Genomic DNA, 57671 nt, shown 5'->3' with positions numbered 1-57671 from the left:
GTAATAGCCATGCATCAGGCGGGCTTTGACATGGCAGTGGCTTCCCTGGGAACAGCTTTTACCATGGGACAGGCCATGATCCTAAAGAGATACACCGACACCGTAGTCCTCTCCTATGACAGTGACGAGGCCGGAACCAAGGCGGCCATGAGAGGCATCGGAATCCTTAAGGAAGTCGGACTTAAGGGCAAGGTCTTAGATTTAAGGCCTTACAAGGATCCTGACGAGTTCATCAAGAACCTGGGCAAGGACGAATTCGAACAAAGAGTTAAGAACGCAGAGAATCCGTTTTTCTTTGAGGCAAGAGTGGAGGAGTCAAGGCATGATATGTCTGACCCGGTATCCAAGACCGAGTTCCATAGAAAGCTTGCAGCTATGCTCTGCGAATTTGAGGAGGCTGTTGAGAGAGAGAATTACATCGAGGCGACAGCAGCCAGATATAACATAGCAGTGGATGACCTTCGAAAGCTTGTAAGCGCCACTGCAGCCAAGGGAGTGCCCGTGCGGACTGACAATACTCCGAAGTCCGGGACAGCAGTCAAGAAGACTCCCGAGGACAGCGCAAGGAAGAATCAAAGACTCCTTCTTACCTGGCTGACAGATGAGCCGGGGATTCTTCCCAAGGTAACCAAATGGGTAACGCCTGAGGATTTCTCAGATGATCTATACAGAAGCGTTGCAGAAGAGCTTTTTGCCGGAATGCAGAGTGGAAACTTCTCACCGGCAGCAGTCATTGACAGGTTTGGCGATGAAGAGGAACATCGGCAGGTGGCCGAAATGTTCAACACCAATCTTGTGGATATCGAGACACCTGATCAAAGGCGCAAGGCTTTTCATGACATTATCTACGCCGTCAAGCAGGCGGGATATGAGAGGCAAAAAAAGATGCTTAAGCCCGATGATCCGCAGTACCTTATGAAGACCATCCAGGGCAAGAAAGATCTGGAGAAGCTGGCTCATGCCGACATTTCTCCGGATGACTGAAATGAAAAAATCTATCTAAAAGAAAAGGAAGAATAAAATGGCAACTAAGAAAGAGACAACAAAGGAAACAGAGAAGAAGACTAAGGCAGCAGCAAAGAGCACCAAGGCAGCTGCCAAGGAAGCTCCTGCTAAGAAGGAAACAGCCAAGAAAGAGACTGCTAAAAAGGAAAAGGCTGTCAAGGAAGAAAAGGCCGTTAAGGAAGCTCCCGCTAAGAAGGAGAAAGCAGCCAAGGAAGCTAAGGAAGCTCCTGCCAAGAAGGAAACAGCCAAGAAGACTTCCAAGAAGGCAGCAGCTGAAGAGGGCGTTAAGGAGACCAAGAAGAGTAAGGCAGCTAAGGCTGCTGAGCCTGAAGTTAATGCTGCGGCTGATGGTGAACTTGACGATGCAACCAAGGAGCTCTTTTCCCAGAAGATAAAAGAGATCCTTGCTCTTGCCAAGAAGAAGAAAAATGTCCTTGAGTATGCAGAGATCAGCGATTTCTTCGCAGACATGGGACTTAACGAGGAGCAGCTCGATAACGTTCTTGAGGTTCTTGAGAACTCAGGAATCGACGTTCTTCGTGTTTCCGATGATGTAGATGATCTTCCCGATGATGATGACATGATCATCTCAGAGGAGGACGAGGTTGATATGGAGAATATCGACCTGTCAGTTCCTGATGGAATCAGCATCGAGGATCCTGTAAGAATGTACCTTAAGGAAATCGGTAAGGTTCCGCTTCTTACAGCTGAGCAGGAGATCGATCTTGCCAAGGCCATGGAAGCAGGTCTTGACGCAGAGAAGACTCTTGCAGAGGATGAGGGCAAGAACAAGCTCTCCGATGCCAAGAAGAAAGAGCTTAACCAGATCATATATGAGGGAAATGAGGCTAAGAAGCGCCTTGCAGAAGCTAACCTCCGTCTCGTTGTAAGTATTGCCAAGAGATATGTCGGAAGAGGAATGCTCTTCCTTGACCTTATTCAGGAAGGTAACCTTGGTCTTATCAAGGCTGTTGAGAAGTTCGATTTCAGAAAGGGATTCAAGTTCTCAACATATGCTACATGGTGGATCAGACAGGCCATCACAAGAGCTATCGCCGATCAGGCCAGAACTATCCGTATCCCTGTACACATGGTTGAGACCATCAACAAGCTCATCCGTGTAAGCAGACAGCTCCTTCAGGAACTTGGCCGTGAGCCACTTCCCGAGGAAGTTGCAAAGGAGATGAACCTCCCTGTAGAGCGTGTTCGTGAGATCCTTAAGATCTCTCAGGAGCCTGTATCCTTAGAGACACCTATCGGTGAAGAGGAAGATTCACATCTTGGTGATTTCATTCAGGACGACAACGTTCCTGTACCTGCTGATGCAGCAGCATTCACACTCCTTAAGGAGCAGCTGGTTGAGGTTCTTGATACTCTTACAGAGCGTGAGCAGAAGGTACTTAGGCTCAGATTCGGTCTTGATGACGGAAGAGCAAGAACTCTTGAGGAAGTAGGAAAAGAGTTCAACGTAACCCGTGAGCGTATCCGTCAGATCGAGGCTAAGGCTCTCCGTAAGCTCCGTCACCCAAGCAGAAGCCGCAAGCTCAAGGATTATCTTGACTGATATGAATGAAAAAAAATCACTCGATGATGTAGCTGTGAAAATGTCCCTTCGCCTTCGGACAGTAGCTGATATGCTAAGGGGCGATGGCGCCCATAAGTGCACTGCCGATGTGGGATGTGACCACGGCTACGTATCTATCTATCTTGTTCAAAATAAGATTTCAGAATCTGCCATAGCAATGGACGTCCGCAAGGGCCCCCTTGCCATGGCAGAGAGTAATATACGAGAATATTCCCTGGAAAAAGATATACAGACAAGGCTTTCAGATGGCCTTACAGAGCTTCATGAAGACGAAGCAGACTCTCTCGTGATCGCAGGCATGGGCGGAAAACTCATGATCAGCATCCTTGAGAAAAAGGACCTAGTGGGACTTGGAATTAAGACTGCTGTTCTTCAGCCTCAGTCAGATATCTGCCTCTTTAGAGAGTACCTGAGGGACAAGGGCTTTGCCATAATCGACGAGCGCATCATTCTCGACGAAGGCAAATACTACTTTCCCATAAAAGTGAGCCCCGGGGACGGAGTCAGTGGCTCATTTTCTGAACTTGAGAAAGCGATAGCTCTTTTCACCGGAATATGTGATCCCGACATGGCGCTTAAGGCCTGCAATCTCTATGGTGAGCACAATATTCTAAGGAGAGATCCGCTACTAAAAGACTTCCTTCTCCATGGCAGAGAAGTAGATGAGTCCATTCTTAAGGGACTTGATGAAAGGGAACATTCAAAGAGATATCTCGATGTAAAAAACAGCCTGGATATAATAAGTGCTGTTCTTGCGCTTTTTGATTAAGACCAAAAGTGAGGTGAGCATATGCCTGTAATTACTGTTAACGGAATTCAAAAAGAATACGACAAGGGAACAACATTTGAAGAAATAGCCAAGGATTTTCAGAAGGATTATGAGCATAGGATTGCCTGTGTCATTTTTAACGGCAAGATTCGCGAGCTGATGAAAACACTTAAAAAGGACGGCAACCTGACTTTTGTCACATTTGCTGATACCATCGGCTTTAAGACCATGAGAAGGACTGCCGTTATGATGCTCCTTAAGGCCATAAATGATGTGGCCGGCACCAAGAAGAAATCGCCCACCAAGGTGGAGTTTGCTCTGGGTAACGGGATCTACTGCACTCTGAGAGGCATTCCGGTTACAGATGAATTTGTAAAAAAAGTATCGGACAGAATGAAGGAACTGGCTGCCGATGCAATGCCTGTCGTCAAGAAGGTTTATCCGCTGGATGAGGCGATAGAGCTGTTCACCAAGCAGGGGATGGATGATAAGGTGTCTCTTCTTAAATACAGAAGAAGCTCTGAGATCAACGTCTACAGACTCGGTGATTTCTATGATTATTACTACGGTTATATGCTGCCGAACACTTCTTATATTGAGTTATTCCAGCTTGATAAGTATCATGACGGAATGATGCTTACTCTTCCCACCAAGGGAGCACCTGAGAAACTCGTGGTTTCTGAACCCAGGGAGAAGCTGTTTAACACCATGTCGCTCTCAACCGACTGGGGAGCAATGATGGGAATCGAGAACGTAGGTGACCTTAACAACATGATCTGCGAGGGCAGGATAAATGAGATGATCCTGGTAAACGAAGCTCTTCAGGAGAGCAGGATCGCAGACATTGCAAGAAAGATATTCCAGAGAGTTGACGTCAAGTTCGTAATGATAGCAGGACCGAGTTCTTCAGGTAAGACCAGCTTTGCCAACAGGCTATCTATTCAGCTTCGTACCTACGGACTTACTCCTCACCCGATAAGTCTTGATAATTACTTTGTAAACAGAGATGACACTCCTCTTAACGAGGATGGAAGCTACAACTTTGAGTGTCTCGAAGCTCTTGATGTTGAGAGATTTAATCAGGACATGACAAGACTTTTAAAGGGCGAGAGAGTCGAGATGCCCGAGTTTAATTTCGTTACAGGAAAGCGTGAGATGAATGGCGATTTCCTCCAGCTTGGCAAGAACGATGTCCTTGTAATCGAGGGAATCCACGGACTTAATGAGAAGATGAGTTATGCACTTCCGGCAGAGTCCAAGTTCAAGATCTACATCAGCGCGCTTACAACTCTTAACATTGACAATCACAACCGAATTGCAACAACCGACGGCAGACTTCTTCGAAGGATGGTCAGGGATGCAAGGACCCGTGGCGCATCTGCCAAGAAGACCATCAGCATGTGGGCTTCGGTAAGAGCCGGTGAGGAAGCCAACATCTTCCCGTTCCAGGAAGAGGCCGATGAGATGTTCAATTCAGCTCAGATCTACGAGCTTGCTATCATCAAGCAGTACGCAGAGCCGCTACTTTTCAACATAGGCAAGGACGAGCCTGAGTACTACGAAGCCAAGAGGCTTCTTAAGTTCCTCGACTACTTCGTAAGCGTAGACAGTTCATTCCTGCCGAAGAATTCTATTTGCAGAGAATTCGTGGGCGGAAGCTGCTTCAAGGTATGATTTTTGGGTGAGTCAGTGGGGACGTTTCAGTTTGACTCATTTTGCAAGACAAAATGAGTCAAACTGAAACGTCCCCACTGACTCACCCTTTACTTTACACAAGAATAAAAACGTTTTAAAAAAATCACACTTAAATAAAAAAAGTGTGATTTTTTATTGCCCTTTTCCTCTCTATAATCAAAAACATCATAAATCTAATTTCACTATTGGGAGGAAAGAATATGAAATTTAGAAAGATAATGGCAACTTTGCTTGCAGGTGTTATGACGCTTTCACTTGCAGCATGCGGACAGTCAGCTACAGGAACAGAGTCAGCTTCTACAGATTCTGCAACTTCAGAGGAAGCTCCTGCAGCAGAGGCAGCTGAGAACACAAACACAGAGACAGCCGGAACAGACGGCGAGAAACTCGTTATCTGGACACTGGCAAAAGACCTTCAGACCTTCGCTGAGAAGTATGTAGAAGATCACAACGTACAGATCGAAACAGTAGTTATCGAGCCTGCTGACTATGTAACAAAGGTTCAGACAGCTCTTAACGGCGGACAGACAACACCTGATATTATCGTAGGTGAGCCTCAGATGCTTGAGGATTTCTATGATGCAGGATACTTCGAGGATCTTAATCAGGCTCCTTACAACGCCCAGGACTACAAGGGACAGATTGTTGATTACGTTTGGGAAGTTGGTCAGGATGCTGATGGTATCCAGAGAGCAATCTCTTACCAGATCACTCCTGCAGGTATGTACTACAGAAGAGATATTGCTAAGGAAGTATTTGGAACAGATGATCCAGATGAAATCGGCAAGCTCTTCAAAGATTATCCTACAATCCTTGACACAGCAGAGACACTTAAGGCTGCCGGATACCGTATCTTTGCATCAGATGCTGAGATTGGTTACTTCTCAGGAGATTCAGCTTGGGTAGTAGATGGAACACTTAACGTAGATCAGGCTAGACTTGACTACATGGATCTTGTAACAGATCTTTACCAGAATGACCTTACAGCTTATGCAAACCAGTGGTCAACACCTTGGTACCAGGCTATGGCTGGTGAGGTTCCGATCCTTACAGCAGCAGTTCAGAGCTATGCTGATGATTCAATCAACGTATGGGATGCAGAGGGATTTGCTGAGGCTACCAAGGATCTTGATAAGACTCAGGTATTCTCATTTGGTCTTCCCAGCTGGGGCGTTCTCACACTTAGAGATAACGTAGGCGAGACATCTGGAAACTGGGGCGTTTGCTCAGGTCCTTCATACGGATTCGGTGGCGGTACATTCATCGGTATCTCAGCTATGTCAGAGCACAAGGATCTTGCATGGGATTTCCTTAAGTGGGTAACACTTGATGAGAACACAGCTGAGTGGTGGATTGAGAAGTCAGAAGGTGACACAGTTTCACTTGTATCTGTTCTTGAGAAGCACAAAGACGATGCTAACGAAGTTTACGGCGGTGAGCACCTCTACTCATTCTGGCAGGAGCAGGCAGCAGGTATCGACTACTCAAAGGTTACACGTTTCGACAAGATCATTAACGATGCTTGGGGCGCAGCTTGCACAGCAGTTAAGACAGGCGAAATGGATAAGGAAGCAGCTATCAATGAGTTCTATGATGTAGTTGAGTCAACATATCCTGAAATTACAGTAAACAGATAATAAAAGAGATAACTTGTTATGAAGAATCGAGCTTCAATGAAGAAAAAGAATAGGGAAAACGCTGCATATCTGTTTGTGCTGCCATTTGTAATAGTATTTCTGATATTCAGTGTTTATCCCGTTTTCAGGACATTGTACCTGAGCTTTACAGAATACAAGGGATATGGCGAGCCTGTTTTTAACGGGCTTGCCAATTACACCAGAGTACTTAAGGATAAGTTCTTCTGGAGATCCCTTAGAAACACTGTGAAGATGTGGTCACTCAACATCGTCCTTCAGCTTGGCATGGCGTTCCTTTTGACTATCATATTCAGTGATATCAAGTACAAGCTTCGTGGCCTTGCAATATTCAGGGCAGTGTATTATTTGCCAAACCTTATCGCTGCAACATCTGTAGCCTTCCTGTTCAAGACACTTCTTGACTGGAAGTACGGAACCTTTAACCAGATCCTTCTGGCTACAGGTATCGTGGATCAGCAGATTAACTGGCTGGGCCAGAGGTCAACAGCCTGGGCAGTTATTGGTGTGATACAGGCATGGATGTGGTTTGGAAATTCCTTCATCATTCTGATGGCGGGAGTACAGGGCATACCAAGCGATTACTTTGAAGCCGCTGCAATTGACGGAGCGGGAAGATGGAAAGTATTTGGAAGCATAACACTTCCACTACTAAGACCAATCCTTCTCTATGTTGCAGTAACATCACTTATCGGTGGTCTTCAGCTCTTTGACCTTCCATTCCTGATGAATGGAGCGGGAGGACCTTCAACAGCAGGAGAGCCCGGTGGAACACTGCAGACAGTAGTTATGTATCTGTACAAATTCGGTTTTGAAACCCATCAGGTAGGCTTTGCTTCGGCAATAGCATACACATTGTTCTTTATCATTTTATTTGTATCAATCATGGAATTTAAATTCATCGGCGGAAAGGAGGATTAAAGCATGGCAACCAGAATAAAAAGAGCAATTCTTTATATAGCGCTCATAATACTTGGTCTGATGTGCCTTCTTCCCTTTTGGCTGATGATGGTAAATTCAACAAGGTCAGGCGTTGAAATAACGCATTCCTTTTCATTTCTGCCGGGACACAGTCTAAAAGACAACTGGAAAGTTCTCTTTGACTATGTGAATCTCTTTTTGGGACTCTTTAATAGTTTCAAGGTTGCTGTTCCGGCAACTCTCCTAACAGCCTACTTCTCAGCTATCACAGCTTTTGGTATGGCTATGTACAACTGGAAAGGAAACAACGTTCTTTTTAGAGTTATAGTAGTATTTATGATGATCCCGGCACAGCTTTCTCTGATTGGTTTTTATAACCTCTGCCAGAAGCTGCACCTGATCGATTCATACATTCCGCTTATTATTCCGGCCATAGCATCACCTGGAATTGTATTCTTCCTGAGGCAGTACACAAAGGCTACGCTTTCAAAATCACTTATGGAAGCAGCCAGGATCGATGGAGCAAGTGAGATCCATATCTTCCACAGGATAGTACTTCCCATCATGGCACCGGGTATAGCGACAATGTCAATCGGAACATTTATAGGTAACTGGAATTCCTATCTGGTACCCTTGATCCTCCTTAACACACCAAAGAAAATGACCCTCCCGGTTATGATTTCTACACTTAATGCAGCAACAGATCTGCAAAAGAATCAGGGTGCTATTTACTTAGGAGTTGCAATTTCAGTTGTACCTATAATCATTGCTTTCTGCTTCTTCTCGAAATACATCATAAGCAGTATTTCCGCAGGAAGCGTAAAAGAATAATTTTTACCCCCAGACTGACGCATTGTTTTAATGCGTCAGTCTTTATCATGGGGTATAATATGGACTATGAAACTAACGAAACTTTTGAAAACAAACCTAATATCTGTGCTTCTTGTAAGCCTTGTACTTGGCGGATGTGGAGAGGTTCATCAGGGAAACGGTGAAACTCTAAAACCGGCAGATACTTCTGATGCCGTAACCACTGATAAAGACCTGGTGACCTTTGACTGGTACATCAACTACTCCTGGTTTAACACCAAGTGGGGACAGAATGCTGTATCCAAGGCTATTACAGAGAAGACAGGGGTAAATATAAATTTCATCACTCCCCAGGGAAACGAGGAAGAGAAGCTTAACGCGCTCATAGCATCCGGATCTCTTCCTGACCTTATAACCCTTGGATGGTGGGAGCCACAGGTCAATGAGATCATCCAAAAGGACATGGTCTATGCCCTCAACGAACTGGCAGATAAGTATGATCCTTATTTTTGGACAGTGACCGATGATCAGGCTGTGAGCTGGTATACCCAGGATGATGGAAATATCTATGGTTATCCATGTTCATCAGTAACTCCGGATGATGTCATAAACACCGATAACAACATCGGTTCCAATCAGACATTCCTTGTTAGAAAAGACATTTATGAAGCAATCGGCTCTCCCAACATGACTACCATTGAGGGCTTTGAAAATGCAGTAAAAAAGGCTGCAAAGGAATTTCCGACTATCGATGGCAAGCCTCTTATCCCTATCGGTGCGCATTACTTTGACGATATAGGAAATGTGTCTTTTGACCAGTATTTGCAGAACTTTTTGGCTGTTCCCTATGAGAAGGACGGCAAGCTTTATGACAGGGATACTGATCCGGAGTATCTAGAATGGCTTAAGATGTTCAACCGCCTTTCAAGAGAAGGGTATCTCTCCACAGACGTATTCATAGATCAGAGAACTCAGATGGAGGAGAAGATTGCCCAGGGTAGGTATTTCTGCATGCTGTATCAGTACACAGATATGTCAGCCCAGCAGAAGACTCTTTATTCAAAAGACCCTGACAGCATTTATATAGCAGTTGACGGACCCAAGAATGAAAACGGGGATGAGCACGTTCTTCCGACTAACACAGTTAACGGCTGGACCATAACCATGGTGTCCAAAAACTGTCAGAATCCGGACAGAGCCATTGAGTTTATTGATTACCTTATATCCGAGGAAGGTCAGAAGATGGTATATCTCGGAATTGAGGGTGTGACCTACGATGTTATTGATGGGAAAGAAGTGGTAAGGCCTGATGTGCTGGAACTCTTAAACACAGACAGGGCAGCATATGACGAACTATACGGCGCAGATGATGCCTACTGGATGTTCCAGGACAACGTAATGCAGCAGAAGTGGCGCCAGAAGAATGAAGGCCCGACAGCTCAGCTGGAGGAGTGGACTTACAAATACTCTGCGTATACAGGACAGTATGATGTGAGCTTTCCGGCCGGAAGTGATGAAGAATATACGGAAGAAGCTATAGACAGGTTATGGGGCAGCACGTTAAAAGAGCTGCTTCTTGCCGAAAGTGACGATGAATTTGACACCGCTTTGGCGAAGTTTAAGCTAAAGAGAGATGCCCTGGGCTACAGGGAACTTATGGAGAAAAAGTACAGGTATGTCATTGAAGCCAAAGAAAAGCTGGGGCTTTATTAACAGCCAAAAACTGAATATAAGACTTACCGGAATTGTGCTTTTGTTTGTTATCATTCCGGTAGCTATCCTGGGTGGAATTGTCTTTTACAATATGGAGCAGTCTACCATCAGGGAGAACGTGAGCTTTACTCAGGCTACCATGGAGAGAAGGCGTGACAGTATCACCAACAACGTTGATTCCATCAACATGTCCACGCAGTTCTTCTTATCCAATGAGAAACTCAATTCTGTTCTCATTGATGCCAGGGTTGGCAACAAGCACAGCACCAAAGAGTGGCTTGATATCTACAAGAGCGATGTTGCTGCTCTTGAGAGACTTATAAACACAAACCCGGTGCTTGGCGGCGTCAGATACTATGCTGTCACAGACAATGTGCAGGAAATGATGCCTGTCCTTTATAATCACGACAGGCTCTTAAGGCAAGAATGGGCAGTTATGGCAGAGAGCGGTGGATGGATATTTAATTACACCGACAAGCTCTTTGACAACTCGGACACAACACCGATGCTGGCGCTGATAACTCCTGTTGTGAACAGACAGTACGGAAACATTGGAACCATTGAAGCCAACATGGCCATGAAGACTATGTTTCCATCCATGTACGAGAATGTGCCGGGTGAGACCAGCTGTTTTGTGACAGACACAGAGAATATCATATTCGGAAGTAATGAAGATACCTCGGTCACACCGATAGCTACGGCTATTTCACAGCAGATGAGAGATATTGTTCAGGAAGGTGAAACGCCCGGTATAACAACTTTTTATGACAAAGAGAAAAAGAGTGTTATCTCCGGAATGTACATCTCGGAACTTGGCGGAACGCTGGTGTCGGTAAATGACATTTCAGAGAGCCTCTCACAAGTATATCAGCTCAGGAACAATTACATCATCGGAATGATCCTGATCCTTCTCATGATGGCCTTTATCATTAACATTCTGGTCAATCATGTACTGAAGAAGTTCTACGAAGTCCTCTCCACCATCAGGGCAGTCAGAGGCGGAAACCTTGACATCAGAACTCCTGAGGACGGACGAAACGATGAAATGGGAGAGCTTGCGCACCAGGTTAACCGAATGCTGGACAACATCCAGTCTCTTATGAATGAGAACATTCAGAGAGAGGTTTTGGTAAAAGACTCACAGCTCCGTGCGCTGCAGAACCAGATCAATGCACACTTTATATACAACGTTCTTGAGTCAATCAAGATGATGGCTGAGATGCAGGAAGAGTACGATATTTCAGATGCCATCACAAGCCTAGGTAAGCTCCTTCGCTACAGCATGAGATGGACTTCCAAGACGGTCCTTGTATCAGAGGAACTGGAGTATATCAAGGATTACATGGCCCTCATCAACCTCAGATTTGACTATGAGATTTACCTTTCTCTCAACGTACCCGAGGAGGTAATGAAGCAGAGCATTCCTAAGATGAGTCTGCAGCCGATAATTGAAAACGCCATCATTCACGGTGTTGAAGAACTGGCCGATGACACTACAATTTATGTTAAGGGAATTCCTGAGGGTGAGAGCTGCACCATAGAGATCACCGACAATGGCAGAGGCATGAATGACGAGGAACTTGAGATCCTTAGGAAAAAGATATCCGGCGAGATTGAGACCAAAGGCGGATCCAGCAACGGCATCGGTCTTAAGAATGTTCAGGACAGGATCCACATGGAGTTCGGCGAGCAGTACGGAATAGAAGTGGCAGCCATGGAGGGATGCTACACCAAGGTGTGCGTGCGCATACCTATGAAAAGAGTAAGTATATCAAAAGATTAAAGGAGCCTTTTTATGCGCAAGGTTTTGGTAGTAGAAGATGAAAAACTCATAAGGCAGGGAATCGCCACCATGATAAAGAGGTGCGGAGTTCCGGTGGAGGAAGTCATAGAGTGTGCCAACGGACTTCAGGCTCTTGAAGTTCTTAAAGAGCAGACCATTGACGTTATGTTCACCGATATCAGAATGCCCAAGATGAACGGCATCGAGCTGGTCAAGGCCATGAATGAGTTTGGCAATCCGCCTTTGTCCGTGGCTGTAAGCGGATATGATGATTTCACCTACGCTGTTGAGATGATGAGACAGGGCGTTCGTGAATACATCTTAAAACCTGTGGAGAGAGACAAGCTAAAGGCTATCATGGAAAAGCTCGACGAAGAGATAAGTCAGAAGCTCGAGGATGAAAAAAAAACTGAGCACGCTGGAAGACAGCTGATAAAGTATCTTCTTATGGATGATGATGCTTCGGAGAACGAGCTTGAGCTTATCAGCAAGAACATAAGGGACACGGCAGGCAATACTTTTTACTGCATGATCGCAGCAGGGTCAGATACTCTTATGCCTTATCTTGACGATCAGAGCGCCATATCAGGGCCCGATGGAATGGACATTTTTATTCTGGGAAAAGAGAAGGTGGAGGAACTTAAGTCTATAGAAGGAACAAGCTCTTTTGCCGGATTAAGCGATGTGTGCTCGGATTCAAAAGAGCTAAAGAGAGCCTATAAAGAGGCCCTTTTACGCAGGGAAAATGCATTTTGCAGGAAGGTAGCGCTCTTTAGCGAAGACAGAAACGCCAGTGTGGCGCAGTCTCTTTTAGAGAGCGGAAAAAAGCTGTGCGAAAAAGAGGCGGTCGCAGCAAGGGTCCAGCTGATTGGAACCAGCAGAAGTGACGATCTTGAAAAAGAGTGGAACGCTTTCTTTACATCAGTTCAGAGAGGCCAGATAATTCCTGAAGATTTCAGGTCTGCCATGGATGAGTTTGCAGCTGAATATCTTAAGGTATATCAGAAGGAAGTTGACTCCGAGCTGCTTATGCCGTTTTCATTTCTGACCATTGAGGACTACAGACAGTGCTTTATGGACTTTGCTAGAAGGGCATCAGCAGAGCACCAGCAGCCTGATGGCGCAGATCAGACAAGGCTTAAGATTCAGGAAGCAATAAATTATATCAAGGAAAATTATAAGACCGACATCAACATGGCAGTGGTATCCAATGAAGTATCAATGAACTATTCGCTGTTCTCGTCGGCATTTAAGAATTATACCGGAACCAATTTCGTGGGATTTGTAAGAGATCTGAGGATCGGCGAAGCGAAAAAGCTCCTTGCCACAACGCCTCTTAAGGTGAACGAAATATCCGCAAGAGTCGGGTATGATAATGAGAAACATTTCATGAAGAGCTTTAAGGCTATAGTCGGCGTATCGCCCAGTGAATACAGAAAAAACATGGGTGCTGACAGCTGATGCTGCAGTCGTAAAATAGTATAAAAAATCTATAAAATTATAACACCTCTCTAAAAAATGAGACCTTAAACGTTATCGGGGATTGTGCGAAAATGGTGATAACATTTGGGGACATTCTATAGGGAGGTGTTTTAATGAAGAAAAAATTGTCGTCCACGATGAAGCGGAAGCATAAGACAAGGATGGCCATGGCATTGGCATTTGCACTCACTTTGTCACTTTCGTCACCTGCGCTGACAGGTGTGCAGGCCTATGCAGCACAGGCACCGGTCAATGCAGAATTGACTACACCCTTCGGCCTGGTGCCTGATTACAATGCAGAGCAGGGCATAGGGCTCGTATGGGGAGCTGCCGGATACGAACTGTATACTGTGACAATCTCATGCGAAGCAAATGGCTATGAAGAGGTATATGCTGATCAGACCTTAGGATATCACTGGTATCCTGACAGCTATGCTGCAGGGGAATATCTCATTGAGATCCAGGGACAGAAAGGCGATGAGCTGTCAAATGCATGCACAGCTACAGTAACTGTTGCAGGTGATGCTGCTTCAAGCGGATCCGGACAGGAAGAGCCCGTAGAGGGTGGAAATACCGGAGAGAGCGGAACCGGCGAAGAAGAGCAGGTTCAGAAGCTTAATGTTCTTGAAAAGGGAAAATGGGATTTCTGGACAGGAGAAGGCGGAGCGGGAAATCTTACCGATAAGGGTAATGGCGATGCTGACGTAAGAATTGATGCAACAGGATCGCAGAACTTCGCTGTTCAGTACACACATGCGCTGAATCTCGTAGAGGGTGAGTCCTATCATCTTACCGGAGATTTTTACTGCGACGAGGATGCGGTTGTATTCATAAACGTACAGGAGAGCTTAGGCTGGACTTCGATACTTGATGCTAGCCCTTATAAGCTTGAGATCAAGGCAGGAGAAACAACTCACCTTGACATCACAACAAGTGCAGCCGGAGCAAACTTTGTACAGAACGGCAAACTTGCTCTTATGTTCGGTAATGGAACTGACAATGCAGGTAAGACAATCACTGTTTCAAACATGAGCCTTTATGGTGCTTATGTAGAGCCCGAAAACGTTGATAACGGCGAAGGCAGCGAAGGAACAGAAGAGACCCCTGAACTTCCGGGTTCCATGGAATCAGCTTTTGTGCTTGATAGTGAAAACAACGAACTTACAAAGAAATCTTGGGACTTCTGGACAGGCAACGGCGGAGCCGGAACATTTAGCTACAATGAAGATGGAGCAGGCGTTGTAAAGATTGATGCTGAAGGAAGTGAGCAGTGGTCAGTTCAGCTGCCACAGATGCTCAATCTTACAGAAGGTAAGACATACAAGCTTTCAGGTGATTTCTACAGTGAAGATGATGCTGTAGTTCTCATTAACATTCAGGAGATCCTTGGTTGGAATTCTATAATTGAAGGTAATCCATATAAGCTTGAGCTCAAGGGCGGAGAAGTAACACATTTAAATGTTACAACTTCAGCAGCAGGTGCTAACTTTGAGACAGATGGTAAGATTGCTCTTATGTTCGGAAACGGAACAGGCAATGCAGGCAAGACTGTAACCATCGCAAATCTGGCCCTGATCGATACTGATGCTGTAGAATCAGGAGTATCAGGTGATAATCTCCTTACAGCAGACGGATGGGATTTCTGGACAGGAGAAGGCGGAGCAGGAAAACTTACCGATAAGGGTAATGGCGATGCTGATATCGAAGTATATGCAGAAGGTAACAAAGACTATGCTGTTCAGTACACACATGAACTTTTCCTTACAGAGGGTGAGACATATACCCTTGAAGGTGACTTCTACAGTGCAGATGATGCAAAGGTATTTGTGAACCTTCAGGAGCAGACAAACTGGACATCAATCCTTGATCCAAGCCCTTACACAGTTGAGATAAAAGGTGGCGAGACAACTCATATTAAACTTGTGACAGCTCCTGCAACAGCTAACTTTGTAACTAAAGGCAAACTTGCTCTTATGTTTGGTAATGGATCAGGAAATGCAGGCAAGACTATCTCAGTTACAAATATGACCCTTAAGGCAAATGGTAATGCAGCCGGCGGTTCACCCGTAAAGGGCAACGAATATGATTTCAACAATCCTGATAACGCACTCTACAACTATGCAGATCCCGGCACATCAAAAGAAGGCTATGATCTGATCTGGGCAGATGAGTTTGACGGTAATTATGAGGGAGCAAATGTAGACAGCGCCACAGGACTTAACCTTGATAACTGGTATCCTCAGTGGGGCGATGGCTCAACTGATTGTGGCAATCCCGGATGGGGCAACAGAGAGCTTCAATGCTATACAGGCAACAGCAAGAACGTTGGTGTAAACGAAGACCTCTCAGGTGACGGCGTAGGCGATGGCGTTCTTAGAATTACAGCAGCTTACGAGCCCGGATATGTTTATGCAGGTGAGGGCGCTAAGAACTACACATCAGCAAGACTTCGCACAACAAAGGGAACAGAGGCGCTCTTTAGCACTACTTATGGATACGTAGAAGCAAGAATGTCACTTCCTCAGACAGCAGGAGCATGGCCTGCATTCTGGATGCTTCCACAGAGCAATGATATCTATGGCAACTGGCCTGTATCAGGTGAGATCGATATCATGGAGACCTGCGGTGCATTTAAAAATGAGAAAGACAATATCGCTTGCGGAACACTTCACTGGGGCGTTCCAAGCCACACTTACAAGGGAAGCGGATATGTTGATCTCTTCTCACCTTACACATACTTCCATACCTATGCTATTGACTGGAAGCCGGGTGAGATAACATGGTACTACGATGGCAAAGCAATCAACACACTTAGCACATGGGAGAGCGCAATCTCAGGAGCATCTTCATCTCTTGGATTCGATGCACCATTTGATATGCCTTTCCATATGCTCCTTAACCTCGCTGTAGATAGCGGACAGTTTGGCGGCGGAGTTAACAGTGCAGCTTTCCAGGATGACATCAACATGTATGTTGATTATGTACGTGTATATCAGAAGTCAGACGGATATGCTGATAGCGTAACAAGAGCAGCTTCAGCTGCAGGTAATGACAACTGGGCTGACCTTGCAGGAATCAACCAGATCACAGAAATCAAGGCTGACAATATCGAAACTTGTGTTGGCGGCGGAATGGATGATGCAGCTGCTGAGATGGATAAGTGGTATCTCTCATACCAGAGCGATGCAACTGATGCAAAGATTGCTCCTTACAAGGATGCAGACGGCAAAGACTGGGCTAAGGTTACAGTTAACTCTGCCGGTGCAAACGACTACTCAGTACAGCTGATCGGTCATTACAATGCAAAGAAGGGCTACGTTTACAAGGTTTCCTTCGATGCTTACGGAACAGGTTCTATCCTTGGCAAGGAAGTTAACTGCGATGCCAAGGAATGGAAAGGATGGAGCGCATACGGCATCCAGACATTTAAGCTTACAGATACACCTTCAAAGTATTCTTATGTATTCCAGCAGACTGAAGACTTTGACAGATGCAGAATCGAGTTTAACCTCGGCGCAAGAGGAACAGGTGATGTTTACGTATCAAATGTAAAGGTTGAGATCGTTGATCCCGAAGAAATCGGAAGCACAGGCGACGGACCAAGAACACCTCTTGCAAACGGTAACATCATTTACAACGGATCCTTTGATCAGGGAGACCTCCATCTGGGATACTGGAATGCAACAAACGGTACAACAATAGTTGTTCCAAGATATACAACACAGGCTCTTAAGGACGGCGACAAGGCTGTAGTAGATGTAGCTTCAAAGTCAAACTATGAGAACATTGCAGATGGTGTTAAGTTCTATGAGAGACGTGCACAGATCAGTTCTTCAAATGGCAAGTCACCTGCTGTTTACCAGCCGGGACTTAACCTTAAGGCTGATAACTACACTGTAAAATTTGATCTTTACAGCGCAGAGGACACAGTTGTTAAGGCTTCTGTTTACTCACTTGAGATGAACGGCGACGAGGTTGCTCTTGGAAAAGAGCTTGGCTCAGCAGCAGCTTCTTACAGCAAGGACAGCGGTGTAAGATCATACACACTTGTATTTGCAACAAAAGAAGATGCAGAAAACGCAGCTCTTGTTCTTTCATTCGGCAAGGGTGCAAATGTTCAGCTCGACAATGTATTTATGAGAGGCGAGAATCAGGCATCATTTGTAGACGAGTATCCTCTTAACGGCGAGTCAACATATAGAGGAGACAACGGCAATGGCGGTGAGATCGCACTTCAGACACAGGACGGCGTTGTTACCATGGCTAACATTGTAAGTGGTGGAACATGGTACACACCTCAGCTTGCAAGTAGCGACTTCAAGCTTGTTGCAGGACAGACTTATAAGCTCAGCTTTGACTATAAGCTTACAGGAACATCCAATAATACATTCCAGTACATCGTACAGGAAAATGGCGGAAGCTGGACAGTATTTGACGGAAGTGAAAAGACTGTAACATATGATCCTTCACTTGGTGAGTTCAACAGCTATGAGAGAGTATTTACTGCACATACAACAGTTGATGCTGTTCATCTCAACTTCGGTTTCGGTAACAGCGCAGCAGTAGGCGATCTTGCATTCAGTTTCAAGAACGCTAAGATTGATCTTGTTAAGTCTTCCGAAGGTGGAGCAGGATCAAACGATGCAGAAGAAGTTGGCGATGACAACTTTGACGTTGATACAGGAAATGGAAACGGCACAGAGACCGGCGACAACGAAGGCGGCTCAGGCAACGAAGGCGGCACAGGAAACGAAGGCGGCCAGGGCGATGAAGGCGGCACAGGAAACGAAGGCGGCCAGGGCAATGAAGGTGGATCAGGCAACGAAGGCGGCTCAGGCAATGAAGGTGGTTCCGGCAACGAAGGCGGCTCAGGTGAAGAAGGCGGAAACACTCCTTCAGATGATAAGCCTGTAGTTCCTCCAGTAGTTGTAGTAGTAAGACAGGTTGTTAAGGTAGTTACCAAGGTTGTTACTTCTGTAGTCAAGACAGTAGCAAAGGCACTTACTTCAATCCTTAGACGTTGGTTCTAATTACAAATCGTCAAAATTACCAATAAAATCGCGAAAAGTTGCGCTTGGTTGCGCTTCAGTAAACATGCGGACTTTATAAAAAATTTACAATTTTTTCGGACATAAATTGTACTTTGCGGTGAATTGAATTAAGGGGACCTATAGACTAGGATAGTCTATGGGTTCTCTTTTTTACGTTAAAATCTATGGTTGCTCGAGATTTTAGTTTTTGCGCAATTGGTTGCGCAAAAGGGTATGGCAGAGAACTATACAAACAATAATCGGGAGGAACAATATGAAAGGGAAAACGTTCAAAAGATCGTTGTCAGCAGTGATGACAGCGGCTATGGTGCTTAGTAATGTATCAGGTGTAACGGTCTTTGCTGAGACAGGTGAAACTGTCAGCGAAGAAGAAACTTTGGTCAACTCCGATATGTCTTTTGACATATGGGGCGAAGATGCCGGCTGGAAAGTAGATGTGGATGACTGGGATGCAACCGGAGCCAGCATCAAGACATTTGCTTATTCATCAGATGAGTGGATGAATAAGCCCTCAGATGGGTCAGACAGCGGAGTGAATTTCTGGTTTGGAAACGGTGATGGAGTTCTTACATTCGCGCAGGATGCAGAGCTTGAGGCTGGTGACTACACTCTTACAGCCGAGGCTATGGGCGAGGGTGCAGATTTCTATGTATCAGCAGATGACACAAATGGTGAAAAGACATCTCTCACCGGCTACAATAACTGGCTGACATCAAGTCTTGATTTTACTGTAGAAGAGAGTAAGTCAGTTACCGTAAAGGCTGCATTTGATGTGGCAAAGGACGGTTGGGGATATTTGAACAGCGTTAAGCTTGTTAAGAAGGCTGAAGGCACTTCTGACGAGGATGATAATGATGATGAAAATACCGGTGATGATAACACAGGCAGTGACAACACCGGTGATACAAATAGTGAAGAAACAGAGTGGAAAGCTACTACTCTTGTTTCTAACGGCGATTTCGAGAGCGGTGATGCTTCTTCCTGGGATGTGGAGATGGCAGATGCTGACGGCGACAGCGTTGGGACACTGGTAAAGACTGATCAGTGGGCAACAGGAAATGCCACCAATTTCTTTAATTATTGGAATAACGCTTCGGAGAGTAAAGCTCTTTTGCTGAGTCAGACTCTTACTTCCGTTCCTGCAGGAACTTACAAGTTGTCAATCTCTCTCGAGGGAGCAGAGGCAGAGACAGGGCTTACTCTTAAGGCAGAGGATAGTCAGGGACAGGAGCTTGCAACTGTAGAACTTGGTGCAACAAAGGGATGGAACAACTGGTACAGTCTGGAGAGTGATGAGTTTGAGATGGCAGAAGATGGCGATGTTAAGCTTACGATTGCAGGTGATGTTCCCGGATCATACTGGGGAGATCTCGATAATGTGAGCCTCCTTACTCTTTCTGCCAAGGAAGAGGATACTTCGGTGGAAGCTCCTATATATGTTGAGAAGGTGTCAGCAGCTGACGTGGACTTTATTACAGGTGTTGATGTAAGTTCATATGTTTCAGAGAAGAACAGCGGCGTTAAGTTCTATGACTACGATGGCAATGAATTATCAGATCAGGGATTCTTTAATTTCCTTGCTGAGTGTGGCGTTAACTATGTAAGAATCCGTGTTTGGAATGATCCGACCGATGGCAATGGAAACTCCTACGGCGGCGGAAACTGTGATCTGGAAGTTGCAAGAAAGATTGGCGTATGGGCTTCAAATGCCGGCATGAAGGTTCTTGTTGATTTCCACTATTCAGATTTCTGGGCAGATCCCGGCAAACAGACTGCTCCTAAGTCAATGGCATCTATGAGCGTTGATGAGAAGGCAGAGGCAATTGAGGAGTTTACAACTACGAGTCTTGAGAGCCTTATCGATAGCGGCGTAAATGTTGGCATGGTTCAGATCGGTAACGAGACCAACAACGGCGTTGCAGGAGAAAAGACCTGGGCGAACATGGCCAAGATATTCTCTGCAGGAAGTAAGGGGGTAAGGACTGTTGCTTCTAAGAAGGACAAGCAGATTCTTGTTGCAGTTCATTTCACAAATCCTGAGACCAGCGGAAGATACGCAGGTTATGCTGCAAATCTTGAGAAGTATGAAGTTGATTATGATGTATTTGCTTCTTCATATTATCCATACTGGCATGGAACTTTGGATAATCTGAATTCAGTTCTTTCAGATATTGCAAATACTTATGACAAGATGGTGATGGTTGCTGAGACCTCATATGTATACACTCTTGAGGATGGCGACGGTCATGGAAATACAGAGTATGAAGGCAAGTCCGGAGATGCTTTAAACTATGATGTTTCAGTTCAGGGCCAGGCAAACTCTGTAAGAGCAGTTGTTAACACAGTTGCAAATGTAAAGAACGGCATCGGTGTATTTTACTGGGAGCCTGCATGGATTCCGGTTCAGGTATATGACGAGGATGCTGATAATGCAGCAGAGATTCTTGCTCAGAACAAGCAGATCTGGGAGACATACGGAAGCGGCTGGGCAAGCTCTTATTCAGGAGCATATGACAAGGACGCAGCTGACTGGTACGGCGGATCAGCAGTTGATAACGAGGCATGGTTTGATTTCACAGGACATCCTCTTGATACAGCAAGGATATTCAACTACATCAGAACAGGTGCTACAGCTCCTATCGTTGTGTCTTCTGTTAAGGTGGATTCTGTTACTGTAGAGATCGGACAGGATGTTGTACTTCCTGAAGTTGCTACCGTTTCTTATTCAGATGGAACTACTAAAGAGCTTCCGGTAACCTGGAATACAGATGAGCTTGATGCAGCTGTTACTGCAGGTGTTGGTTCTTATGAGATCAGTGGAAGCGTTTCACTTGGTGATGAAGAGACCAGCGAAGTTAAGTGTGCTCTTACAATAAACCCTGTTAACAATGTTAAGAATCCGGGATTTGAGGATTCTGACATGACCATGTGGACTATCACAGATGCTAATTCCTGTGTTGGAAGACAGGCTGATTCAAGCAACGTTCGCACAGGTTCATACTGCCTCAAGTTCTGGGACGATGCTGATATTGATTACACAGCAGAGCAGACAGTTACTCTTGATGCAGGTATCTACAAGCTCGGAACTTATATCGAAGGCGGAGATGCAGGTGATGCTGCAGAGTTTGTGGTTTATGCCAAGGTTAATGGCGGCGAAGAGTATTCAGTTCAGACCGGTGTAACAGGCTGGCAGAACTGGGCTAATCCTGAAGTTACAGAAATCAAGGTTTCCGAGGATGGCACTGAGGTTGTTATCGGTGTCAGTGTAAAGGCACAGGCAGGCGCCTGGGGAGCATGGGATGATTTCTATCTCTACAGGACAGGTGATGTAGAGGCAGTAGAACCTGAAGACCCTACTAATCCGGATGAGCCGGGTAACCCTGATAATCCCGGAAATATTGATGAACCTGAAGATCCTACTAATCCGGATGATCCTCAGGTAGAGCCTCAGAATCCGGAAGATCCTCAGGAGGATCCCGATAAGCCCGGAACTGATGAGCCTATTATTGTGATTCCTGTTGTGAAGACTATAGTTGCTGTTGTGAAGACTGTTACTAGAGTGCTTGCTTCAGTGGCGAAGGCTATTAGCAGGATATTCAGATGGTTTTGATTTGATATAGTATAAGTGTAGATGTGCAGATATGCTGCATGCATTAAGAAAGGCTGAATCCGTGAGGGTTCAGCCTTTTTGTATTACATCACACCGCGCCTATATATGTACGTTGGTTGGAAACTGAATTTCGACCACCCCACAAATTTCTTCTATTTAAAAAATAGTTGGAAACTGCAAAAATGGTTTTGGGGTAAGGCAATAGTATTTACCCAAAACTACATCACATGGCATCCGTAGGCCGGTAGTTGTGATGCAGGGAAAACGTTAGGCATGAAGTATTTATGAACTTGGCCCATGAATAGCTTTTGTAATTTCCAACTATTTTTCATATGGAGCATTTTTGTGATGCATTTCAAAAACAGAATCATACCATGGAGCTCATATAGCTGCTGTTGTTATGCAGTCAGACAAGGCAAATCTTCAAATGTAGAAATTTCAGTTTCTTAGTGGCAAAAACATGTCTGCTTGGTGGAATAAAATCATATTAGTAAAGATATGCACCCCTTATAGAACCGGCATCCAGGCACACTGCCTCTGCCTCATCAGAACCTCCAAGCAGTATACCAAGATAGTGGCCGTCCTCATCAAACATACCTGTACCTGACATGCCCGGAGTAACAGCGCAGTAGCAGTAGATCATTTCCATACCGAAATCTTCAGCATAAACAGAAGGGGAAGCTATGCTTCCTGCATAGATATCACCGGTATTAGCATCTACAAAGTAGATGGTCTTGCCCGGAAGTAAAGTATTATCGGATTTGACATTGTTACTTGATTCAGAAGAAATGTTTTTGTCTGATGTATAGTCGAAAATAGAATAGTGATCATCAGATACAGTACCCTTATCTACGCTCAAAAAGACAATATCAAGAGTAGCAGAGTCTTTTAGAATAGTTGCTTCGCATGACTCCTGATCATCAAATGTCACCACAATCTCATCTGAAACTCCACCATAGTAATCCTCAAGCACATGCATTGCAGTAACTATGATAAAAGAGCTATCGTCGCTATCATAGATAGTCCCGCAGCCATAGTGATCTCCGCAGCTTACAGAAACGCAAAGCTTCTTTATATCAATCGCATCAACCATTTCAGTTTGATTCTCTAAATTTCCATTATTCACCTTCTGGGACCAAACGCCTGCAAAAGCCGCAGCAACAAGCACAAGCCCCATAACTATCCCAAGTATTCTCTTCATAATAAATCATTATACAGCAAACATAGTATTATTTGTTTGCTTCCGTCATTAGCACACTAATACGATGATTATCAAATCTCCGATATAGGGGTGTCGGCCTAGATGAAGATAAATTTGAGTCAGGCCGACAAAACAAATTTAAGGCCCAAAAATTACTAAAAAATTTTTCAAATCTTTGCAACATTCCTCCACCTACATTTGTGTATAGGTTAGAAGGGCAAAAAACTTGCCATAAATCGGAGGGAAAAATTATGAGAAAGAATTACAGGTCATTATCGTTACTATTAACAGCAGGCATGATGGCAGGAGCACTTGCAGGGTGTGGGCAGACATCGGCTACACAGACTTCTCCGCAGGTTTATACCGATACATCAGCGGAGGTTTATGAAAGCCCGGCTTCAGCTTATGAAAGCGAAGCAGCTCCGGTCTGTGAAGAGCCTTTGTTAGGCGCAGAGAGAAAAGGAATATTTGATGTATTCAGCTCATCTGACAATGCGAGTGAATCTACATATTCTTACACGGCGCCGGATTATCCTGATATTACCGCTGTTCCCGAGTACAACACAGAATCCTATGACAAGCCTGATGAGAACGGATTCTTCATTACACAGGGACAGCCACTTTCAACCTTTGCAGCAGATGTGGATACAGCATCCTACGCAAACATCAGGAGAATGATCGAGTCGGGATATGGCTCATCTGACATCAGTCCCGCAGCAGTAAGACCCGAGGAGTTCATCAACTATTTTTCCTATGACTTAAACGGACCAAAGAAGGGAGAGAAGTTTGGGGTAACTACAGAAGTTGCAACCTGCCCATGGAATGAAGAGCACCAGCTTATGTTCGTTGGTGTAAAGGCAGAGGATAAGCTTGACGGCGAGATTCCAAAGAGTAACCTGGTTTTCCTTATAGACGTATCAGGTTCTATGGATTCCAAGAACAAGCTCCCTCTTCTTCAGAAGGCATTCAGGGATCTTGTGGACAATCTTCCTGATGAAGGAACAGTTTCAATCGTAACCTATGCCAGCAGAGAGGCTGTAATCCTCGACGGTGTCAGCATGGCTGATAAAAAGACAATTAAGAATGCCATAAGTAATCTTGATGCAGGCGGATCAACAGCAGGCGAAGCAGGCATGGAAATGGCATACAGGATTGCAAAGGATAACTTCATCGAAGGTGGAAACAACCGCGTTATCATGGCAACCGACGGTGACCTCAATGTAGGTATCTCTGATCCCGATGATCTTGAGAGATTTATCAAGGCAAAAAAGGATGATGGCATTTACCTCTCAGTTCTTGGCTTTGGAGATGGCAATTACAAGGACGATGCACTTCAGTCACTTGCCGATTACGGCAACGGAAATTATTCATACATCGACTGTGAAGCAGAGGCACACAAGGTGCTTGTTGATGAGATGAGTTCAACTCTTGTAACTGTAGCAAAAGACGTTAAGTTCCAGGTTGAGTTCAATCCCGCAGTTGTTAATGCATACAGACTTATCGGTTATGAGAACAGAGTCATGGACGCTGTAGATTTCAATAACGACAAGAAGGACGGCGGAGAAGTTGGTTCAGGTCACACAGTAGTAGCTCTTTATGAGATCATTCCTGTAGGTGCGCAGTCAGCAATCGACCTTAAGTATCAGCAGGTTGAATCAAGTGCAGTAGATACAGGTTCCGATGACTTTGCAACCATCAAGATCCGTTACAAAGAGCCTGATGAGGACAAATCACAGCTTCTTACCTTCGTTGCAGATAAAGAGAAGTTCACAGAAAAGCCCAGTGACAACCTTGCTTTTGCAGGTCTTGTATCAGAGTTTGCAATGCTTCTTTCAGAGAGTGATTACTCAGGAACCATCGAGTTTAAAGACATTATGAAAGCATACAAAGAGCTTGATTATACCGATGATTACAGAGAAGAATTCTACGATCTTGTAAGAATGATGGCAAAGAGAAGCTGATATGTTATACTATCTCCCGAGGGTGCAATATCCTCGGGGAGATAGATATGTTTCGATTTGTATTCAGGTTTTTTAGTTTATTTTGCGGAGGACCACCGCCGGAGAGTGTGGTAGAAGTTATGGACAAGCATGGGGACAGGATTCTTCGTGTTGCTTATTCATACCTTCATAATATGGAAGATGCGGAGGATATCCTTCAGGATACACTGATCAAGTATATGCAGAGCAGTCCTGATTTTAGTGGGCCTGAGCACGAGAAGGCCTGGCTTATCACCGTGGCATCGAACCTCAGCAAGAATAAGATCAAATATAACAAGGTCAGGGAGGCAGATGAACTCTCGGAGGAGCTTGTTGGAAGAGAAGAGCAGGATCTTGCCTTTGTATGGGAGGCTGTTAAGCAGCTTCCTGTTAAGTACAGAGAGGTGGTCCATCTCTTTTACCAGGAAGGTTACTCAACAGGAGAGATTTCAAAGATTCTAGACCGTAAGGAGGCGACTGTCAGATCAGACCTTTTAAGAGCAAGGACACAGCTTAAAAATATTTTGAAGGAGGCGTACGATTTTGAGTAAGTATCAGGAAGTAATGGATCATATTAAAGTCGACGACGAAATGAAAAAGTGCATCCTTCAGAATGTTGAGAAGCAACTGGAGGAAGCTCCAAAGGAAGTCGACATACCTAAGTCTAAGGTTGTACCTTTTAGGAGATACGCAGCAATAGCAGCAACCTTTGCAGTTTTACTGCTTGGAAGCTATGCAGTTTCGCAGGTTACCGGTGGCATCACAAACACAAGCAGCTCAACGTCACTCTATGAGCCTGCTATGGATGCAGCATCTGAAGCCCCGGCCATGGAGGCAGCAGAAGCGCCTGCCATGGAAGAGGCAGCATCTGAAGCACCAGCTATGGAAGAGGCAGCAGAAGCGCCAGTTATGGAGAACGAAGCTGAAACAGAAGCAGAACCTACATATTCTAATAAAGATGAAGCTCCCGTGAAGGCAGAGGATTCAGCGCAGGTAAATGCTCCGGAGCAGACAGAAGCTCTTGAGCCGCCAGCAGCACCTGTAGTTAGCGCAGAAGATGAGCTACCTATACTAGGCTCCGGTCGTCCGATAGGAGCAGAGGTTGTAACAGTACTTATTGCTGCATTTGTCCTGACTGCAATAATAATATTTGTTATAAAAAGAAAAAGATGATATAATGTGACTCCTAATGAGCAGGATGGATGATCGCTGCCGCACAGACGAAAGGGTGCGGGAGAGGAAAGTCCGGGCTTCGCAGGGCAGGATGCCAGATAACGTCTGGTGGAGGCAACTCCCAGGATAGTGCAACAGAGATATACCGCCGAATGCTTTGCATTCGGTAAGGGTGGAAAGGCAGTGTAAGAGACTACCGTGCTGGTGGTAACATCAGTAGCCATGTAAACCCCATCCGAAGCAAGACCGAAAAGAGAGCCATGAGCCGGCCCGGTTCGCTCTCAGGTGGGTCGCTTGAGGCTGTTGGTGACAGCAGTCCTAGATAGATGATCATTCACGACATAACCCGGCTTATAGTTCTGCTCATTTATAGAAATTTCACACCTTCATAGAAAAAAAGCTCTTTTCATACCATATAAAAATGGTAAAATGTGGCTATATTCTATGGAGGTGTTTTTTTGATGCAAAAATGGGCAAGACTTAATTTTCAGCCTGCTCTTCCACTTAGAGGAGACAGGAGAGTAACCGGTAGTAGTGAGCACATTGCAGTATCCAGAAAGGCAGCACAGGAGGGAATGGTTCTTTTAAAGAACGACGGTACACTTCCTCTTAGCTCAGATAAAAAGCTTGTCCTTATGGGCAAGGCGGCCGTTGACTACGTAAAAGGTGGCGGCGGTTCAGGCGATGTTTACTGTGCCTATATACATTCTTTGTACGACGGCCTAAAGTCTAAGGGCGTCTCAGTCTATGAACCCCTGATCAATCTATATAAAGAAGAAATGAAAAAGCAGTATGATTCCGGAAGAGTTCCCGGAATGACTGAAGAAGTTCCTGTTCCTGCGGATATGCTCAAGGATGCAGCAGCATTTTCAGATACTGCTATTGTTATGATATGCAGGTTCTCCGGCGAGGGCTGGGATCGCAGCAGCATTGAGTGCAATCAGGAGTTTAATCCTTGGCCTCAGAGCAGAAGCATGCCTTCCTTCTCATCGGAGATTTTCCCTGACGGAGATTTTTACCTTAATGCCGGGGAGAAAGAGATGATAAAGGCAGCCAAGGAGAACTTTAGGAATGTCATCGCTGTCCTTAACGTTGGCGGAATCATTGACTGCAGCTTTATCGCAGGAGACGATAGCATAAATGCTGCTCTGTACATGAACCAGGGCGGAATGGAAGGCGGAGATGCAGCTGCTGACATTCTTCTCGGAGAGATTAACCCTTCAGGTAAGCTTGCAGATACCTTTGCTGCAAGACTTGAGGACTATCCTTCAACAGAGAATTTCCACGAGTCCTTTGATTATGTTGAGTACACAGAGGACGTCTATGTCGGATACAGATATTTCGAGACAATTCCGGGAGCGAGGGATAAGGTTATCTATCCCTTCGGATACGGTCTTTCTTATACAACCTTTGACATCACAGTTACCGGGGCAAAAGAGCTTGAGGATAGCTTTAGTTTTGATGTAAAGGTTACAAACACAGGAAAAGTTTCAGGTAAGGAAGTTGTTCAGCTCTACTACAAGGCACCACAGGGCAAGCTCGGTAAGCCTGAGAGAGCACTGGGCGACTTCGTCAAGACAAAAGAGCTGTCAGCCGGCGAGAGTCAGGACATAACTCTTACAGTTACAAAGAAAGCAATGGCTTCCTATGATGACCTCGGCAAGGTAGCAGATGCATGTTACGTTCTCGAGAAGGGAAGCTACGAGTTCTTTATCGGAAACAGCGTAAGAGATGCGAAGAAGACTGACTTTACCTGGGAGAATGCTGAGGATATCACAGTAGAGAAGCTCAGCCACAAGGCAGGCCCTGTATCTCTTAAGAAGAGAATGATATCAGATGGCAGCTACGAGGAACTTCCACTGGGCGCAGCCAGAGATATAAATGAATGCATCTTTGAAAAGATGGAGCCCGGCACAGAAGAGGCCCTTACTCCATTTGTAAGAAGCAGAGAGATGCATTACCTCACAAGGCCTTTTAAAGAGGGCGCTAAGACCTTCTTTGATGTGGCTGAGGGCAAGGTAACTATAGATGAGTTCATGGCACAGCTTTCAGATGAAGACCTTATTCATCTCGTTGGAGGACAGCCAAACACAGGTGTAGGAAACGTATTTGGTATGGGTAACCTCCCTGAGTATGGTGTTCCAAATGCTCAGACAGCAGACGGTCCTGCCGGTGTTCGTATTGCTCCCGAGACCGGAGTACTTACAACAGCTTTCCCATGCTCAACACTTATTGCATGCACATGGAACCGTGAGATCGCTGAGCAGATAGGCTGCGCAGGAGGAGAGGAACTTAAAGAGAACAACCTCTGCGTATGGCTTACACCTGCCATCAACATCCACAGAAATCCTATGTGCGGACGTAACTTCGAGTACTACTCAGAAGATCCTTACCTTACAGGAAGAATGGCAGCAGCCATGGTAAGAGGAATCCAGAGTAACAACGTAGGTGCAAGTGTTAAGCACTTCGCCTGCAACAATAAAGAAACCAACAGAAAGCACAGCGATTCAAGAGTTTCAGAGAGAGCACTCAGAGAGATATATCTGAAGGCCTTTGAGATAATAGTAAAAGAGGCTGAGCCTTACACAATCATGTCTTCCTACAATGCCATCAACGGACAGAGAGCATCTGAGAACAGAGACCTCCTTACAGGAATCCTTCGCGATGAGTGGGGATACAAGGGAATGGTAACTTCCGACTGGTGGACAAGAGGAGAGCACTACAAGGAGATCAAGGCAGGGAACGATCTTAAGATGGCCTGTGGATTCCCTGACAGAGTTAAGAAAGCTATGGAGATGGGCGCTATTACAAGAGCAGATATCGAGCCTTGTGCAAAACGCATCCTGACCACTATTTTAAAATTTGACTAACACTTGCTTGAAAGGACAACTAACATGAGCGGATACACATTTACCGGTAAAGGCGGAGACTTCAGGATGGAGAACCCACAGCACAGCAGTGGACTTTACATTCCCGTTGCCGGCAACACCGGCCTTAGAAGTGCGGTTTCACCTGATTTTGGCGGAGATGCCAAGCTTGATCAGAACCACTTCCTTATAGCACCAAAGAGCATTTCCAACCTTCACAGCGACAGAGATACAAGGAACTTCTTCTGCGCCTATGAGGATGGGATCTGGTCAGCATGCGGATCATCTGCTTTGCAGGAAGCAGAGAGATTTACCGATGCTGAGGACAAGGTGGTTCTTGAAGGCGGACGCATGTGGCAGAAGGTCACAAGGACAGACAAGAAGAGAAACATGACCGCAGAGGTTACAATCATCTCACTCCTTGATACTCCTTCAGAGATCATGACCGTTAAGATCACCAATGATTCTGACACTGAGACCACTTTTACCCCTGTGGCAGCAATCCCGATCTACGGAAGAAGCGCAGATAACTTAAGAGACCACAGGCATGTCACAGCTCTTTTAAACAGGGCTAAGGTATGTGAGAGCGGCGTAGTGGTCAAGCCCACTTTGTCCTTTGATGAGAGAGGTCATCAGATAAACGACACCACATACTTTGTTCTCGGCTCAGGAGTAAACGGCGCTAAACCTGTAGAAATCATTGCTGATGCGGATTTATATATCGGTGAGGGCGGAACATTTTTGCGCCCGAGAACCGTTCTTGATATCACCTCTTCTTCCTGGAAGAAGGCACCGTTTAACGTTGACGGAAAAGAGATGATCGGCGCCCTTAAGTTTGAGAAAGTAACTCTTAAGAAGGGCGAGTCCGTATCGTTTAGGCTTGCAATCGGCGCAACAACAGATCCGGAAAAAGACATTGCAAACGCTCTTTTAGCTATCACAAAAGCCGAAGATACAGACAGAATCTTCGAAGAAACAAAAGACTACTGGAACAACCTGACAAACATCCACGTAAAGACCGGGGATGCAGGCTTTGATAACTATATGGAATGGATCACCTTCCAGCCACAGCTGCGAAGGATCTACGGCTGCTCATTCCTTCCTCACCACGACTACGGACGAGGCGGAAGAGGATGGAGAGACTTGTGGCAGGACTGCCTTGCACTCCTTCTTACGGATCCCGACGGCGTAAGGAAGATGATCATCGACAACTTTAAGGGTGTAAGATTTGATGGCACCAATGCCACCATCATCGGCGATAAGCCCGGCGAGTTCAAGGCAGACAGAAACGGAATTCCACGTGTGTGGATGGATCACGGCTTCTGGCCATTCCTTACACTTAAGCTTTACATGGATCAGACAGGAGACATCGAGATCCTTGGTGAGAATGCTACTTACTTTAAGGATGCTCTTGTTTGCAGAGCAGAAAAGAGAGATGCCGAGTATGGCGAAGAATACGGCGTTGTCCAGAAGGACAAAAACGGCGCAGAGTATCAGGGCAGCGTACTTGAGCACATACTTATCGAGAATGTATCTGCAATCTATGATGTCGGAGATAACGGCGAGATAAGACTTCGCGGCGCTGATTGGAACGATGCTCTTGATATGGCAACACACAAGGGTGAGAGCGTTGCTTTCACATGTGGATATGCAGGAAATCTTGTTGATATCGCTAAGTATATAAGACTCTATGCAAAGAGAACAGGCAAGGCTATAGCCCCTGTTGCAGCTGAGCTTAAGGAACTGATCTTTGCTGACGGCGCAGATCTTCTTTCATCACCTGAGAAGAAGAGATCACTTCTTATGAGCTACATGGACAAGGTATCCCATGCAGTTTCAGGAGATAAAGAGGAAATCTCATTAGAAAATATCGCAGCTGCTCTTGAGAAAAAGGCTGAGTTTATGATGAACCAGATAAGAGAAAAAGAGTGGGTAACAGACTCTGAAGGAAACGGCTGGTTCAACGGATATTATGACGACAACGGCAAGAGAGTAGAGGGAGAGTTTGATACTCCGGATGGCAAGAATGTGAGAATGATGCTCACAGGCCAGGTTTTCTCTGTAATGTCAGGTACTGCCAAGGAAGAAAACGTAAAAGAGATCATAAAGAGTGCCAATAAGTACCTCTACAAAGAAGGCATCGGCGGATATCGCTTAAATACAGATTTTAAGGCCCTTAGAACAGACCTCGGAAGAATGTTCGGCTTCTCCTACGGCGATAAGGAGAACGGAGCTGTCTTTTCCCATATGGCAGTTATGTTCGGAAACGCATTGTACAAGAGGGGCTTTGCGAAGGAAGGCTACAAGGCGCTTAACTCACTGTATAGGGCTTCTTCAAACTTTGAAGTCAGCAGGATCTATCCCGGCGTTCCGGAGTACTTTAACGCAGAGGGAAGAGGTCTTTATAACTACCTCACAGGTGCTGCAAGCTGGATGATGATGACTGTTGTTACCCAGAGCTTTGGAGTAAGGGGAGAGGCAGGAGATTTATGCATGCAGCCGGCTCTTTTGGCAGAGCAGTTTGACGATAACGGAATTGCTGCAATAACACTTCCATTCAGGGGAAAAGAGTTCGAGGTAAGATATATCAACTCCGGCAAAAAGGAAGTTGGTGATTATCAGGTGAGCAAGGCTGTTGTCGATGGCAAAGACATGACAGTGGAAGACGGAAAGAGAGCTGTACTTACTGCAGCAGAAATTGACAGTCTTTCTGATGGAAAGCATACAATTGAAGTTTACTTATAATATTTATGAGGAGTGTGTTGATGAAAAACATGAATGAAGTTAAGGACGTAATGAAGGGCTATGGCAAGAAGAGTCCCTTCGCCAGCTTTCTTCCGGGAATTGCCGGAATCAAGGGAACGCCTATCTGGTGCTACTACGTAAACAGGGGACAGGCTGTAGTAAGCTTTGGCGTGCAGGATAAGGATCACAGCATCATGGAGTTCTACCCTGCGCATACAGCATATCAGAATGTTTCAAGAACAGGCTTTAGAACCTTCATTAAGACAAACGGGATGGTCTATGAGCCCTTTGTAAAAAACACAGCAAATGCCGATATGGAGATCCATATGAACACCCTTACCATCGAGGATGACGACAGGGAGCACGGCTTTGATGTAAAGGTTAAGTATGCAACTCTTCCGGGTGAGGAGATCGGAGCTCTTATGAGAATGGTGACCATCACCAACACAGGCGCTGAGAGCCGTGAGCTTGAAGTCCTTGACGGAATGCCTGCGCTTATTCCTTACGGCTGCATGATGGATGTAATGAAGAACATGGTACAGACCACCAAGGCATACATGCAGGTTGAGGATGCAGATAAAAAGAGACCGTTCTTCAGAGTACGTTTCTCAATGGAGGACTCTGCGGTAGTTAAGAAAGTTCCCGGCGGAAACTTCGGTTTTGCTGTTGATGAAGACGGAAATGACCTTCACACCATCGTTGATCCCGGACTTGTATTTGCGTATGACCTTTCTCTTTCAGAGGCTGTAGGTTTTGCAGAAACAGGCTTTGACGAGCTTGTGACCAAAGAGCAGAACGTATCAAACGAGTTCCCGACATGCTTCTTTGCTAAGAAGAAAACTCTTGGCAGCGGAGAGAGCATGACTCTTTATGAGCTCATCGGACAGGTAAGAAACAAGGATATCTTTGATGATTTCCTTAAAAGAGATATTGATCCAAAGTATTTTGAAGAGAAGTTTGAAGAGGCTGAGAGACTCACAGACGAGCTTACAGCAGATGTTGCAACATCAACTGCAAACAAGGCCTTTGATGACTACACAAGATACAACTACATGGATAACGTTCTCAGAGGAGGTAAGCCAATCTCACTTCCCGGAGGACATACCTTCTATGTATATTCCAGGAAGCACGGCGATCTTGAGAGAGATTACAACTACTTCTCAATGTCACCTGAGTTCTATTCACAGGGCAACGGTAACTTCAGAGATGTCAACCAGAACAGAAGATGCGATACATTCTTCAGCCGCATAGTCGGTGATGAGAATATAAAGAGATTCTACTCACTTATCCAGATGGATGGCTACAATCCGCTTAAGATCGAGCAGCTCAGGTTTACTGTAAACCCGAATGTCCTTGGTGAAGTTGAGCTTAAGCAGCCATTTACACCGGGCGAGCTGGTTTCTGCAATCAAGGATTCCATGAAGGGAATCTCCGACAGGGAGTGCGAAGAGCTCTTTTCCAAGGTGATGGAGAAGGCTACAGAGACCATCAACGGCGACTTCGGTGAGGGCTACTGGTCAGATCACTGGACCTACAACCTCGACCTTATTGAGGACTTCCTTGAGGTTTATCCTGACAAGGAAAAAGAGCTTTTGGTAGATACAAGGGTTAAAGCCTTTGAGGCAAAGGTAGAGATCCTTCCAAGACATAAGAAATACGAGGAGACTGAGAACGGTCTTCGTCAGTACTACTATCTGACAAAAAGAGATAATGCCAAGAAGGAAGGCAGCTTTGAGACCTATGCAGAGGGCAGGGATATAGAGATGAGTCTTTTGTCCAAGCTTGTCCTTTTATCAGCCTGCAAGTTTGCAGCCCTTGATCCTGAAGGTATGGGCGTTATGATGGAGGGCGGAAAGCCCGGATGGTACGATGCTCTTAACGGTATGCCGGGAATGTTTGGCTCATCCATGAATGAGAGTTATGAGCTCCTTAGAATGATCAGATTTACTAAGGATGCAATTTCAAAGTTTGATGCTGAGATCACACTTCCTACTGACAGTATTGAATTCATCGAGAGTCTTAAGGATATTGAAACAAGATTTACCTCTGATTTTGATCTGTGGGATAACAGAAATGCTGTACTTGAAAGCTATAGAGGAGAGGTCTATGGCAAGCTCTTTGATGAAGAGAAGACTATTTCTTCAAAGGAAGCTGCAGAGATTCTTAGCCTGATGGAAAAGAGACTTGAAAAGGGTGTATCCAAGGCCTTTGACCTCGGCAAGGGAATTGCTCCGGGATACTTCACCTTCGAAGCTTCTGAGTACGACAAGAAGGAAGACGGAATCTATCCAAAGAGCTTCAAGGTTCAGAACGTTCCTTACTTCCTTGAGGGACCTGTAAGATTCTTTAAGCTTGAGAATACTTACGACGAGAAGAAAAAGATCTACGACAGAATTAAGAATAGTGACCTCTTTGATAAAAAGCTCTCCATGTACAAGGTTAACGCTTCTCTTGAGAACGCAAGCTTTGAGTATGGAAGATGTAAGTCCTTCACCCCCGGCTGGCTTGAGAATGAGTCAATCTGGCTTCACATGGAGTACAAGTATCTGCTTGAGCTCTTAAGGAGCGGACTCTACAGTGAGTTCTTTGAGGACTTCAAGATGCAGGCAATTCCATTCCTTGATAAGGAAGTCTACGGAAGAAGCACACTTGAGAATTCTTCCTTTATTGCAAGCAGCATGAACCCCAACAAGGCTATCCACGGAAAAGGCTTTGTTGCAAGACTTTCAGGTTCAACCATTGAGTTTATTAGCATGTGGAAGCTCATGTTCTTTGGTAAGAACATCTTTAAGTGCGAGGATGATAAGCTCGTATTTGCTCCTGCTCCTGCAATTCCTGAGTATCTTATTAAGGACGAGGCAGGTAAGTACACGGTGGAGAGCACTCTTTTAGCAGACACAAATATCACATATGAGATTGATGCAAAGAGTGATGTGATCCCGGGACATTATGAGATCAAGGAAATCTCCGTATCATATGCAAACGGAGATACCAAGACTTTCCGCGGCAACACAGTATCCGGTGATGATGCTATAGCTATAAGAGATGGCAAGGCAGTAAGCGTTTGTGTTAAGATTGAAATCAGTTGAACTACCACCACCGTCTATGACGGAAGTGGATTCCTGCTTCAGCCACCCGGGTTATTATCTCACACAGAAATATCCTGGTGAGTTTTCCCCACGGTGTCCACAGGCGTTTGGTTCCCGTAGTCCCTACGGTACCTATATTTCGTTTATGCTACTGAATGCAGCAAGGTTTGTCCTTTACTCAGGATATTGATCGCAGCATTTACGTCTCGGTCATGCATAGCCTTGCACTCAGGACATGTCCATTTGCGGATACTAAGGGCTTTGGTTTTCGGCTCCTTGTGTCCACAGATATGACAGGTCTGTGTTGAGGCATAGAACCTTGGTACTTTTACAAGCATGCCACCATGAAGCGCCATCTTATATTCGAGCATTGATATGAACTTTGACCATGATACATCACTTATGGATCTTGCAAGTCTGTGGTTCTTTGTCATCCCTGCTATATTTAGGTCTTCAATACATAGAAGGGAACACTTCCTGGCAAGATACGTGCTCTCTTTATGCAGAAAGTCATGTCTTGTATTTGATATCTTTTCATGAAGGCGTGCAACCTTGAGCTTCTGCTTACGCCAATTTGAAGAACCTTTCTTCATACGTGAAAGACGACGCTGTTCTCTGACTAGCTTATTCTCATATCTGTACAGGTATTTGGGATTATCTTTCTTTGTCCCATCGTCCAGGATATAGAATGACTTAAGTCCCAGATCAAGGCCATGCTCATTTCCGTCATTGCGTTTTGTAACAACAGATGATGCTATCTTTACCGTCAGTGATACAAAATACTTCCCCGAAGGCTTTTGTATTAGGGTGGCATTTTCTATTATTCCTGGAACCTGACGAGAAAGCCTGATCTTTGTCCAGCCAAGCTTAGGAAGATGGATGTACCTATTATCGGCAGATATCCTTATGCCATCAGACTGATTGCGTGTCCTGAATGAGAGTCCTGTACTTTTCTTGGCATGGTATAAGGGATAAGAAGCATCGCCACGCCAGAAGTTCTCAAAGGATCTCTGGAGGTCTTTGAGCTCCTCCTGAAGTGCCATGGAGTCAGCCTGCGCCAGCCAGGGGTAGACAAGCTTTAAGTACTTCAGGTCATTTGCACAGGCATTGTAGTTCATACTGCGGTGCTGAGTGCGCCATGCAAGGCTTCTCAGGTTCAGATAGTAGTTGTGGATGAACCTGCAGCAGTCAGCAGTAATCTGTGCTTTTGCTTTTTGTAAGTCATTGGGATATATGCGGTACTGATATCTGAGGTAGATATACTCATCCATAGAAGCTGCTCCAAAACTTGTCTTATGCTAGTATTATAGCACTTTTGCAGCCTTTTGGCAAACATATGTTCTTATATTACAAAATTTAAACATCAGTGCGATTCATACCACAACCGACTTCATCGGAAGGGGTTTTCTCGCACGTTATTATAATAAATCTTTAGATTGAGGTTTCCTTTTTATGAAACGCAATTACAAATTTATCATAAGTTATGATGGAACCAGGTTCTTTGGCTGGGAGAGACAGCCGGGAAAAGACATGACGATCCAGGGTAAGCTTGAGTCGGTGCTCTCCAGGATGATAAATGCTCCGGCCGATAACCCTGTAAATGTCATCGGCGCCGGAAGAACCGACGCAGGTGTTCATGCCAGAGCCATGACAGCCAATGCTGTTCTTGATACTGATATGACAGAGGAAGAGATTCAGGAGTACATGAACGAGTATCTTCCGGATGATATCAGCGTGAATGAGGTTAAGGCATGCTCGGAGAGGTTCCATGCAAGATACAATGCTCTTGGAAAGACCTACAGATACACCTGCTGGTACGGAAAGAGTAAGCCGGTCTTTGACAGAAAGTATGTGACCATACTTGATAAAAAGCCCGACATAGAAGCCATGAGAAAGGCAACAGAAGTTCTTGTGGGAACTCATGACTTTAAGAGCTTTTGCGGAAATGCCAAGATGAAGAAATCCACTGTCAGATGCGTGGATACCATCAACATTGAGGAGAGCGGAAACTATATAAGATTCTACTTTCACGGCAACGGATTTTTGCAGAACATGGTAAGGATCCTCACCGGAACACTCTTAGAGGTAGGCTTTGGAAACATAAAACCCGAGGAAATGGAAGAGATATTAAATGCCTGTGACCGTCAAAGGTCCGGCCCTACAGCTCCTCCTCAGGGCCTCTGTATGATGAAAGTTGATTATTGATATATTGATAAAGCCTAAGACCCCGGCTCCACAGAGCCGGGGTTGTTGATATTTCGTCTATTTTTCGGTATCATAAAAATACTGTAGAATTTAAAAAATTCGAAATGAGGGGTTACATGAATAAGAAAATCTTTTCGTCACTTTCCATGGCAGTCGCAACGGCTGTCCTTGCTCTAAGTGTCTTTTCTTCTGTGCCTGTTAAGGCAGAGGCTGCAGGAAAAGGTGCAGTTACCATCAATTCAGTTTCTATTTCCGGAGAGAGTGTAATAGTTAATGTTTCTGCGTCGGACCTTCCTGACAGTGACGACGGAGCTTTCTATCTCTTTGCAGAAAAGCCGTATCAGGGCGCACCGGTAGGAGCTCCCATAGCATCACTTCCAATTTCGGGAAGCGCAGTTTTTTCTGTGCCACTGGGCTATCAGACCACAAGCTGCAGACTCTATGACAAGTTCCAGGTTGCTGTAAAGCAGGGTGGAGCATTTGTTGCTGTGGCAGGAGCCAAATATATAACCAATCCTGAAGCTCTTGCAGGAGGAGGCTCCCAGGCAAGGAAGAATAACGGCAAAAAGGGCCTTATTCTCGACGGTGCCAAGATCGGAAACGGTAATACGGAAGTTGTTCAGCTCGGTGTTCAGCAGGGAGCTTACAACATAAATCTCACTGATGTCATAGGTGGAAACGGCGGTATTCAGTACGGATACAACGGTAAGACCTATTACTTTGACTCCGCTTATATGAGTCAGTATGACCACTGCGTAAGGACCAGCACAAATCAGGGAATGGGCATGACCATGGTTCTTCTCAATCCCTATTCACGCGGTGAAGAGTTCATGATATCACCCACAGCAAGGGGAGGTATCGGCAGAGCACCTTACTATCTCATGAATACCTCAGAGGATAACGGACTTGAATATCTTGAGGCTGTGGTTTCCTTCCTTGCCAGCAGATATAACGGCAAGAACGGATGCGGACAGGTTGATAACTGGGTTATTGCCAATGAGATAAATGCAAAGAATGCCTGGAACTATTCAAGTGTTACGGATCAGATGACCTATGCACAGCTCTATGCAGATTCTGTCAGAGTCTGCTACAATGCAATCAAGAGCAGAAATGCCAACGCTTACGTATGCATCAGCCTTGATCAGAACTGGACCAGGATCCACAACGGATCTTACTTTTCAGCAAGAAGCATGCTTGATGCCTTTAACGCATGCATCACAGCACAGGGCAATATCGACTGGTGTCTTGCTGAGCACCCATATAATTATCCCATGAACTGGACGAGCTTCTGGACACCCAAGAACCCGTCGATGATCACCCACAGTATTGACACTCCTTTCATTTCGATGGAAAATATAGAGCAGCTGACAGATTACATGTGTCAGCCGGCTTTCAGAAACAGTAAGGGCGCTGTGAGACCGATTCTTTTAACTGAGGTTGGATATTCTTCAACTCAGGGAGAGGAAGCGCAGGCAGCAGCCATTGTATACGCTTATCAGAGATGCGTTACCAATCAGTATATCAAGCTTATAACCTTCAACAGGCAGACCGATTATCCTGTTGAGATGGCGCAGGGCTTGTCACTTGGCCTTACAAGGCCGGACGGATCACGTAAGCTTTCCTGGGAGTTCTTCCAGCAGATGAATGGCGGAAATGCCGGTGCTTACATTGGCAGAGCTGCATCCTATATGGGTATCTCTGACTGGAACGCTGCTATGCATGCCAGATAAAAAGGAAGTATCATAATGCGAGTAATCGATTATTACAACTATATAGCTACAGCTGCTTACATCCTTATGGGTGTGGCAGCTGTATTTTTGTATTTCAGGGGCAGGAAGAATGAAAGGCCGGGCATCTCTGACAGGGCATCCGGTATTATCTTTTTGCTGATCATGATAGTTGCAGCTGTCATCAGATTGTACAAACTCGGAGAGATTCCCCTTGGGCTTCAGCAGGATGAGGCGTCTATCGGCTATGATGCTTATACACTTGCGACATTTGGCATCGACAGGAACGGATATCACTGGCCCATTTACCCTATAACCTGGGGATGCGGCGGTGGAAGTCCTCTGCTTATTTATTTGAATGTCATTTCAATCTCTTTGTTTGGACCCTCGATCAGGAACCTGAGAATGATCCCGGCAGTATGCGGAATTCTTACGGTAGCTCTTTTATATGCGGTGCTAAGGATCACTCTGGAGGGCAGGAGATTTAGGAATGAGCTTTCACTCTTTGGAGCAGCTTTCCTTGCAATCTGTCCATGGCATGTGATCCTCTCAAGATGGAGTCTTGACTGTAACATTATGCCCTTTAACATGATGCTTTCCTTCTGGCTGTTCATGCTGGGAGTCAAGAAGAAAAAGGGCTTGTTTTATTGCCTTAGCGCAGCAGCTTTTGCTGTCTGCATGTACAGCTACGGGGCTTCTACAATCGTAGTTCCGATTCTTCTTCTTTGCCTGTGCGCATATGGATTAAAGACGAGGATTCTTACCTGGAGAGATGTCATTGCTTCCTTTGTGACTTTCCTGGTGGTGTTCGCGCCTCTTATGCTGTTTTATTCAGTTAATTACCTTGGGCTTCCCGAAATAGTCACAGACTTTATCTGCTTTAACAAGTTTACTGCCGCAAGAACGGGAGAAGCGTTCATATCATTTGACGGAGCGTTTTTCGGTAAAGCTTTAAACAACTTAAAGCTTATGATTTTGGGAGTTTCCATTGGGTCTGATAAGTTTACTCTTGCGCATTTTTATCCCGGATATGCATCACTGTTTGAGTTCACGTTCCCGATTACTTTCATAGGTCTTTTCATAAGTGTTAAGCACCTTATTACGGGGAAAGACAAATCGGGTGAGCTTACGCCTCAGTACAAGATCGGAAGTATGCTCTTTATGTCAGCTGTGATTGGTTCTGTCGTACTCGATGTAATGATCATTCCTGACATAAACAGACTGGTTTGTCTTTTTATTCCCTGCATATTCTTCTTTGTCATTGGTACGGGATTTATCCTGGAGCATGCAAAGAGCCTATTTGTGGCAGCTGCAGGTCTTTTGCTGATAGGAGCGCTGTCTTTTACAAAGGATTACTTTACGGACTACAGCTATTATGCTCTTAGCATCTACATGCCCGGCTATGGTAATGCCATTGAAAGAGCCTATGAGGTGTCGGAGGATAAGAGATTGATCCATTCGACTTACGAAGGCCTTTCATCACCCTTTATGCTGGCGCTTTATTACACAAATTACGATCCTTATACTTTCTATCAGACTGTAGAGTATAAAGATCCTTATGCGGAATTCAGGATTGCAAAGTCCTTTGGCAACTTTATCTTTGAGCTTCCGGAGGATGTGACGGATGAAAAATATGAAGATGATATCTTCGTTGTTGCAAGTAGTCAGCTGCAACTTTTTGGCGATTTAAGCGCTTATAATGTGGATGATTTTGGCGGGTACTTTGTGGTATACAAATAGTTTCTAAAGAGAATTAGACCTTTCTAAAAAGAGAATTAAATAACGCCTGCGCTTATGGCAAACACGCATGTTTTCGGCGATAATATTAGCATGACAGGTGGACCTGTTATCTAAAAAGTTCTCGGAGGGAAAGGTTATGATGAAAAGGATTTTTGCTTGTATATTAACATTGGGGATGACAATAATTCTTTTATCAGGCCATAATTCCAATCTTATTCCCGCTGAAATTTCATATGCTGCTGAAACTGTAGAAAATGAGGGCGTTGTCACTATTGATGATGAATATCTGATCCCCGACAGTATCGGCTGGTGCACATATTATGTCGTGGTTGCAACCAACAACACCGGTTCCGATATCTCAATCAGTGCAGACTTTGTTGCCAAGGACGGATCAGGAAACGTTCTTAAGAAGGTAAATGATTATTCTGATGCGGTTAAGAAAGGTCAGCAGTTCATCCTTTACGGACAGTTCTTAAACAAAGAGATTGCAAATGCAAGAGCTTATGAGTATGAGTATTCAATAAATCCTACTGACAGATGCGCATACACATCCGTTTCACTTGATACAAAGGACATCGGCGACTGCGTTGAAGTAAGCGCTACAAATTTCTCTAAGTTTGATATCCAGAGCGTAGGAGTAAGAAGCGTATTCATGAAGAACGGCAGAGCAGTTGCATTTGATGCCGTAAACATCGCGGACGCAGGAATCATATTCCACGGCGGAAGCACAAACTCACAGATCATCGGAACAAGAGCCGGTGACTACGACGATATGATCATCACCTATACTACAGTCAGCAACCATTCAATGGCTGAAGATCTCTGAATTCAAGGCTTTATGCCGGGGCAAATTGCCCCGGCTTATTTTTTTGTGTTTTAGGTCTGGTTTTTCACAGTTTGTTCACAAAAATATATGATAATATTTCTCGGAATTATGGGAGGAAAGTTTTATGCTCACAACTGGTTTATTCAGATTACAGGAGAATTATCCGAGGACCTTTGCGGTTATGATGAACAAGAGGCAGAGGAACAAGGTTGTAAAATATTTGTACGATCTTGAGGCAAAAGGTATCAGCCGTGCAGACGATAAGAGAGTCAAGAAGCTGATCTACAAACTTGAAAACGATCATATGTCTTATGACAACAACGAGTTGAATATCATGAGAGCTGCTATCGTGCTTAACAGATTTGTTGAGCCAATCTCTTATTTCTGCAAGAGATATATCGCACGTACGATTTCCAAGAATGCAGCATGATGAAATTTAACGATATGTATCATGGCGAGCTTAATGGCTCGCTTTTTTGCTGCAATTTGTAATATAATATAAGATAACGATTTTGAGAGGAACAGGCACTGTATGAAGAAAGGACTGGTTATGGAGGGCGGCGCGATGCGCGGGATGTTTACCTGCGGAGTCATCGATGTCCTTATGGAGAACGGAATTGATTTTGACGGAGCAGTCGGAGTTTCAGCCGGCGCAACCTTTGGAATAAACTATAAGTCAAAGCAGATCGGAAGAGCAGTAAGGTACAACAAGAAATATTGCAACGACAAAAGATACCACAGCATAAGATCACTCCTTCTTACAGGAGATATCTACAACGTTCCTTTTTGCTACGATGAGCTTCCTTATAAGCTTGATATATGGGATGTAAAGACCTTTAAAGAAAACCCAATGGAATTCTACTGTGTGGCTACTGACATAACAACAGGTAAGCCTGCATATCACAAATGTACAGACGGGGGCAAAGAGGATCTTAAATGGATTCAGGCATCTGCCTCAATGCCTCTTGTTTCAAGACCTGTACATATTGGAGACAGTGTTTATCTTGACGGCGGACCATCGGATTCAATCCCCCTTAAGTTCATGGAAGATAAGGGCTATGACAGGATCCTTGTCATTGAGACTCAGCCCGGGGACTATGTTAAGGGCCAGCAGAAGTTCATGCCTCTTGTAAGGGTTATGCTCAGAAAATATCCCAGAATGATTGAGTGTATGGAAAAGCGCCATCTGATGTACAATGAAGAAAAGAGATACATCAGGGAAAAAGAAAAAAGCGGAGAAATTCTTGTTGTAAGACCAAAAGAACCTTTAAACATAAGCCCAGTGGAAAAGGATGAAAACGAACTTGAGAGAGTCTATCAGCTTGGGCGAAGAGCCGGAATGGGAAAAGTACAGGCTATAAAAGAGTTTTTTGAATAAACCGGGAGATCATAAAAATGGATGAGAGATTAAAACCTCTGTTTACACCATGGAAAATAGGAAATTGTGAGATCAAGAACAGGATCGTTCTTACCTCTATGGGAGGAACGGATCTGTTTGGCTGGATGGAGAAGAACCACTTCGATAAGGAAGGTGCGAACTTTATCTTAAACGTAGCTAAGAACAACGCAGGCCTTGTGCTTCCGGGATGTCAGCCCGTTTACAATCCGATGTTCGGACAGTGGCTCTATACCAACAAGCAGATGTATCAGGACCTTGCAGCCTGGATGCCTGAGTTTCACAAGACGGGAGCCAAGCTCTTTGTACAGCTTACGGCGGGCTTCGGCAGGTCTTTTACCGTAAGTGCCATGATGGAGAAGCTCTACAACAATCCGGCGCTGAGAGTACTGAGTAAGCCCTTTATGGATCTTGATAAGATCACAGCTTCCGCAAGTCCATCTCCCAACAGATGGTCTGACAAGCTTCCTTCAAGGGAGATGACCAAAGAGGAGATAAAAGAGTTTGTAGTTGCCTTTGGAAAGAGTGCCAGGCTTTTAAAGGAAGCAGGAGTTGACGGTGTTGAAGTCCATGCTGTTCACGAGGGATATCTTCTTGATCAGTTCACGCTTCCCTATGTCAACAAGAGGACAGATGAGTATGGCGGCTCTTTTGAAAACAGATATCGCTTTGCGGTAGAGATAGTTCAGGAGATCAAGAAACAGTGCGGAGCAGACTTCCCTGTTTCCCTTCGCTACAGCGTGATATCAAAGACCAAGGGAATGCGTCAGGGAGCCCTTCCCGGAGAAGACTATACGGAAGTCGGAAGAGACTTTGAGGAGTCAAAAAAGGCTGCGAAATACCTTCAGGATGCAGGATACGATATGCTCAACTGCGACAACGGAACCTATGACGCGTGGTACTGGGCACATCCTCCGATCTACATGCCGGAGAACTGTAACCTTGAAGATGTTATGAACCTTAAGAAGTTCGTTGATATACCTGTCGTTTGCGCAGGAAGGCTTGACCCGAGAGTTGCTGCCGATGCAGTTGCAAGCGGAGAGCTGGACGGAGCAGGCTTTGCAAGACCTTTCCTTGCAGATACCGAGTGGGTTACCAAGCTCATGAATGACAAGGAAGATGATATAAGGCCATGTATTTTGTGTCACAACGGATGCTTTAACATGTGCCACTACAAGGGCGTTCCCAACGATCAGGACCTTGCTGATTCCCTGCACCTTGCAAGATGTGCAGTAAACGCAGAAACCATGCAGACGGACAAGCACTTCATCAAACCTGCCAAGCACCCCAAGACTATTCATATCGTGGGCGGCGGAATCGGCGGAATGGAGGCTGCAAGAGTACTTAAGCTAAGAGGCCACAATCCCGTCATTTATGAAAAGAGCAATGTCCTCGGCGGAACCTTCATAGCAGCAAGCTCAGAGTCCTATAAGGGCAAGCTCAGGGACCTTCTTAGATGGTATAGAAGGCAGATGGATGTTCTGGGAATCGAAGTTCATCTTAACACTGAGATAACCGATCCTATGAAGTTCGGAAGAAAGAGCGACATCATAATTGCAACCGGATCAAAGCCAAGGATTCTCAGTGGCGTTCCGGGACATGAGAAGATGATAGAAGCCTGTGACTTCCTTCTTGGAAAAGATGTTGGTCAGAAGGTGGCAGTTATCGGCGGAGGTCTCACGGGAAGTGAGATTGCCTATGAGCTCGCACTCTGGGGAAAAGAGCCCATCATCGTTGAGATGAAAGATGACCTGGTATCCCAGAAGGGTGTATGCCTTGCCAACAGCTCATACCTCAGGGAGTACTTTGCGCTTCACAACATTCCTGTTTACCTTGAGACAAAGCTCAAAGAGGTTCTGGATGGGGCTATCATCTGCACAGATAAGGATGGAAAAGAGATTCGCATAGAGTGCGACTCAGTCATCAGTTCAGCCGGCTATGTTCCCAATCCTGTCATCAGCGACGATGTTAGAACCAGCAACATGGATTTCATCGGAGACTGCAAGCAGGTAGGTAATTTAAGGACCGTAATATGGCGTGCATATGAAGTTGCAATGAGAATGTAAAAATGTATTGACAGCATAATTATGCAATGCTATTATTTCTATAATTTAATACTTCAAACCGATGAAGTGGAGATAAAGGTGATCATGACCGCACAGAGAGCCCGGATTGCTGAGAACGGGTAGGAAACAAGTTATCAAATGGACCACAGAGGGCGCAGTGAAAAGATATGCATCTTAGTATTCTGCGACGTGAAGGCATACGTCAGTTGCCGGGGATATGTTAGTATCCTTCAAAGCGCTTGGGACAACCCGAGAAATCAAGGTGGCACCGCGGATAAAGTATATTCGTCCTTGACAGAACATTAGAGTTTCTGTCAGGGACTTTTTGTTTACAAAAAGATCTTTGGCAGACCAAAAAGGAGGATGACCAAATGATCAAAGAAGCAATCGTAAAAATCGTAAACAAAGAAGACCTCACCTATGACGAAGCTTATCAGGTAATGAATGAGATCATGAGCGGAGAGACAAGTCCCACTCAGAACGCAGCCTTCCTGGCAGCTCTTTCAACAAAGAGTGCAAGGGCAGAAACTACAGATGAGATCGCAGGCTGCGCAGCTGCCATGAGAGATCACGCCACCAAGGTTGATACGGGAATGGATATCTTTGAGATCGTAGGAACCGGCGGAGATAACGCACACAGCTTCAACATTTCAACCACATCTGCAATCGTTGCAGCTGCAGGCGGAGTGAAGGTTGCCAAGCATGGAAACAGAGCAGCTTCAAGTAAGTGCGGAACAGCTGACTGCCTTGAGGCTCTTGGAGTAAACATCCAGCAGGATCCTGAGAAGTGCATAGAGCTTTTAAAGGAAGCAGGAATGTGCTTCTTCTTTGCTCAGAAATATCACACATCAATGAAGTATGTAGGAGCCATCAGAAAAGAGCTGGGCTTTAGGACCGTATTCAATATCTTAGGACCACTTACAAATCCTGGATCACCCAAGATGCAGCTCCTTGGAGTATATGATGAGTACCTGGTTGAGCCTTTGGCTCAGGTTCTTGTAAGCCTCGGTGTTGAGAGAGGAATGGTTGTATATGGAATGGACAAGCTCGATGAGATCTCAATGAGCTGCGACACCAAGATCTGCGAGATCAAGGACGGATGGTATAAGACCTACGTGATAAAGCCTGAGGACTTCGGATTTGAGCGCTGCACCAAGGACGACCTGGTTGGCGGAACACCTGAAGAAAACGCCAGGATAACAAGAGACATCCTTGCAGGAGCAGAGGGACCAAAGACAAATGCAGTTTTGTTAAACGCAGGAGCATCCCTTTACATCGCAGGTAAGGCAGAGTCATTTAAGGCAGGAGTTGAGCTTGCAAAAGAGCTTATTAAATCAGGAGCAGCAACAAGCACACTTGAGAAGATAATCGAGGTTAGCAACAGATGACGATTCTGGATGAGATTGCAGAATACGCAAGAGAAAGAGTTAAAAAACAAAAAGAGATTAGGAGTCTTGATGAAGTAAAAGCAATGGCTCTTTCACTTCCCAAAAAAGACTTCGCCTTTGAAAAAGCCTTAAAGAAAGACGGGATATCTTTTATCTGTGAGTGCAAGAAAGCATCTCCTTCAAAGGGCATAATCGCAGAGGACTTTCCTTATCTGGATATTGCTCTTTCATATGAGAAGGCAGGAGCTGATGCAATATCCGTTCTCACAGAACCCAAATGGTTTCTTGGGAGGGATGAGTATCTCTCTGAGATAGCTTCTAAGGTGAGTATTCCATGCCTCAGAAAAGACTTCGTTGTGGATGAGTACATGATCTATGAGGCAGCAGTCCTTGGAGCATCAGCGGTACTTCTTATCTGCTCGATACTATCTGTAAGCGAGATTAAAAGATATATCGGCATCTGCGACGAACTTGGGCTCTCGGCACTGGTAGAAGCCCACGATGAAGCAGAAGTAAACATGGCCATAGAAGCCGGAGCCAGGATCATCGGTGTAAACAACAGGAACTTAAAGGACTTCTCCGTTGATACTGAAAACAGTAAGAGGCTTCGAGCTCTGATACCGAATGATATTTTGTTTGTGTCGGAGTCGGGAGTTAAGGGACCCGAAGATATAAAGGCAATAAAAGACATGGGCGCTGATGCGGCTCTAGTTGGAGAGACACTGATGAGAGCTGCGGATAAGAGTCAGAAGTTAAAGGAGCTTAAGAGTCTTTTGTGAGAAAAACAAGGATCAAGTTTTGCGGACTGAAAAGAATAGAGGACATCGAGGCGGCCAATGAGCTAAAACCTGATTTTGCGGGCTTTGTATTCTGGGAAAAGAGCAGCAGGAATGTATCAAGAGACGATGCGAAAAAGCTGGGACAAGCTCTTTTACCCGAGATAAAAAAAGTCGGCGTATTTGTGGATGAAGAGCCGGAGAAGGTTGCAGCTCTTTTAAAGGACAAGGTCATAGACATAGCGCAGCTCCACGGAAGTGAGGATGAGGGATATATCGCAAGGCTTCGGGAACTTTCAGGTGATGCTCCTATCATCAAAGCGTTTGTTGTTAAGAGCAAAGAGGACCTGGAAAGAGCTAAAAAGAGCAGCGCCGATTACCTTCTTCTGGATTCCGGAAAAGGCACGGGGCAGACATTTAACTGGGAGCTGATAAAGGAGGCAGAGTTTGATAAGCCGTACTTTCTGGCAGGTGGCCTTGGGGTGGAAAACGTGGCTAAGGCACTAAAGGTGCTTCATCCATTTGCGGTGGATGTCAGTTCGGGAATTGAGACAAACGGGGTTAAAGACCCTGAAAAGATGAGACAGTTTATGGGAGAAATATTATGAGTAATCAGAACGGAAGATTTGGAATTCATGGCGGACAGTACATACCGGAGACACTTATGAATGCGGTTATAGAGCTGGAAGAGGCCTACAACCATTACAAGAATGATCCGGAATTTAATAAAGAGCTTGAGACTCTTTTCAATGAGTACGCAGGAAGACCATCAAGACTCTACTATGCAGAGAAGATGACAAAGGACCTGGGCGGAGCCAAGATATACCTTAAGAGAGAGGACCTCAATCACACAGGTGCCCACAAGATCAACAACGTTCTCGGCCAGGCTCTTCTTGCCAAGAAGATGGGCAAGACAAGACTCATTGCCGAGACAGGAGCAGGTCAGCACGGCGTTGCAACTGCTACAGCAGCAGCTCTTATGGGCATGGAGTGCGTTGTCTTTATGGGAGAAGAAGACACCAGGAGACAGGCGCTCAATGTGTACAAGATGAAGCTTCTTGGAGCAGAGGTTGTACCTGTAACAACAGGAACTGCAACACTTAAGGATGCAGTTTCTGAGGCCATGAGAGAGTGGACTTCAAGAATAAGCGATACTCATTACTGTCTGGGATCTGTTATGGGACCACATCCATTTCCAACCATCGTAAGAGACTTCCAAGCTGTTATTTCAAAAGAGATCAAGGAGCAGATCCTTGAGAAGGAAGGACGACTTCCGGATGTTGTTATGGCATGTGTCGGAGGCGGATCCAACGCCATCGGAACCTTCTATAACTTCATTGAGGATAAAGAGGTTCAGCTGATCGGATGCGAAGCTGCAGGAAGAGGAGTAGATACCTTCGAGACAGCAGCTACCATAGCGACAGGTAAGCTTGGCATATTCCACGGAATGAAGTCCTATTTCTGCCAGGATGAGTACGGCCAGATTGCCCCTGTTTACTCCATATCAGCTGGACTTGATTATCCGGGAATTGGACCTGAGCATGCATATCTGAATGATATCGGAAGGGCTCAGTATGTACCTGTAACTGATGACGAGGCAGTTAATGCTTTTGAGTATCTTTCAAGAACAGAGGGAATCATCCCTGCAATAGAGTCATCCCACGCTTTGGCACACGCCATGAAGATAGCGCCAACTATGGACAAGGACAAGATAATCGTAATAACAATATCCGGAAGAGGCGACAAGGACTGCGCAGCCATTGCAAGGTACAGAGGGGAGAATATCAATGAGTAATATAGGAAAAGCATTTGAAAATAAAAAAGCATTTATCGCATTTATAACCTGCGGAGATCCTGACCTAGAGACTACAGTGGAAGTTGTAAAAGAGTCGGTAAAAAACGGCGCAGACCTTATAGAACTGGGTATTCCTTTCTCTGATCCCACAGCAGAAGGTCCCACAATTCAGGGAGCTAATCTCCGTGCGCTGACAGGAGGCGTTACCACAGACAAGATCTTTGACATGGTAAAAGAGCTGAGGAAAGACGTAAGTGTACCCATGGTATTTATGACCTATGCCAACGTTGTCTTTTCCTACGGAGCAGAGAGATTTATTAAGACCTGCAGCGAGATCGGAATAGACGGCATTATCCTTCCGGATCTTCCCTATGAGGAGAAGGAGGAGTTCCACCCTGTATGTCAGAAGTACGGTGTAGATCTTATATCGCTGATCGCACCCACATCGGAGAACAGGATAGCTCAGATAGCAAAGGACGCTGAGGGCTTTATATACGTTGTATCAAGCCTCGGAGTTACAGGAACCAGGACCGAGATCAAAACGGACCTCGAGAGCATCGTAAAAGCCATCAGGGAGAACACCAATGTTCCATGTGCCATCGGCTTTGGAATCTCAAAACCCGAGCAGGCTAAGAAGATGGCAGGTATTTCGGACGGGGCCATAGTCGGAAGCGCAATAATCAAGATCATCGAGAAGTACGGTAAGGATTCTCCAAAGTATGTGGGAGAATACGTAAAGAGTATGAAGGATGCCATAGCATAAATATAACGATAAGATTTTGTGCAGGTAGCTGAATGGGAAGCCTGAGGTGTGACATTTTCTTTGTCAATGACAAAGAGGGTGTCACACCTTTTTGGTACATAAGTGTTGATAAAATATTAATAAGTGTATGATTTGGCGTTACTTTTTTCAAAAGTATTATTGGGGAGAACATCGCGAAAGGAAAGCGAAGCTATGATGAAAAAGACTATCAAATTGATGTTGACAGTAATGTTAGCGGTTGTCCTCCTTGCAGGCTGCGGTTCCAAGAAAATCGGACCCGGGAAGGCTTTTGTGATGCAGAAGTCTGATGCCGGCTTTACAGCTCCTGGAACAGCGTCAGTTGATGACTTTTACTGGTATTTTAAGACCGCTGACTACGATAAGAGCGTAGAGGTTCCCTTTAGCGATCCTTATGCTGCTGAGGGTATCTGGGAGGTTTGCACCTGGCGTATACAGGGCAACTATTCTTCGGAAGTCAAGGAAGTCTATTGGATGAATCTTAGCATAGAATGTAAGGACAACGGCGGAATGCTTGGGCAGTACGGCGATGTGGACACACAGCTGGCTGCGGACTTTTATGCAAACGAGGCATTCAAGGACAGCGACGAAGCCAAGAATGCGGGAGTTCAGGGTGATGGCTCAACGGATAAGCTTATTGATGCCCTTAACAACCTGGACCCAACCGTTGATGCAACAGCAACGCTCATTCTGGTCGGATACCAGGATACGAACGGCAACTGGACTCCGGTGAACGATGGCACTAAAGCAGTACTTACGGGAGTTTACTATCCGGACGGAATGTTCCTTAAGCTGGACGACGGCAATGGCCATCAGATCAGTGCTAATAACTTTTTGACTGCAGGCTCTGAGCAGCATGCCATAGGTGCATACGATCCGGGCTCAGATAACATGGACTATCACGGCACAATTGCCCTCACCAGAAAGGTGCAGTAAAGAATAATCAGTTTAATAATGGGGATTTAATTCGACATAGGAGGTTTTGCTATGCATGGTAGGTCATCATTCCAGGGAAAGGTTCGAGTTATAGCCATTTCTCTGAGCATCATCCTGATATTGGGAGGATGCTCTTCTTCGCTTGCGGGAAAAGAAAAATCGGAGGAACCTCAGGATCCTCAGGAAACCACGGTTTCTGAAGAAACTAACGAGACAGGAACAGCCCAGGAAACAGCGGCTGAGACTGGTGCAGAGAAAGAACAAGAGGCAGCAGCGGAAGCTTCTTTGGCAGACAGCACTGCAGATGCCATTTCTGGGGATCAGAGTACTTCCGGAGTTTCGGAAATGACTACCGGGGCAGATGCAGCTCTTTTCCTGATGGGAGATGATGGGCAGGCTTCCGATAGCGAGTATAATCCGGCAACTTACGCAATATCCGGAGGAACATGGGATATCCTGGAGTCCGGCGAGAAGATCTATACCCTGGCTGACGGGAATCAGGCAAAGAATGTATGGGTTGAGGACGACGGCATGTACTACTACGTGGATTTCACCGGTTGCCTTATGAAGAACAATTACACCGCAGACGGCTTTTGGGTAGGTGAAAAGGGCTATTGGGACAGAAGCAAAAAGCAGCGGAAGGACGATGTGGAGCCCCTTAGCGGAAAGCCCTACGGCGATGGAACGGTGATGACCATCGATATCATCAATTATTCAGATGACGCTACCTATGCCAAGGCAACGCTGACCTACAGCTTTGGCTCGAAAGAGGAATACAACGTGATGCCTCTCGGGAACAGCACCTATCTGCTGGAGTACAAGGATGATTTCTATACGGGACTTTTGATGTCTGTTTCGGAGGACCAAAAGACCCTTATCGTTTCCGGCCTTGGATGCACGGATACCTACACGATGGAATGAAATGACTATGGAGGATCGCATTTATGAAAAGAACTTTAAGCAGACGAAATGGTATTGCATTAGTAATGTCATTACTTTTAGCCGTGACAATGTTGACCGGATGCGTGGGGGCAGGTTCACCTAACATGCCCTATGAGCCTGATACACCTGCTCCTGATCCCCATAATGGGGTATTTGTCTCCGACCACGGCACTATGGAATTTAATGGAGATGACAAGACTGTAATTGCAGATTTTGACAGCGAACTGGCCGAGCTTCTGGGTCTTCCTGAAGGCAAGCAGGAGCTTACATATGTCTTCCTTTCAGGACCTCTTCCACCCGGAGGCAGCGTTGAAGTGCGATATGATGCGGCCCATGAACTCAGGCTCAGCACTGAAGATGCTTCAGTAGTGGTGGATATGGCCCTGGTTCATGAGGATGGTTCGGTAACCCTTGGAATAAATACCGTTACCCCCGAAAGAATACCCATGTACTTCAGAACTGACGAAGGGCCTTTAAATGTGATTTTTTACAAGAAGTAACATGATTTGTTGATGAATCCAGGAGGTTTTTATGGCGCAACAATTGAAATTCTGCCCTGAGTGCGGGGCACAGCTAAATCCGGGAGTTAAGTTCTGCAGACAGTGCGGGACTAAGCTGGAAACATTCACAGAAAATGCAAATGTACAAAATGAGGGAGCACCTCAGAGTGCACCTGTGCAGACGCAAATGAATAGTCCGGCTCAGCAACGCAGTGCTCCTGCGCCTGCCCAGATGCAGGCTCCGAATATTGGTCAGACAATTAAGAGTGCTGCAGAGGTCCTGAAGCTTGGGGATTTAACAGCCCCTACAACCTCAGGAGAGTGGGAACTAATTGACATGGCCCCTGTTCAGGGAGCGAGTCAGGTTATCGGAGCAGCCACAAGCGCTGCAGAAGATATAGTAGAGGCCGTAACTTCGCCCTTTGACACCATATTTAAGAGTCTATTGTCTTTCGTGGGTGGAATATTCGGAACTCTGATAAAACCTAAAAATCTGATACTGGCCATTGCCCTTGGAGCAGTCTGGATTGTCTGTGGCATTAACAGGAATTCAGATGATTCGGTGACGAATCTTTTATCCTTCCTGACCTTTGGAGAGGGAGGATATGACAGAGATGGTCTTGGCGTTATCGGTGGTCTAGCAGGAAAGGGCACTGTGGCCGTAATGCTTTCATCGCTTCTTTCCGGAGGAATCCCTAACACCATCAAAGGGGCAGCAGGTATATTCAAAAAGTCAGAGGAAAAGAAGAGTATACCTCTTTTCATAGTGGGAATCCTTCTTGGAGGACTTGGATATATTGCTTTTGCGGGAATCAATAATGTTTCCGCCATTACTTCCATGGCAGGAATAGCTGGAGCAGTTGTGGCTCTTCAGGCAGTGGGACAAAAGGATGGCTGGATATACAGGATAGCTCAGTCCCTGACAGCTAAGAAGATAAATGGAATTAGAACCTCACAGGATGGGAAGATAACAAGCCTTCTTGGAGGAGTTGCACTTGGTTTTGCAATAGTAACGATCATATTTATCGCATAAAAAGGAGTGCCTATGTTTTGTGAAAGTTGTGGAGCAAGAATACCTAATGGAAGCACCTTCTGCGAAGAATGCGGAGCAAAGATAGCGCCCGCAGCAGGAGAAGGTAAAGGAGCAGGAAATTCCGGGCCAAAGATTATTCCAAGAGTCCCGGAGCCTTCAGCTAAGCCTATACCTCCGGAGCCAAACATTCAGGGAAATCGCATTCCACCTGCGCCCCAGGTACAGAGTGCACCAATTCCTCCGACACCTCCAACACCAAATACAAATTACCAGGCACAGCAGGAAAGTGCAGCACCTGCCGGAACATCAGGAGGTTCAGGGATGTCTGGTAATACAAAGACCATAATCATGGCTGCAGCCGGAGTTCTGGCGGTTGCCATAATTGTGATTGCGGGAATTGCTGCGAAAAAGGCAGGCCTTATCGGTGGAAAGTCAGACAAGGATGATAATCAGATAACTGAAGTGTCCTCAGAAGTAATGCCTGAAAATGCGCAGCAGCAGGCAGCTGATACTACCGCAGCAACTGAGACGGCAGCAGAAACCCAGGCCCAGGAAGCTATTGAGAGCCCTGCTCAAACGGCTGATCAGAGCACTGCAGCACAGGCAAGCGAAGATACTGCCGGAGACTACTCCCAGACTGCATCTGGCTCTATTACTCCCAGTATTACCGGTCCGGACCAGGATGTAGTTATTCAGGACTTTGACTGGTTCTACGACGATGGCTTCCCTGAGGACGGAACACCCTACAAGGAACTTTGGGGCCTTGGCGGAAAGTGGAAATCATTACTTTATGCCCAAACCCCTGTAGACGGTAAAGAGATGTGCAGGATAGTCATTTCTGATGCAGATGTCCAGTACATGGGATATAAGCTGACAGTTCTTTTAAATACAAAGGCAAGGTACCAGTATCCGGGAGATGCTCGTGACCAGATGGAGCTTTTAGACAACTCTCAGGTGACCATGACCTTTGAGGGGGACTGGGACGAGGAGCAAACCTCCATGGATGTCTACAGTCTCAATTCTGATCTTAACTGTAAGATCAACAAGTTTGTTTCAAAGAATGGTTTTGACTATGCCATTGGCCCGGTTTATAACGGCGACACCGAGATCGGCAAGGTAATGATGATAAGAGCTACACCATAACCGGAGCATATGAGGGCATCTGATGAGAAAAGAGCTTTTGATTGCAAAAAGAATACTTGCAGGAGTGGCAGCAGGACTTGTCCTGTTTATTTACGCTGCCATTCCTTCCATGGCAAAGCAGGTAAATACTGAAGATGATCCCAGAACAATTCTGGATGTGGAATACACCAGTTCAAGTGGAGAAACATCTTACTTGGAGCTGGGTGGTCTTAATAATGACTTCTGGGCTTATCTGCCTTTTGATGCCTATTGGCACAATGAGGGAATGTATGAGCTTGATGAACCGATTCATGACAGAAATCGGAATTGGATTTGTATGGATCAATACTACTCCGGTGAAGGAAGATCGGAAACACCCCGTAAAGTACAAGGGTCCTTTAGCCCCAGGCTTCTTATGGGATTCAAGCTCTATACGGATGATGAATGGCAGATTACCAGGCTTGAAGAAAAGACTGAAGGCGATGTAGTTACGGTTGTATATCAGCTTAATGCCCATACCGGAGATACAGTCAGTATTTCCTCGTTGAGTTATATGACGATAGGACCACGTGGAAATAAGGGGTGTCTTTGCATGAATGACCCGGAGTATGACCCGCAATGGGCTGTTGAGACTAGTGAGACTGTAGCTTTTTATACTAATGTTCATCCTGCAAGGCAAAACGAAAAGTGGATTGATGGATGCGAAAAATATTCATGGCCTGAAGAGTTTAGTGATGGCTCCTGCTCGGGAATGATATACACAATCACCGAAGATGATGATGTGATCTATGCTGATGCTCTGGCTAAGATGAGATTTGACAACAAATATACCGAGACAGTGGTAAATGCCAAGATATACTACCGGTTTAAGGTTATCAACATTGATAAAGTTAACAATGCCATGGAGGCTGAAACATCCAATGCCCTTAGCACAGCCGGTGAGGATGAGGGTACAGACATTTCAACTGACATTGTGGAAGGCGATGACTTTACACCATCTACAGAGGATGATGATTCCTGGTTATCCGATGATTCATGGTTCCCTGAGGATTTTGAAAATCCCTTCGAGGAGCTTGAAATAGATGAGGAGCTTCCAAGGGCAGTTGGAACAGGAGCAGCAGGGGCTGCAGTGGCAGCAGGAGCAGTTGGCGCTGCAGGGGCAGCAGCCAAGGGCTCAGGAAAAAAGAAATCTCAGAAGAAAGAGAAAAAGAAGGAAGAAAAGAAAGAAGACAAGAGATCTACATACAAAATGTATGTATATAAAGACTTTGGTGACACTCTCAAGCGCGGAGATGAAGAAAAGTTTGTTTATGCACGAATTGAGGAGACAACCTGGGATAAAAGAGTCTTTACCAACGAGAAGCTTACCAGCCAGATAAGCGTTTCGTCCATGACTGATGCACTTATCGTATCGGATGCAGGCATGACCGTTAACGGTTATGAGGCTGCCAGTGTTGTGGCGCCAAAGGAAGTTGAAAAGAGCAAGGGCACAGTAACCTTCCAGTTCACGGGAGAAGGCGGCGTTTTCACAAGAAATGTTGTATTCAACATTGTGGGTGAAAAGCCTTATATTATCTATCCGAAGCTTGGTGATGATGGTTCAAGCTGGCTTGAAAGCAACCAGCCCGGTGAGGCTGTATTTATCGCAGGTGCGGGCGGCGAAGAAAAAGTCATGTTCTACATTAAGGACGCGGTGGAAGATCCTATAGACATAGACTTTGATGCCGGACCTGAATTTGACGTGACCTATCAGAAGGAAGAGAAGTACAAGTGCGGCTATTATGCAGTTATCCGGAACCTCTCAAATGAGATGGAAAAGGGTAATGGCATTATTGCGGATAAGGTCATAAAGACAATAGGTGTGTCAGCTAAGTTTAAGGATGGCTCCGTAACAAACAGTGAATTCTATGTGGAGCTGTATCCTGATGGACTTTCGGTTGTGCCCAACACCAAATACTTTAAGGATGACTTCTTCCAGGTCAGCACCGTGGCAGAGGATAATCCAAAGCCCGGTGATATTCCAATCATGCCATCGAGCTTTGAAGTCCTTGTCTGCTATGCAGATTCAAGAACAGGAGAAGCCAAGATATTTAAGAATCCAAGCCTTTCTTGCCAGGATCCTGATGATGAGGGTAAGTATGGAAATACCTTCAAGGAGAACTTTGAGTACTGGATAGATTACACCACTTCAGGTGGATATTTCTTCTATCCAAAGTGTACTCTTCCAATGTTTGGCAAGCCCTATGAAGCTAAGATGAAGCTCATTTACAAAGGCAAAGATGGTACAAACTTTGACGGTGATATTCCAATTCAGTTCTGGGGTGAGAGACCAAAGCCTGCAAGTGAGGCCACCATCAGAGAAGAGGAGCTGAAGAGCCTTAAGAAAGCTATACAAGAATTTGGATTAGATAATAACCCTAACCTTAAGATCATGCTCAGCAATATAGAGTATTACTCTGCATCTGACATAAGGTTTGTAAGAAGCTATGTCCTGCTTCTGGGTGTCCAATTCTATAGGGAAGAGTCCAGAGTCAATACTGATTTCGGCAATCTCTGCGATAAATACGTTGTGGTATCAAGTGCCCTGGTTAAAGCTGGTGATTATGCTGTTCAGGTTATTCTGGAGGTTAAATTTGGAGCGAATGGCAAGATAGCAGCGGCCTTTATCAACCCGTTTAAGAATATGCTCTGTGAATATGTCGGCCAGTACATTGGTCTGGGAGCTGAACCCGGAACAGATATTGAAGTAGATTCGTTCTGGAAGGTTTTAACTGGTGCTGTAAGAGACGCTTTGGGAGAGTATATGACAGGCAAGAAAAAGCCTGAACCTGAAGCTATGGGATATGTAGTAGCTGCATATATGTTGTATGCATTCTCAAATCATTATTTCCATGGAAAGAAAGAGGTAAAGGGTGATGTGTACAGATCTGTTTTGGCAGCAACCGGAGATCTGTCACTTACCTTATTCAAGTCATGGCTATCAGATGAAGTCGAAAAATGGCTGAAAGGAGTAAAACTTCAGGAGTTTGGAGAGTGGTGTGCTAAAAAGCTTGAGGGATTCTTTAGCGGTATAACCCAGCAGGCTATGAAAGCCGCTGGAGATAAGGCCTTTGAAAAGGGTATCAGGTCGCAGATAGAAGGAGGCATAGGATGGGCAGAGTATGCTCTTGCAAAGAGTTCAAAGGAACTGGCGCAGGATAATGCCAAAAATATAATGGAGATGTTTGTGTACTATGCTGACAAAACTGCCCCGGATGCCATTGAGAAACTCGCCAACATTTCTCTGGCAGCAGTCTGCAATTATT

General features: G+C 45.3%; 38 protein-coding genes and 1 other RNA gene (1 of these 39 running past the window's edge). 37 read left to right on the top strand and 2 right to left on the bottom strand.

The window, feature by feature from the left end:
- The 12 genes from dnaG to G633_RS18675 form a co-directional block, all read left to right on the top strand.
- Positions 1–984: the 3' portion of a DNA primase gene (gene dnaG, locus G633_RS0114870; protein WP_026520397.1), read on the top strand. It extends 795 nt beyond the left edge of the window; 984 of the gene's 1779 nt are visible here — the last part of the coding sequence; its start codon lies off the left edge, out of view; it ends in the stop codon at positions 982–984.
- A gap of 412 nt (positions 985–1396) precedes the next feature.
- Positions 1397–2569, top strand: coding sequence for an RNA polymerase sigma factor RpoD (gene rpoD, locus G633_RS0114865; RefSeq protein WP_026512342.1), 1173 nt, complete (start codon positions 1397–1399; stop codon positions 2567–2569).
- Position 2570: 1 nt separating this feature from the next.
- Positions 2571–3359, top strand: a complete 789-nt coding sequence (locus G633_RS19525; RefSeq protein ID WP_051200276.1) for a class I SAM-dependent methyltransferase — start codon at positions 2571–2573, stop codon at positions 3357–3359.
- 21 nt (positions 3360–3380) lie between these two features.
- Positions 3381–5033 (top strand): TGS domain-containing protein, encoded by a 1653-nt coding sequence (locus tag G633_RS0114855; protein ID WP_022767466.1) that lies wholly within the window; start codon positions 3381–3383, stop codon positions 5031–5033.
- A 221-nt stretch (positions 5034–5254) separates the two neighbouring features.
- Positions 5255–6691, top strand: a complete 1437-nt coding sequence (locus tag G633_RS0114850) for an ABC transporter substrate-binding protein (protein ID WP_026520396.1) — start codon at positions 5255–5257, stop codon at positions 6689–6691.
- 18 nt (positions 6692–6709) lie between these two features.
- Positions 6710–7630: a carbohydrate ABC transporter permease gene (locus G633_RS0114845; RefSeq protein ID WP_051200274.1), complete on the top strand. Its 921-nt coding sequence runs from the start codon at positions 6710–6712 to the stop codon at positions 7628–7630.
- Between the two features lie 3 nt (positions 7631–7633).
- Complete coding sequence (locus G633_RS0114840) at positions 7634–8461, top strand: carbohydrate ABC transporter permease (protein WP_026520394.1); 828 nt, start codon at positions 7634–7636, stop codon at positions 8459–8461.
- An 84-nt stretch (positions 8462–8545) separates the two neighbouring features.
- A complete protein-coding gene (locus tag G633_RS0114835) occupies positions 8546–10153 on the top strand; it encodes an extracellular solute-binding protein (protein WP_242838883.1) in 1608 nt (535 codons plus the stop codon).
- Positions 10116–11936 (top strand): sensor histidine kinase, encoded by a 1821-nt coding sequence (locus G633_RS0114830; RefSeq protein WP_026520392.1) that lies wholly within the window; start codon positions 10116–10118, stop codon positions 11934–11936. The genes G633_RS0114835 and G633_RS0114830 overlap by 38 nt, the downstream gene beginning before the upstream one ends.
- 12 nt (positions 11937–11948) lie before the next feature.
- On the top strand, positions 11949–13397 hold the full coding sequence (locus G633_RS0114825) for a response regulator transcription factor (RefSeq protein ID WP_026520391.1): 1449 nt from the start codon (positions 11949–11951) through the stop codon (positions 13395–13397).
- Between the two features lie 134 nt (positions 13398–13531).
- On the top strand, positions 13532–18448 hold the full coding sequence (locus tag G633_RS0114820; protein ID WP_081664815.1) for a glycoside hydrolase family 16 protein: 4917 nt from the start codon (positions 13532–13534) through the stop codon (positions 18446–18448).
- A gap of 274 nt (positions 18449–18722) precedes the next feature.
- On the top strand, positions 18723–22079 hold the full coding sequence (locus G633_RS18675) for a glycosyl hydrolase 53 family protein (protein WP_051200272.1): 3357 nt from the start codon (positions 18723–18725) through the stop codon (positions 22077–22079).
- A gap of 487 nt (positions 22080–22566) precedes the next feature.
- On the opposite strand, the gene G633_RS0114810 is transcribed toward G633_RS18675, so the two are convergent.
- On the bottom strand, positions 22567–23280 hold the full coding sequence (locus G633_RS0114810; RefSeq protein WP_081664813.1) for a S1 family peptidase: 714 nt from the start codon (positions 23278–23280) through the stop codon (positions 22567–22569).
- Positions 23281–23531: 251 nt separating this feature from the next.
- Here G633_RS0114810 and G633_RS0114805 point away from each other — a divergent pair, with 251 nt between their 5' ends.
- From G633_RS0114805 to G633_RS0114780, 7 genes are all read left to right on the top strand, one after another.
- Positions 23532–25241 carry a vWA domain-containing protein gene (locus tag G633_RS0114805; protein ID WP_035771656.1) on the top strand — a complete coding sequence of 570 codons (1710 nt, stop codon included), beginning with the start codon at positions 23532–23534 and terminating at the stop codon, positions 25239–25241.
- 47 nt (positions 25242–25288) lie between these two features.
- Entirely contained in the window at positions 25289–25810 is a 522-nt protein-coding gene (locus G633_RS0114800) for an RNA polymerase sigma factor (RefSeq protein WP_196804278.1), read from the top strand.
- A complete protein-coding gene (locus tag G633_RS20180) occupies positions 25803–26432 on the top strand; it encodes a hypothetical protein (RefSeq protein WP_051200269.1) in 630 nt (209 codons plus the stop codon). The genes G633_RS0114800 and G633_RS20180 overlap by 8 nt, the downstream gene beginning before the upstream one ends.
- Before the next feature lie 17 nt (positions 26433–26449).
- Positions 26450–26802: RNase P RNA component class A (gene rnpB / locus G633_RS19620), an RNA gene on the top strand.
- A gap of 91 nt (positions 26803–26893) precedes the next feature.
- Positions 26894–29302, top strand: coding sequence for a glycoside hydrolase family 3 protein (locus tag G633_RS0114790; RefSeq protein ID WP_026520386.1), 2409 nt, complete (start codon positions 26894–26896; stop codon positions 29300–29302).
- 24 nt (positions 29303–29326) lie between these two features.
- The gene (locus G633_RS0114785) at positions 29327–32044 is read left to right on the top strand and encodes a GH36-type glycosyl hydrolase domain-containing protein (protein WP_026520385.1); all 2718 of its coding nucleotides are present in this window, start codon (positions 29327–29329) and stop codon (positions 32042–32044) included.
- 20 nt (positions 32045–32064) lie between these two features.
- On the top strand, positions 32065–35133 hold the full coding sequence (locus G633_RS0114780; protein WP_035771655.1) for a hypothetical protein: 3069 nt from the start codon (positions 32065–32067) through the stop codon (positions 35131–35133).
- Between the two features lie 143 nt (positions 35134–35276).
- Here G633_RS0114780 and G633_RS0114775 read toward each other — a convergent pair whose 3' ends face one another.
- Positions 35277–36404 carry an RNA-guided endonuclease TnpB family protein gene (locus G633_RS0114775; RefSeq protein WP_026520383.1) on the bottom strand — a complete coding sequence of 376 codons (1128 nt, stop codon included), beginning with the start codon at positions 36402–36404 and terminating at the stop codon, positions 35277–35279.
- 181 nt (positions 36405–36585) lie between these two features.
- On the opposite strand from G633_RS0114775, the gene truA reads away from it, so the two are divergent.
- The 18 genes from truA to G633_RS18665 form a co-directional block, all read left to right on the top strand.
- On the top strand, positions 36586–37338 hold the full coding sequence (truA, locus tag G633_RS0114770) for a tRNA pseudouridine(38-40) synthase TruA (RefSeq protein ID WP_026520382.1): 753 nt from the start codon (positions 36586–36588) through the stop codon (positions 37336–37338).
- Positions 37339–37454: 116 nt separating this feature from the next.
- Positions 37455–39068: a DUF5722 domain-containing protein gene (locus tag G633_RS0114765; RefSeq protein WP_026520381.1), complete on the top strand. Its 1614-nt coding sequence runs from the start codon at positions 37455–37457 to the stop codon at positions 39066–39068.
- A gap of 15 nt (positions 39069–39083) precedes the next feature.
- A complete protein-coding gene (locus tag G633_RS0114760; protein WP_026520380.1) occupies positions 39084–40805 on the top strand; it encodes an ArnT family glycosyltransferase in 1722 nt (573 codons plus the stop codon).
- 136 nt (positions 40806–40941) lie between these two features.
- Positions 40942–41631 carry a hypothetical protein gene (locus G633_RS0114755; protein WP_026520379.1) on the top strand — a complete coding sequence of 230 codons (690 nt, stop codon included), beginning with the start codon at positions 40942–40944 and terminating at the stop codon, positions 41629–41631.
- A 124-nt stretch (positions 41632–41755) separates the two neighbouring features.
- The gene (locus G633_RS0114750; RefSeq protein ID WP_026520378.1) at positions 41756–42061 is read left to right on the top strand and encodes a hypothetical protein; all 306 of its coding nucleotides are present in this window, start codon (positions 41756–41758) and stop codon (positions 42059–42061) included.
- Between the two features lie 102 nt (positions 42062–42163).
- Positions 42164–43009, top strand: coding sequence for a patatin-like phospholipase family protein (locus tag G633_RS0114745; RefSeq protein ID WP_022767444.1), 846 nt, complete (start codon positions 42164–42166; stop codon positions 43007–43009).
- 17 nt (positions 43010–43026) lie between these two features.
- Complete coding sequence (locus tag G633_RS0114740) at positions 43027–45093, top strand: oxidoreductase (protein ID WP_026520377.1); 2067 nt, start codon at positions 43027–43029, stop codon at positions 45091–45093.
- Between the two features lie 371 nt (positions 45094–45464).
- A complete protein-coding gene (gene trpD, locus G633_RS0114735) occupies positions 45465–46481 on the top strand; it encodes an anthranilate phosphoribosyltransferase (RefSeq protein WP_026520376.1) in 1017 nt (338 codons plus the stop codon).
- Entirely contained in the window at positions 46478–47260 is a 783-nt protein-coding gene (gene trpC / locus G633_RS0114730; protein ID WP_026520375.1) for an indole-3-glycerol phosphate synthase TrpC, read from the top strand. The genes trpD and trpC overlap by 4 nt, the downstream gene beginning before the upstream one ends.
- Positions 47257–47865, top strand: coding sequence for a phosphoribosylanthranilate isomerase (locus G633_RS0114725; protein WP_026520374.1), 609 nt, complete (start codon positions 47257–47259; stop codon positions 47863–47865). Before trpC ends, G633_RS0114725 begins: the two co-directional genes overlap by 4 nt.
- The gene (gene trpB, locus G633_RS0114720; RefSeq protein ID WP_026520373.1) at positions 47862–49052 is read left to right on the top strand and encodes a tryptophan synthase subunit beta; all 1191 of its coding nucleotides are present in this window, start codon (positions 47862–47864) and stop codon (positions 49050–49052) included. The genes G633_RS0114725 and trpB overlap by 4 nt, the downstream gene beginning before the upstream one ends.
- Positions 49045–49815: a tryptophan synthase subunit alpha gene (gene trpA, locus G633_RS0114715; RefSeq protein WP_026520372.1), complete on the top strand. Its 771-nt coding sequence runs from the start codon at positions 49045–49047 to the stop codon at positions 49813–49815. Before trpB ends, trpA begins: the two co-directional genes overlap by 8 nt.
- A gap of 228 nt (positions 49816–50043) precedes the next feature.
- Complete coding sequence (locus G633_RS0114710; RefSeq protein WP_155834976.1) at positions 50044–50769, top strand: hypothetical protein; 726 nt, start codon at positions 50044–50046, stop codon at positions 50767–50769.
- A gap of 51 nt (positions 50770–50820) precedes the next feature.
- The gene (locus G633_RS0114705) at positions 50821–51690 is read left to right on the top strand and encodes a hypothetical protein (RefSeq protein WP_026520370.1); all 870 of its coding nucleotides are present in this window, start codon (positions 50821–50823) and stop codon (positions 51688–51690) included.
- A 23-nt stretch (positions 51691–51713) separates the two neighbouring features.
- Positions 51714–52211: a hypothetical protein gene (locus tag G633_RS0114700; RefSeq protein ID WP_155828828.1), complete on the top strand. Its 498-nt coding sequence runs from the start codon at positions 51714–51716 to the stop codon at positions 52209–52211.
- Between the two features lie 31 nt (positions 52212–52242).
- The gene (locus tag G633_RS0114695; RefSeq protein ID WP_081664811.1) at positions 52243–53244 is read left to right on the top strand and encodes a zinc-ribbon domain-containing protein; all 1002 of its coding nucleotides are present in this window, start codon (positions 52243–52245) and stop codon (positions 53242–53244) included.
- Between the two features lie 12 nt (positions 53245–53256).
- The gene (locus tag G633_RS0114690; RefSeq protein ID WP_026520368.1) at positions 53257–54387 is read left to right on the top strand and encodes a zinc ribbon domain-containing protein; all 1131 of its coding nucleotides are present in this window, start codon (positions 53257–53259) and stop codon (positions 54385–54387) included.
- 22 nt (positions 54388–54409) lie between these two features.
- Positions 54410–57671 (top strand): hypothetical protein (locus G633_RS18665; protein WP_035771654.1); only part of this gene is annotated, 3262 nt, incomplete at its 3' end.

Origin of the sequence: Butyrivibrio sp. FCS006, from assembly GCF_000424525.1 — a bacterium.
GTDB lineage: Bacteria > Bacillota > Clostridia > Lachnospirales > Lachnospiraceae > Butyrivibrio.
This window is presented reverse-complemented; position numbering and strand designations above follow the sequence as displayed.

Coding starts and splice junctions, on each gene's coding strand:
- G633_RS0114705 (WP_026520370.1), top strand. CDS start 50,821: ATGCATGGTAGGTCATCATTCCAGGGAAAGGTTCGAGTTATAGCCATT.
- G633_RS0114740 (WP_026520377.1), top strand. CDS start 43,027: ATGGATGAGAGATTAAAACCTCTGTTTACACCATGGAAAATAGGAAAT.
- G633_RS0114695 (WP_081664811.1), top strand. CDS start 52,243: ATGGCGCAACAATTGAAATTCTGCCCTGAGTGCGGGGCACAGCTAAAT.
- G633_RS0114700 (WP_155828828.1), top strand. CDS start 51,714: ATGAAAAGAACTTTAAGCAGACGAAATGGTATTGCATTAGTAATGTCA.
- truA (WP_026520382.1), top strand. CDS start 36,586: ATGAAACGCAATTACAAATTTATCATAAGTTATGATGGAACCAGGTTC.
- trpD (WP_026520376.1), top strand. CDS start 45,465: ATGATCAAAGAAGCAATCGTAAAAATCGTAAACAAAGAAGACCTCACC.
- G633_RS0114750 (WP_026520378.1), top strand. CDS start 41,756: ATGCTCACAACTGGTTTATTCAGATTACAGGAGAATTATCCGAGGACC.
- trpC (WP_026520375.1), top strand. CDS start 46,478: ATGACGATTCTGGATGAGATTGCAGAATACGCAAGAGAAAGAGTTAAA.
- G633_RS0114805 (WP_035771656.1), top strand. CDS start 23,532: ATGAGAAAGAATTACAGGTCATTATCGTTACTATTAACAGCAGGCATG.
- G633_RS0114800 (WP_196804278.1), top strand. CDS start 25,289: ATGTTTCGATTTGTATTCAGGTTTTTTAGTTTATTTTGCGGAGGACCA.
- G633_RS19525 (WP_051200276.1), top strand. CDS start 2,571: ATGAATGAAAAAAAATCACTCGATGATGTAGCTGTGAAAATGTCCCTT.
- G633_RS0114820 (WP_081664815.1), top strand. CDS start 13,532: ATGAAGAAAAAATTGTCGTCCACGATGAAGCGGAAGCATAAGACAAGG.
- G633_RS0114845 (WP_051200274.1), top strand. CDS start 6,710: ATGAAGAATCGAGCTTCAATGAAGAAAAAGAATAGGGAAAACGCTGCA.
- G633_RS0114855 (WP_022767466.1), top strand. CDS start 3,381: ATGCCTGTAATTACTGTTAACGGAATTCAAAAAGAATACGACAAGGGA.
- G633_RS0114745 (WP_022767444.1), top strand. CDS start 42,164: ATGAAGAAAGGACTGGTTATGGAGGGCGGCGCGATGCGCGGGATGTTT.
- G633_RS0114790 (WP_026520386.1), top strand. CDS start 26,894: ATGCAAAAATGGGCAAGACTTAATTTTCAGCCTGCTCTTCCACTTAGA.
- G633_RS0114760 (WP_026520380.1), top strand. CDS start 39,084: ATGCGAGTAATCGATTATTACAACTATATAGCTACAGCTGCTTACATC.
- G633_RS0114690 (WP_026520368.1), top strand. CDS start 53,257: ATGTTTTGTGAAAGTTGTGGAGCAAGAATACCTAATGGAAGCACCTTC.
- G633_RS0114825 (WP_026520391.1), top strand. CDS start 11,949: ATGCGCAAGGTTTTGGTAGTAGAAGATGAAAAACTCATAAGGCAGGGA.
- trpA (WP_026520372.1), top strand. CDS start 49,045: ATGAGTAATATAGGAAAAGCATTTGAAAATAAAAAAGCATTTATCGCA.
- G633_RS0114785 (WP_026520385.1), top strand. CDS start 29,327: ATGAGCGGATACACATTTACCGGTAAAGGCGGAGACTTCAGGATGGAG.
- trpB (WP_026520373.1), top strand. CDS start 47,862: ATGAGTAATCAGAACGGAAGATTTGGAATTCATGGCGGACAGTACATA.
- G633_RS0114775 (WP_026520383.1), bottom strand. CDS start 36,404: ATGGATGAGTATATCTACCTCAGATATCAGTACCGCATATATCCCAAT.
- G633_RS0114710 (WP_155834976.1), top strand. CDS start 50,044: ATGTTAGCGGTTGTCCTCCTTGCAGGCTGCGGTTCCAAGAAAATCGGA.
- G633_RS0114810 (WP_081664813.1), bottom strand. CDS start 23,280: ATGAAGAGAATACTTGGGATAGTTATGGGGCTTGTGCTTGTTGCTGCG.
- G633_RS0114765 (WP_026520381.1), top strand. CDS start 37,455: ATGAATAAGAAAATCTTTTCGTCACTTTCCATGGCAGTCGCAACGGCT.
- G633_RS0114830 (WP_026520392.1), top strand. CDS start 10,116: ATGTCATTGAAGCCAAAGAAAAGCTGGGGCTTTATTAACAGCCAAAAA.
- G633_RS18675 (WP_051200272.1), top strand. CDS start 18,723: ATGAAAGGGAAAACGTTCAAAAGATCGTTGTCAGCAGTGATGACAGCG.
- G633_RS0114755 (WP_026520379.1), top strand. CDS start 40,942: ATGATGAAAAGGATTTTTGCTTGTATATTAACATTGGGGATGACAATA.
- G633_RS0114780 (WP_035771655.1), top strand. CDS start 32,065: ATGAAAAACATGAATGAAGTTAAGGACGTAATGAAGGGCTATGGCAAG.
- G633_RS0114840 (WP_026520394.1), top strand. CDS start 7,634: ATGGCAACCAGAATAAAAAGAGCAATTCTTTATATAGCGCTCATAATA.
- G633_RS0114850 (WP_026520396.1), top strand. CDS start 5,255: ATGAAATTTAGAAAGATAATGGCAACTTTGCTTGCAGGTGTTATGACG.